This window comes from Terrisporobacter othiniensis, assembly GCF_000808015.1.
Taxonomy (GTDB): Bacteria; Bacillota; Clostridia; order Peptostreptococcales; family Peptostreptococcaceae; genus Terrisporobacter; species Terrisporobacter muris.
Genome location: NZ_JWHR01000079.1, coordinates 57,672 through 99,911, shown reverse-complemented (window position 1 = coordinate 99,911; position 42,240 = coordinate 57,672). Strand labels below are relative to the sequence as shown.

44 protein-coding genes are annotated in these 42,240 nt (G+C 29.0%); 4 read left to right on the top strand and 40 right to left on the bottom strand.

Annotation, left to right across the window (positions count from 1 at the left end):
• Positions 1-67: 67 nt before the first annotated feature.
• The 17 genes from QX51_RS09075 to QX51_RS08995 all read right to left on the bottom strand — a co-directional run bounded on the left by QX51_RS09075 (position 68) and on the right by QX51_RS08995 (position 17,956).
• Positions 68-883 (bottom strand): PRD domain-containing protein, encoded by an 816-nt coding sequence (locus QX51_RS09075; protein WP_039679587.1) that lies wholly within the window; start codon positions 881-883, stop codon positions 68-70.
• A 22-nt stretch (positions 884-905) separates the two neighbouring features.
• A complete protein-coding gene (locus QX51_RS09070) occupies positions 906-1,388 on the bottom strand; it encodes a PTS sugar transporter subunit IIA (protein WP_039679586.1) in 483 nt (160 codons plus the stop codon).
• 275 nt (positions 1,389-1,663) lie between these two features.
• Complete coding sequence (locus QX51_RS09065) at positions 1,664-2,803, bottom strand: DUF362 domain-containing protein (RefSeq protein WP_039679585.1); 1,140 nt, start codon at positions 2,801-2,803, stop codon at positions 1,664-1,666.
• 86 nt (positions 2,804-2,889) lie between these two features.
• Complete coding sequence (locus QX51_RS09060) at positions 2,890-4,407, bottom strand: bifunctional metallophosphatase/5'-nucleotidase (RefSeq protein WP_039679584.1); 1,518 nt, start codon at positions 4,405-4,407, stop codon at positions 2,890-2,892.
• Between the two features lie 3 nt (positions 4,408-4,410).
• A complete protein-coding gene (locus QX51_RS09055) occupies positions 4,411-5,670 on the bottom strand; it encodes an ABC transporter substrate-binding protein (RefSeq protein ID WP_039679583.1) in 1,260 nt (419 codons plus the stop codon).
• 16 nt (positions 5,671-5,686) lie between these two features.
• Entirely contained in the window at positions 5,687-6,976 is a 1,290-nt protein-coding gene (locus tag QX51_RS09050; RefSeq protein ID WP_039679582.1) for an MBL fold metallo-hydrolase, read from the bottom strand.
• The gene (locus tag QX51_RS09045) at positions 6,960-7,778 is read right to left on the bottom strand and encodes a carbohydrate ABC transporter permease (RefSeq protein ID WP_039679581.1); all 819 of its coding nucleotides are present in this window, start codon (positions 7,776-7,778) and stop codon (positions 6,960-6,962) included. Before QX51_RS09045 ends, QX51_RS09050 begins: the two co-directional genes overlap by 17 nt.
• A gap of 8 nt (positions 7,779-7,786) precedes the next feature.
• Positions 7,787-8,668, bottom strand: coding sequence for a carbohydrate ABC transporter permease (locus QX51_RS09040; protein ID WP_039679580.1), 882 nt, complete (start codon positions 8,666-8,668; stop codon positions 7,787-7,789).
• Entirely contained in the window at positions 8,668-9,738 is a 1,071-nt protein-coding gene (locus QX51_RS09035; RefSeq protein ID WP_039679579.1) for an ABC transporter ATP-binding protein, read from the bottom strand. The genes QX51_RS09040 and QX51_RS09035 overlap by 1 nt, the downstream gene beginning before the upstream one ends.
• Positions 9,739-9,876: 138 nt before the next feature.
• Complete coding sequence (locus QX51_RS09030; RefSeq protein ID WP_039679578.1) at positions 9,877-11,391, bottom strand: bifunctional metallophosphatase/5'-nucleotidase; 1,515 nt, start codon at positions 11,389-11,391, stop codon at positions 9,877-9,879.
• Positions 11,392-11,581: 190 nt separating this feature from the next.
• Complete coding sequence (locus QX51_RS09025) at positions 11,582-12,850, bottom strand: ABC transporter substrate-binding protein (protein ID WP_039679577.1); 1,269 nt, start codon at positions 12,848-12,850, stop codon at positions 11,582-11,584.
• Positions 12,851-12,867: 17 nt separating this feature from the next.
• Positions 12,868-14,163, bottom strand: coding sequence for an MBL fold metallo-hydrolase (locus QX51_RS09020; RefSeq protein WP_039679576.1), 1,296 nt, complete (start codon positions 14,161-14,163; stop codon positions 12,868-12,870).
• Positions 14,147-14,965 carry a carbohydrate ABC transporter permease gene (locus QX51_RS09015; protein WP_039679575.1) on the bottom strand — a complete coding sequence of 273 codons (819 nt, stop codon included), beginning with the start codon at positions 14,963-14,965 and terminating at the stop codon, positions 14,147-14,149. Before QX51_RS09015 ends, QX51_RS09020 begins: the two co-directional genes overlap by 17 nt.
• An 8-nt stretch (positions 14,966-14,973) precedes the next feature.
• Entirely contained in the window at positions 14,974-15,855 is an 882-nt protein-coding gene (locus tag QX51_RS09010; protein ID WP_039679574.1) for a carbohydrate ABC transporter permease, read from the bottom strand.
• Positions 15,855-16,925, bottom strand: coding sequence for an ABC transporter ATP-binding protein (locus QX51_RS09005; RefSeq protein ID WP_039679573.1), 1,071 nt, complete (start codon positions 16,923-16,925; stop codon positions 15,855-15,857). Before QX51_RS09005 ends, QX51_RS09010 begins: the two co-directional genes overlap by 1 nt.
• A gap of 343 nt (positions 16,926-17,268) precedes the next feature.
• Positions 17,269-17,460, bottom strand: a complete 192-nt coding sequence (locus QX51_RS09000; protein ID WP_152607226.1) for a hypothetical protein — start codon at positions 17,458-17,460, stop codon at positions 17,269-17,271.
• A gap of 76 nt (positions 17,461-17,536) precedes the next feature.
• Positions 17,537-17,956, bottom strand: a complete 420-nt coding sequence (locus QX51_RS08995; protein ID WP_039679571.1) for a DUF1284 domain-containing protein — start codon at positions 17,954-17,956, stop codon at positions 17,537-17,539.
• A 170-nt stretch (positions 17,957-18,126) separates the two neighbouring features.
• Between QX51_RS08995 and QX51_RS08990 the strand changes: the two genes are divergently transcribed.
• Positions 18,127-19,182: an NAD(P)H-dependent flavin oxidoreductase gene (locus tag QX51_RS08990; protein ID WP_039679570.1), complete on the top strand. Its 1,056-nt coding sequence runs from the start codon at positions 18,127-18,129 to the stop codon at positions 19,180-19,182.
• A 142-nt stretch (positions 19,183-19,324) separates the two neighbouring features.
• Here QX51_RS08990 and QX51_RS08985 read toward each other — a convergent pair whose 3' ends face one another.
• The 21 genes from QX51_RS08985 to QX51_RS08885 all read right to left on the bottom strand — a co-directional run bounded on the left by QX51_RS08985 (position 19,325) and on the right by QX51_RS08885 (position 37,930).
• The gene (locus QX51_RS08985; RefSeq protein WP_039679569.1) at positions 19,325-20,128 is read right to left on the bottom strand and encodes an acetyl-CoA carboxylase carboxyltransferase subunit alpha; all 804 of its coding nucleotides are present in this window, start codon (positions 20,126-20,128) and stop codon (positions 19,325-19,327) included.
• The gene (gene accD / locus QX51_RS08980; protein ID WP_039679568.1) at positions 20,118-20,990 is read right to left on the bottom strand and encodes an acetyl-CoA carboxylase, carboxyltransferase subunit beta; all 873 of its coding nucleotides are present in this window, start codon (positions 20,988-20,990) and stop codon (positions 20,118-20,120) included. The genes QX51_RS08985 and accD overlap by 11 nt, the downstream gene beginning before the upstream one ends.
• A complete protein-coding gene (locus tag QX51_RS08975) occupies positions 20,983-22,335 on the bottom strand; it encodes an acetyl-CoA carboxylase biotin carboxylase subunit (protein ID WP_039679567.1) in 1,353 nt (450 codons plus the stop codon). The genes accD and QX51_RS08975 overlap by 8 nt, the downstream gene beginning before the upstream one ends.
• Positions 22,336-22,343: 8 nt before the next feature.
• The gene (fabZ, locus tag QX51_RS08970) at positions 22,344-22,766 is read right to left on the bottom strand and encodes a 3-hydroxyacyl-ACP dehydratase FabZ (protein ID WP_039679566.1); all 423 of its coding nucleotides are present in this window, start codon (positions 22,764-22,766) and stop codon (positions 22,344-22,346) included.
• A complete protein-coding gene (gene accB, locus QX51_RS08965) occupies positions 22,767-23,267 on the bottom strand; it encodes an acetyl-CoA carboxylase biotin carboxyl carrier protein (protein ID WP_039679565.1) in 501 nt (166 codons plus the stop codon).
• 13 nt (positions 23,268-23,280) lie between these two features.
• Positions 23,281-24,516, bottom strand: coding sequence for a beta-ketoacyl-ACP synthase II (gene fabF / locus QX51_RS08960; RefSeq protein ID WP_039679564.1), 1,236 nt, complete (start codon positions 24,514-24,516; stop codon positions 23,281-23,283).
• Positions 24,517-24,525: 9 nt separating this feature from the next.
• A complete protein-coding gene (fabG, locus tag QX51_RS08955) occupies positions 24,526-25,266 on the bottom strand; it encodes a 3-oxoacyl-[acyl-carrier-protein] reductase (RefSeq protein ID WP_039679563.1) in 741 nt (246 codons plus the stop codon).
• A 25-nt stretch (positions 25,267-25,291) separates the two neighbouring features.
• Positions 25,292-26,242: an ACP S-malonyltransferase gene (gene fabD, locus QX51_RS08950; protein WP_039679562.1), complete on the bottom strand. Its 951-nt coding sequence runs from the start codon at positions 26,240-26,242 to the stop codon at positions 25,292-25,294.
• Complete coding sequence (gene fabK, locus QX51_RS08945; RefSeq protein ID WP_039679561.1) at positions 26,235-27,170, bottom strand: enoyl-[acyl-carrier-protein] reductase FabK; 936 nt, start codon at positions 27,168-27,170, stop codon at positions 26,235-26,237. The genes fabD and fabK overlap by 8 nt, the downstream gene beginning before the upstream one ends.
• A gap of 24 nt (positions 27,171-27,194) precedes the next feature.
• Positions 27,195-27,428: an acyl carrier protein gene (locus tag QX51_RS08940; RefSeq protein WP_039679560.1), complete on the bottom strand. Its 234-nt coding sequence runs from the start codon at positions 27,426-27,428 to the stop codon at positions 27,195-27,197.
• A 149-nt stretch (positions 27,429-27,577) separates the two neighbouring features.
• A complete protein-coding gene (locus QX51_RS08935) occupies positions 27,578-28,555 on the bottom strand; it encodes a beta-ketoacyl-ACP synthase III (RefSeq protein WP_039679559.1) in 978 nt (325 codons plus the stop codon).
• A gap of 181 nt (positions 28,556-28,736) precedes the next feature.
• Positions 28,737-29,120 (bottom strand): holo-ACP synthase, encoded by a 384-nt coding sequence (gene acpS, locus QX51_RS08930; RefSeq protein ID WP_039679558.1) that lies wholly within the window; start codon positions 29,118-29,120, stop codon positions 28,737-28,739.
• 174 nt (positions 29,121-29,294) lie between these two features.
• On the bottom strand, positions 29,295-30,083 hold the full coding sequence (locus QX51_RS08925; RefSeq protein WP_039679557.1) for a sugar phosphate isomerase/epimerase family protein: 789 nt from the start codon (positions 30,081-30,083) through the stop codon (positions 29,295-29,297).
• A 2-nt stretch (positions 30,084-30,085) separates the two neighbouring features.
• On the bottom strand, positions 30,086-31,174 hold the full coding sequence (locus QX51_RS08920) for an ABC transporter ATP-binding protein (protein ID WP_039679556.1): 1,089 nt from the start codon (positions 31,172-31,174) through the stop codon (positions 30,086-30,088).
• Positions 31,175-31,183: 9 nt separating this feature from the next.
• Entirely contained in the window at positions 31,184-32,011 is an 828-nt protein-coding gene (locus QX51_RS08915; protein WP_039679555.1) for a carbohydrate ABC transporter permease, read from the bottom strand.
• Positions 32,001-32,885: a carbohydrate ABC transporter permease gene (locus QX51_RS08910; protein WP_039679554.1), complete on the bottom strand. Its 885-nt coding sequence runs from the start codon at positions 32,883-32,885 to the stop codon at positions 32,001-32,003. Before QX51_RS08910 ends, QX51_RS08915 begins: the two co-directional genes overlap by 11 nt.
• Before the next feature lie 72 nt (positions 32,886-32,957).
• Entirely contained in the window at positions 32,958-34,256 is a 1,299-nt protein-coding gene (locus tag QX51_RS08905) for an ABC transporter substrate-binding protein (protein ID WP_039679553.1), read from the bottom strand.
• Positions 34,257-34,274: 18 nt separating this feature from the next.
• On the bottom strand, positions 34,275-35,072 hold the full coding sequence (locus QX51_RS08900; protein ID WP_039679552.1) for a Cof-type HAD-IIB family hydrolase: 798 nt from the start codon (positions 35,070-35,072) through the stop codon (positions 34,275-34,277).
• Positions 35,073-35,211: 139 nt separating this feature from the next.
• Positions 35,212-35,790, bottom strand: coding sequence for a glycerol-3-phosphate responsive antiterminator (locus tag QX51_RS08895; RefSeq protein WP_039679551.1), 579 nt, complete (start codon positions 35,788-35,790; stop codon positions 35,212-35,214).
• A 249-nt stretch (positions 35,791-36,039) separates the two neighbouring features.
• The gene (locus tag QX51_RS08890) at positions 36,040-36,345 is read right to left on the bottom strand and encodes a DUF1540 domain-containing protein (protein WP_039679550.1); all 306 of its coding nucleotides are present in this window, start codon (positions 36,343-36,345) and stop codon (positions 36,040-36,042) included.
• A 91-nt stretch (positions 36,346-36,436) separates the two neighbouring features.
• Positions 36,437-37,930 carry a helix-turn-helix domain-containing protein gene (locus tag QX51_RS08885; RefSeq protein WP_039679549.1) on the bottom strand — a complete coding sequence of 498 codons (1,494 nt, stop codon included), beginning with the start codon at positions 37,928-37,930 and terminating at the stop codon, positions 36,437-36,439.
• Between the two features lie 342 nt (positions 37,931-38,272).
• Here QX51_RS08885 and QX51_RS08880 point away from each other — a divergent pair, with 342 nt between their 5' ends.
• On the top strand, positions 38,273-39,592 hold the full coding sequence (locus QX51_RS08880) for a conjugated bile salt MFS transporter (RefSeq protein ID WP_039679548.1): 1,320 nt from the start codon (positions 38,273-38,275) through the stop codon (positions 39,590-39,592).
• Between the two features lie 84 nt (positions 39,593-39,676).
• Here QX51_RS08880 and QX51_RS08875 read toward each other — a convergent pair whose 3' ends face one another.
• Both QX51_RS08875 and QX51_RS20650 read right to left on the bottom strand, forming a co-directional pair.
• Positions 39,677-39,862: an ATP-binding protein gene (locus QX51_RS08875; protein WP_039679547.1), complete on the bottom strand. Its 186-nt coding sequence runs from the start codon at positions 39,860-39,862 to the stop codon at positions 39,677-39,679.
• Between the two features lie 11 nt (positions 39,863-39,873).
• Entirely contained in the window at positions 39,874-40,014 is a 141-nt protein-coding gene (locus QX51_RS20650; protein ID WP_139045039.1) for a response regulator transcription factor, read from the bottom strand.
• 264 nt (positions 40,015-40,278) lie between these two features.
• Here QX51_RS20650 and QX51_RS08870 point away from each other — a divergent pair, with 264 nt between their 5' ends.
• Entirely contained in the window at positions 40,279-41,475 is a 1,197-nt protein-coding gene (locus QX51_RS08870) for a PucR family transcriptional regulator (RefSeq protein ID WP_039679546.1), read from the top strand.
• Positions 41,476-41,485: 10 nt separating this feature from the next.
• Complete coding sequence (locus tag QX51_RS08865) at positions 41,486-42,235, top strand: creatininase (protein ID WP_242842715.1); 750 nt, start codon at positions 41,486-41,488, stop codon at positions 42,233-42,235.
• The last annotated feature ends 5 nt before the right edge of the window (positions 42,236-42,240 follow it).

The following is a 42,240-nucleotide window of genomic DNA, read 5'->3' as shown; positions in this document are numbered from 1 at the left end:
AACATATACACATATATGTCATTTTTCTGGGTCTTGCCTGCATTACCAGTCACAATCCATTTTATTCTTATAAAATTTTTGTTAAATGTAATAATAAATAGACTTTTTCACTTTTATCTAATTTATATTTAAATTCTTTTTCAATATATTTATCTAGTTTTTGTAAATACTCTTCATTTTTATAATTATTTCCTATCAAATAATCATACATTTCTATCATCTTATCATCTTGTAAAGCTTCTTTTTTGAAAATTCTTTGTGCCAGAAACTTTAAATGAGTCATAAAACGTAATGTAGTTAAATTTGATTCATCTAATTCTATTCCATAACACTCTTTTATTAGATCAATACTACCTTTTACAAATTTTAAAGTATCATATGCTAAATTATCGTTTGATTGCATATTAACAAAATGTAGAGCAATATAACCTGCTTCATCTCCAGGCAAGCGGATATGACATATTTCCTGTATAATGTCTAAAGCTTTTAATCCTAATTCAAATTCTTTTGAGTACATCATCTTTATGTCAGAAAGCATTAAGTTAGGTAAAAATATGCCATTCTTTGTTCTCTCAATTGCAAAGCTAATATGCTCAATTAAAGATAATATACCTTTATTGCTAAACTTACCTTCACTCCCTGGAATAAGACCTACAATTTTTTCTGATGCCTCCATAACATCTGAATCAACATTCTTCAACATCTCTAAAAATTTTGTCTGCATATCATCTTGAACATAGTAAATTTTTTCTATCTTTTCTTCACTAACTTTATCACCTGGACGTTTATTAAAACCTATCCCTAATCCGATTAAAATAGCATCTTTTCCATCATGAGTTACTGTTGATAATGCATTATTGTTAAAGATCTTTACTGCTATCATATTAAACTCATTCCTCCCTAAGTTATTTCAAAACTTCAATAACAGTGTCTTGTCCTGCGATTACTTCACCCTCTGCGATACAATTTATATTTGAAAATTCACTATGGTTTAATACAATCATCATAGTTGTACTATCTATTCCTTTAGAAATTATTTTTTCTCTATCAAAACTTATTATTGGGTCTCCTTGCTTCACAATACTTCCTTGAGACACTTCATTTTTAAATCCATCTCCATTTAAACTAACTGTATCTATACCTATATGGACCAATATCTCAACTCCATCATCCGATACAATCCCAAATGCATGCTTTGATTCTGGAAGTACTGTTATTTTACCATTGCAAGGAGCTACTACAATATTGCTATTAGGAATAATTGCTACTCCATCTCCCATTAGTTTTTGTGAAAATGTAGCATCATTAACTTTCTCAATATTAATACTTTTTCCACTTACAGCTGCACAAATTTTATAATTTTTATTTTTCTTAAAAAAACTTAACACAATATTTCCTCCTTATTGATACAAGGATCTCCTTATCAATACAAAAAGGCATGAATCCTTAGAATAAAATAATACTCAAGAACTCATGCCTAATTTAATAGTTACACGTTTTCAATTATAAATACATTATAAAACGTTTTCAATTTTTTTTCAATATTTTTTTCTATTTTTGTATATTTTTGACTACATGTGCCGAATTTCAATTATAGAATTAATATAATTTTTAAAATTGCTTACTTCTATATTGAATCTCTCTCTGTTTAATAATTAGTATTTTATAAAAATTTAAAAATAAGGGGCCTCTTTAAATCTACAGCTTTTTTAGGACATAATTCATGACAACAAAAACATCTTATGCAATTATCTAAATTTATATTAGGACCATTTTCCTTCATATCTATAACCTTAGGAGGACAAACCCTACTACAAACTCCACAGTTTACGCATTTTCTATAATTTATTACTGGTTTACCTGCTAGTTTTTTATTTATAAAAATTTCTAAACTTCTAGGCACTTTCCCTCTTAGGAAACTAATACTTTTATTTGAAGGTATTTTAAAATCTTTAATTACTTTATCTTCAACTTTTTCTCCTAGCACGCAAATATCAGAAAAGTCTTTTTGAATTAAACTTCTTTCAACACATCTCTGTACTGTAGGAACTTTAATTGGTTCTAAATTTATAAGTTTACAGGCAACAACATCTATAGCATAGGGGCTAGAAGATGCTAATAATATACCTATTTTTCTAGGTACTCCTGCCGTTGGTCCTTCTCCTTCCATCCCCACTACACCATCCATTATAGTAAGAGTTGGTGATACAAAATCACATATATCAACTAAGGCTTCTGTAAAGTCCTTAACTTCTGGCATTTTAAAATGATATTCAGCTTTTTTTACCCCAGGAATTACCCCAAATAAATTTTTAACCCCTCCTGTAAAAGTTGCCATTGCATGTGTTTTTAATTTGCAAATATTTATAACATGATCTACTTCCACAATGGGTTTTATCACTGTCATATATTTCAGTATCTTACCCTTTGGATTTTCCACTTTCACCTCTGATATATCATAGTTTAGTTCCATACTAAGTTCTTCACATAATTTTTCTATTCCACAAGTTTTGTACACACCTTTTAGAGATGCTTTTGTATAAGGCCCTCCAGGGCTATCTCCAACTATTACTTTACATCCTAACTCTAAAAGTTGCTCTGCTATTACTTTTAAAATCATAGGATGAGTAGTTGCCATTTCCTTGGGCAATTTTTTAGCGACAAGGTTCAACTTTATAAACACAGTGCTATTTTTCTTTATGTATTTTTCAATTCCTCCCAAATCATGTAGCAATTTTTCCACTTGTATTTTTACTTCTTCATATTCATAACTATCACAACTTCTTAGTGATACTTCTTTCATTTTTAATCTCCTTTTATAATATAATCCCATTGTTATGCATTAGTTTAATTATAGCATTGTGTAATTTACATATATCTTTATATATTCTAATTATATTTTAATTTGTAGTTACTTTTCTCTATCACATTAACTTTTTTCTTAGTTTGTATATAATCAATTATCACTTCACTTATATCTAAGTTAATTTCTTTTACAACTTCTGCACCTTCATAACTTGGATATATTGCTGTGTTTGTAGCACGATAATTATTCATTACTATAGTGTAGTATTTCTCTAAATCAATATCTACATTATCTTTTTTTATAGACACAACTCTATTTCCAAATTCTCTATTTAAATCTATCTCATAGGTCATTCCACCAAAAGTATCGTAATTATAATGTTGTACTTTAGGTTTTAAAAATGAAACATTTACTTTTACTTCTCCATTTTCAACTACAAAATAAGTAGCACTCTTTTCCATAGCCTCTTTGATTTTTTTTCCCTTTACTTTAAGAACCTTTAAAGTATTTGGATAAGGATAATTAATTAACACATCTCTAATTGATACAATTTTTTTAAATCCAATTGTACTATCAAATATAGATAGTTCCGAGAAATCAGCTCCTGATTTCTCAAGTTGAACTTGGTGCAAAAAGTTTATAAATGGATGACCTTTAAGTCTTATTTCAAATAAATCATCTACTAATATATCCTTGTCAAATTCACCTATTTCTTGATCTAGATAAACTTGCAATTTACCTTCTTCTTCCTCAAATATATTTAAAAGATTTTTATCTATTTCTATTTTTAAATCCTTAACTTCAACCAATTTATATTCTATTTTTTTACTTTCAGTATCTATTACTATCTTTGTGAAGTTTTGTCCATTATTTAAAGGCTGTGAGCAAATTACATTATTTATTTTTGTTATAAATGATCGATGTTGATGTCCACTTAAAATCATATCTATGGAATCAAACTTCTCTAGAAGTTCACTTCCTTGATTTTCTTTTGTTAGTGCCTCTGTTGGTGTCATATTATCTTCTATACTTTTTTCAAATCCACCATGATAACAAACTATTATGAAATCACAATTTGCTTTTAGCTCTTGCTCATATTTTCCATATGCTTCTACTGGATCATTAAACGTTAAATCTTTTATATTGCACTCTTGCTCCCAATTAGGTATAAAACCAGTTGTTAGCCCCATGCATCCAACTTTAAATCCATTGTAATCAAATATTTTATATGGTTTTGTTTCAAATGCTAAACCTTCTATATTTGCATTTATAACTTTATCACTTACAGGTGCATATGATTTATTTAAATAATCTAAACCATAGTTAAATTCATGGTTACCTAATACATAAATATCATATTTTATATTTTCCATTCCTTCAATAATAGGATTTTTCTTTACAGCATGTTTATATAAATAATGAGTAAGAGCAGAGCCTTGAACTAAGTCACCACAATCTATTTTTAAAGATGCATCATAGTTTACTTCATCTTCTTTTATATAGCTTCCTATTTTTAAAATTCCAAGAGGCTGTTCTTTTACGTAATTTGTAGGGTATACATACCCATGTAAATCACTAGTTTGATAAATAACAAGTCTCATATTCTATTCCCAAATTCCCATTAAAGTTGATTTAAATTCTTCTAATTTTGTTTTAATATCCACATTAGTATTTGCTAATATTGACTCTAGTACTGTATTAGATTCACGGAATGCACTATCCATACCTTTTACAACTGGGTTTGTAAATAAATTCTTAGTTGCATCTGCTAATATAGGTGCTATTAATGTTCCTGAATTTTTATATTCATCTGATTCTATAGCACTTTTTCTAACAGGTATATATCCAGTTGCTTTTGCCCACTCTATTTGATTTTCTTTTGTTGTTAAGAATTGTAGAAGTTTATATGCTGCTGTTTTTTGTTCTGCTGTAGCACTAGAAAATACAAATAAGTCTGTACCTTGTTGCATAACATATTTTGCTGGATATGGTGCAGCACCTATCTCAAATTTATCCCCAACACCTTGTTTAACAAAAGCTTCACCTGCATTTGAACCTACATATAAAGCTATAGTTTCATTTCCAAAAGGACCTGATAAATATTTATCTGTTCCTGCAATTCTAAAATATCCATCCTTTACACCATCTAGATAGTAATTTACAGCTTTTTTAGATGCTTCACTAGTCGGATCTAATTTAGAATCAAATGTTACATCTTCATTTTTTAAATAAGTTGTATAGTAGTTACTTAATGAATCAAATCCACCACCAACAATATTTGCTTTTTCTTTCACTTCTTTAGAAGCTTTAGCAAATTCCTCATATGTTGTTGGAACTGCTATGTTATGCTTATCTAATAAAGTTTTGTTATACCATAAAACTTCTGTTGATTTATTAAATGGCATTCCATAGATTTTACCATCTATTGTAGATGCTTGTCTAAACCCTTCTAATATATCATCATAATTATCAAATTTAAGTGTTTTATTTTCTATATATGGTTTTAAATCTACTACTAAATTTTCATCCATAGCATTTAAAAGCCAGTCTGGATAAGCTTGTGTAATAGTTGGCAAATCTTTTGGACTTGCAGTTGTTGCAGTTATTTTTTGTTGCAAGTCTGGATAGCTAGATTGATTTTGTAGAGTTACTGTAATATTAGAATTTTCTTTTGTAAATTTATCAACTAATTTTTTTAAAGCTGTTTCTTGTTCTCCATTCATAGCATGCCAAAAAGTTATTTCTACAGGATTTTTTAGTTCTGTAACTATTTCTTCAGTAGTTTGCTCAGTTTGTTTTTTATTTGAACATCCTACTAGTAATATTACTGATAGTGCTATTGATACTAAAGTTTTAAATTTCATTACCCTTGTGCCTCCTTTAAATAGTCTGTTTTTTCTTAGGTAATAATCTTTCTCCATGCTCATTATAAAGCTTCTCTGGTTTATATGAGTGGATTGGTACTAATAACTTAGGTTTAATTAAGTTTATTATCTTTATCAAATCCTTAGGATGAGCATGTCCACTACATGATGCTATTACAAATTCAATATTTTTTTCTTTGAATCTTTCAACAAACGGTTCATAACTAGGGTCAAAAGGTCCTAATGGTGTTGCATTAGAGTGGATATATACTCCATTCTGTTTTAACTTATCAAATTGATTAAGAGCAAGTATATCTAATTGCCACATATATTTACTCTCGTCTTCTAAAAGATCTTCAAATTTAATTTCGTATTTAGGATTTAATCCATAGTCCTTATCATCTAGTTTGTAGTAATAAGATTCATATCCACTAGCTTCTTTTAGCACATATGAATAATATGCATCCAAAACAACCTTTCTTGAATTTGTTTTTATTATATTTAAGATTCTTTCTATATTTGAAATATAATAATTAAAAGTTATCTGTTTATTAGTGTTGCTATTTACTACTTCATTTATTCTTTTTATTAATTCATTTTCATTACATATTTCATCATCTTCATCTTCAAAATCTTTAAATGAAACTGTAACTCCTTCAATTAAAAGCACATCACAGTTTTCACTTTCTTTACAAAACTGAAGTGTATCTTTTTCTCTATATCCATGTAACCTTATATCTCCTGTATAAGAAATTACTAAATCTGGTGTCTTTATTAATAGTCCACAAGCACCATATGCATCATGATCCACAGGCATTACTTTTACTTTAATTTTGCCTACTTCTATTTCTTCATTTTCTTTTACTCCTATCATATGACGAGTGTTATTGTCTTTCTTTTTATCAAAAGGAAATAAAAAATCATTATTTATATTTAAAGTATTGAGCAAAGATTTTGTTCCTTCTAATGTATATAAAGGTATCTCAGGATTTAAATAATTAATAATTTTTGAATGATCTAGATGCATATGAGATAAAAATACTGCTGTATTTTTAAACTTTTCTTCTCTTGATTCATATCCTTTTAATAAAATTTCTGGGTCAAATATATTGTCTATATATGGAACTAACTTTTCATCTAATAGTTCTTGCAAGTTTGATGGCTGAAACTCAGCACTTGGATTGTATTCACTCCCAAAATCAAAAAATATATGACTGTCTTCATATACTATTTCTATAATAGTTCCACCAATAGTTAATATTCCATTGTGAAATGTTATTTTTGTTTTTTTATCCTTTAATACCACTGCTAGCAACTCCTTTAATTATTTCTTTTCTAAATATTAAATATATGATTAGTATTGGTACGATGGCTATTGTTGATGCTGCCATTTGTAGTTGCACGTTGGTTCCACTTTCTGTTGCAAATGCACTAAGTCCATTACTAAGTAGTCTCATCTCTTTGCTATTAGTAACTAATATTGGCCATAAAAATGAATTCCATCCACCTATAAAACTTAGTATTCCCATAGTAAATAATGATGGTTTTATTAATGGAACTAGTATTCTTGTGATAAATTCCAAATCACCACATCCATCTACTTTTGCTGCCTTATAATAAGATATTGGAATACTAGATATATATCCTCTTAAGTAGAATATATAAAATACACTTGCAAGAGATGGTACTATTAAAGCTGTATAAGTGTCTAATAGTCCCATTTGTGCTATAGTCTGATAATTAGTAAATACTGTAACTTCATAAGGAATCATTAATAAAGTAACCATTACTGCTGATAATATATTTTTAAATCTAAACTCTAATTTAACTAAGGCAAAGGCCGCTAAAACAGAAGTCACTAAAGTTCCTAGTGTCGATAATCCTGACACAAAAATTGTATTGAAGAAGTATCTAACAAAAGGAGCTTGCTTCATTGCTTCTGAGAAGTTTTGCCAATTAAGAGACTTTGGAATAAGCGTTGGTGGTATACTAGTGGCCTCTTGAAAAGTCATTAAGCTCGATAAAATCATATATACAAATGGAAATAATGTTATTACAGCCATTATAAAAATAAATACTTTTGCTAACGCCGAATTAAATTGTTTCATATTCTCACCTACTTAGATAATTTTTTCATTACATAATTTTGTATTAAGGTAAATAGCAATATAAGCAAGAATAATATAACTGCTGCAGCCATTCCTTGACCATAACGATATTCCACATAGAATTTATTAAAAATATAAAATACTGCTGTAGTAGCACTATCTGCTATACCTGCTTTTCCATTGAATATGGCAAATACCTGAGAATATACCTTAAATGCATTTATAAAGTTAACCATTAATAAAAATGTAAGTATAGGTATCATCTGAGGTAGTGTTATTCTAAAAAACTGTTCTGACTTAGTAGCTCCAAACATATCAGCAACTTTATAGTAATTTTTATCAACATTTCTTAGTCCAGAAAGAAGTATTATTATGTTGAATGCCAAACCTTGCCAAATACCAAAAATAATTAGTGTTAACATGCTCATTTTAGGATCATCTAGAAAGTTAATTGGCCCTACATTTATAAAGCCTAATATATAGTTCACAAAACCATAATCTTTGTTTAATAAGAACCTAAATACTATACCTACAGCTATAATACTTGTTAAGTAAGGTATAAAGAATATGGTTTCAAAAATATCTTTGTATTTAATTTTTTCAATTATTGTAAGAGCTATTGCCATGGCGATAATTACACCAACTGGTACAACAATAAATGAGTATAGTGTAGTATTAATTATTGCCTTATGAAATTTGGGGTCTGCTAATACAACTTGATAATTTTTTATACCATTGAAGACTAAATTATTTAAAGTTCCCTTTTCAAAAGAAATAATAAAAGTCTTAATCAGTGGATACACGTGAAATATGACTATTATAATTAAAGCTGGCAATAAATATAACCATGCTTGTGGTGCATTCTCAGCACTATACTTCATCTTTTTCATTAGTAAACCCTCTTTCCATCTTCTTGAAATATATAAATACTGTCATAGTCTATATCAAATCCAACTTCATCTCCTTCTTTCACATGCTCACAAATGTCTGTAATTGATTTTGAATTTTTGTTATTAATCTTAAAATTTAAAATGCAGTCTTTTCCTATTAACTCTACAGATTCTACTTTTGTTTTAAATAGTGGATTTTTACTTAACATAAAATATTCTGCTCGTATACCTACTACATATTTTTCTTCAGTAAATTCTTGTTTTATTCTATCTTTCTTAAGTAAATTAGTATCAATAGAAAAATCCTCTCCAACTAAAACATTCCCTTCTTTATTCATCTCAAAAATATTTATAATTGGATTCCCCATAAATTTTGCCACAAATAAATTTGCTGGCTCTAAATATAGATTCTGAGGTATATCAAATTGTTGGACTACACCTTGGTTCATCAATACGATTCTATCGCTTATAGATAAAGCCTCCTCTTGATCATGAGTTACAAAAATAGTAGTAATTCCTATTTCCTTTACTAATCGTCTAATTTCTTCTCTGATTTTTAGTCTAAGTCTAGCATCTAGGTTACTTAAAGGCTCATCAAGAAGTAAAATCTTAGGACTTTGAACTAAGGCTCTTGTAATGGCAACACGCTGTTGTTGACCTCCAGACATTTCTCCTGGCTTTTTATTGGCCAATTCTTCTATACTAGTTATTTTCATGTATTCCTGAGCTATTTTCATGGCTTCTTCTTTTGACTTTTTTTTCTTTCCCACTGTTAAGGGAAACATGACATTTTCCAAAACTGTCATGTGAGGATATAAGGCATAATTTTGAAATACCAAACCTATATTACGGTCTTTAGGGTGCTTATTTATAACTGATTCATTATTAAATCTAATATCACCACTAGTAGGATCTAATAATCCTGATAATAAATTTAGTATTGTAGTTTTTCCACATCCACTAGGACCCAATAAACAAACTAATTCACCCTCATTTATTTCAAGATTTATACTTTTTAATGCTTCATATCCATTATCATAAACTTTTTTCAATTCTTTAATATGTATCATGTTTTTCACCTCTCATAAAGATATTATTTCTTGAAGTGGTGAAACTTATTATAAAAAATAAAAATTACTATTAAATCAAAAGAGCAACTACTTTAGATAGCTCTCTATAGCTAAAGTAGTTGCTCTTTTATTTTGTTTCTAATATTTAATTTTATAGTTACTTTCATCTATAACATTAACTTTTTTCTTATTTTGAATATAATTTATTATAACTTCACTTATGTCTAAATTAATTTCTCCTACAGTTTCTGCACCTTCATAGCTTGGATATATCGCCGTATTTGTAGCACGATAATTATTCATTACTACTGTATAGTATTTTTCTAAATCAATGTCCACATTATCTTTTTTCATAGAAACTATTCTATCACCAAATTCTCTATTTAAATCTACTTCATAAGTCATTCCACCAAAAGTATCATAGTTATAGTGTTGAACTTTAGGCTCTAAGAAAGAAATATTTACTCCTACTTCATCATTTTCTACAACAAAGTAAGTTGCACTTTTTTCCATTGCTTCTTTTATTTTTTCACCTTTTACTTTTAGTACTTTTAAAGTATTTGGATAAGGATAATTTACTAATACATCTCTAATAGATACAACCTTTTTGAATCCTATTGTACTATCAAACATAGATAGGGCAGAGAAATCAGCTTGTCCAGCATCAAGATGAACTTCATGTAAGAAGTTTACAAATGGATGACCTTTAAGTCTTGCTTCAAATAAATCTTCCACTAATATATCTTTTTCAAATTCGCCTATTTCTTGATCTAAATAAACTTGTAGTTTACTTTCCACATTTTCAAATATACTTTGTAAGTTTTCATCGATTTTCACATCTAAATCTTTAACTTCTACTAGTTCATATTCTACTTCTTTAGTTTCTGTATCTAGTACTATCTTTGTAAAGTTTTGACCATTATTTAATGGTTGAGAACAAAGCACTCCATTTATTTTAGTTATAAATGATCTATGCTGATGTCCACTTAAAACCATATCTATTGAATCAAACTTTTCTAAAAGTTCACTTCCTTGATTTTCCTTTGTTAAAGCTTCTGTTGGAGTAGTATTATCCTCTAAACTTTTTTCAAATCCACCATGATAACAAACTATTATAAAATCACATTGATTTTTTAACTCTTTTTCATATTTTGCGTACATTTCCACAGGATTATTAAATTTTAATCCTTTTATATTACATTCTTGCTCCCAGTTAGGAATAAATGATGTTGTAAATCCTATGCATCCAACTTTAAATCCATCTAAGTCAAATATTTTATAAGGCTTTGTTTCAAATTGTAATCCTTCTATATTTGCATTTATTACTTTATTACTTATAGGTGAATATGATTTATTAAGATAATCTAAACCATAGTTAAACTCATGATTCCCTAATACATAAGCATCATAGTTTATATTTTCTAGCCCTTCAATAATTGGATTAGTCTTCATATCATGTTTTGATAAATAGTGTGTCATTGCTGAACCTTGTACTAAATCTCCACAATCTATTTTTAAAGATTTATCATAATTTAACTCATCCTTTTTTATAAAGCTTCCTATTTTTAAAATTCCTAAAGGTTGTTCTTTTACATAGTTTGTAGGATATACATATCCATGTAAATCACTTGTTTGATAAATAACTAGTTTCATATTTTTCTCCTTTTTATAAAAAATTCGCTTTGATTATATCTCCACAACTTGTTCCGCTATACTTTAAGTAGCTGGAATTTGCAATTTATATATAAACTAAATAAATTATAAATTCCAACTATATAAAATAAAGAAGATGTCTTAAAATTTAAGACATCCCCTTGTAAAATTACATCTAACTTAAAAATACTTATTCGTATATTCCTGTTAAAGTATTTTTATATGCTTCTAATTTAGATTTAACATCTGATTTAACATCTGATAATATATCTTCCATTACAACTTTTGATTCATTGTAAGCACTATCAACACCTGCAGCAACTTCGTTTATGAATAAGTTTTTAGATGTTGCTTCTTTTAATACAGATGCTACTAAACTTCCTGAGTTTTTGTATTCATCTGATTCTATAGCACTCTTAGTAGCTGGTATATATCCAGTTTCAATTCCCCAAGTTATTTGGTTTTCTGTTGCAGATAAGAACTTTAAGTATTCAAATGCAGCTGTTTTTTGTTCAGCTGAAGCATTATTGAATACATATAAATCAGTTCCTTGTTGCATAGCTGATTCAGCTGGATAAGCAGCAACACCTACTTCAAACTTATCACCTACACCTTGCTTAACAAATGATTCACCAGCATTTGATCCTACATACATACCAAGTGTTTCATTAGCAAATGGTCCTGATAAGTACATATCTGTACCAGCTATTCTGAAGTAACCTTCTTTTATTCCCTCTAAGTAGTAGTTAGCAGCTTCAACTGATTCTTTACCAGTTACATCTGTATCTTTATTGAAATCTACACCTTTATTTTTTAAGTAAGTAGTGTAGAAGTTGTTTAATGAGTCAAATCCAGCACCAACTATACCTTTTTTCTCAGTTATAGTTTTTGATACTTCTGCAAATTCTTCAAAAGTAGTCGGAACTTTTAATCCTAATTCTTCAAATAATGTTTTATTATACCATATAACTTCTGTTGATTTATTGAAAGGCATTCCATATATTTTGCCATCTATTTCACTAGCAGTTCTGAATCCTTCTAATATATCTTCGTAATTTTTATCACCTATAGTTTCATTTTCTATGTAAGGTTTTAAGTCAACAAGTAAATCATCTTGCATTGCATTTATCATCCAGTGAGGATATGCTTGAGTTAATGTTGGTAAGTCCTTTGGACTTGCAGTTGTTGCAGTTATTTTTTGTTGTAACTCTGGGTAACTTGATTGATTTTGTAAAGTTACTGTTATGTTTTTATTTTCTTCCATGAACTTATCAGTTAGTTTTTGTAGAGTTTTTTCTAAATCTCCGTTCATTGCATGCCAGAATGTTATTTCAACTGGCTCTTTAATTTCTGTTACAATCTCTTCAGATGAAGCATCTTTACTGTTGCCACATCCAGTCATTAGTCCAGTCGTCAGGACTGCTGCTAATGCTAATGATGCAAATTTCTTGAATTTCATTATTAAATCCTCCAAAATTATATAGTTTGTTTCTTTTCTGGTAATAGTACATCGCCAGACTTATTGTAAAGTCTTTCTGGATGATACGAGTGAATTGGAACTAATAGTTTAGGCTTAATTAAGTCTATTATTTCAATCAAATCAAATGGATGAGCATGTCCAGTACATGACGCTAATTTAAATTCGATATTGTTATCTTCGAATCTTTTTATAAATGGTGCATATGCTGGGTCAAAATCTCCAAGTGGTGTTGCATTTGAATGAACATAAATTCCACCCTCTTTTAATCTATCAAATTGTTCAATGGCAAGTGTATCTAATTGCCAGAAATAGCTACTTTCATCTTGTAGAAGTGTTTCAAACTCTACTTCGAAGTCTTTGTCTAGTCCATAATCTTTATCATCTAATTGATAATAGTGTGATTGATATCCTGTTGCATGTTTTAATACATAAGAATAATATGCATCTAATACTACAGTTCTTGGATTAGTTTTTATTATATTCAATATTCTTTCTATATTAGATATATAGTAGTTAAATGTTATTTGTTTATTAGGATTTTCTTTTACAATGTTATTTATCTTTTCTATTAATGCCATCTCATTATCATCTGCTGGCACATGTGCATCTTCATTTAACTCTTGGAAAGAAACTGTAACACCTTCTATTAATAAGACATCACAATTTTCACTTTCTTTACAGAAGTTTAAAGTTGCATCTTTTCTATATCCATGAAGTCTTATATCCCCTGTATAAGATATAACTAAATCTGGAGTTTCTATTAATAATCCACTTGCACCATATGCATCATGGTCAACTGGCATTACTTTTACTTTTATATCTCCAACTTTAATTATTTCATTTTCTTTGACACCATTTATGTCTCTAACATTAGACTCTCCTGCTTTATGAAGTGGGAATAAGAAATCATTATTTATGTTTAAAGTATTTAATAAAGATTTTGTTCCTTCTAACATATATAGAGGTACTGCAGGATTTAAATAGTTAACTATTTTTGAATGATCTAAATGAACATGTGATAAGAATACTGCTGTATTTTTAAATTTATCTTCTTTAGATTCATATCCTTTTAAAGGTATACTTGGATCAAACATATTGTCTAAGTATGGTACAAGATTCATATCTAATAAATCTTGTAAATCTTTTGGTTGTTTTGGATCTGATGGATTATACTCACTACCAAAATCGAAGAATATATGACTATCTTCATATGCTATTTCTATAATTGTTCCCCCAATAGTTAATATCCCATTGTGGAATGTTATTTTTGTCTTTTTATCCTTTAACGCCACTCTTTACAACTCCTCTTATAATTTGTTTTCTAAATATTAAGTATAAAATTAATATAGGCACTATAGCTATTGTTGAAGCCGCCATTTGTAAGTGTACATTTGTACCACTTTCTGTAGCAAAAGCACTAAGTCCATTACTTAATAATCTCATTTCTTTACTATTTGTCACAAGTATAGGCCATAAGAATGAGTTCCATCCGTTTATGAAACTTAATATACCCATTGTAAATAATGAAGGTTTAGCAAGAGGTATTAATATTCTTCTTATAAATTCTAAATCTCCACATCCATCAACTTTTGCCGCTTTGTAGTATGAAAGAGGTATAGATGTAAGATAATTTTTTAAGTAGAATATATAGAATATACTTGCTAATGATGGAAGTATTAAGGCTGTATAAGTATCTAATAATCCCATATTTGCTATTGTTTGATAGTTAGTAAATACAGTAACTTCATATGGTACCATTAGAAGTGCTGCCATTCCCATTACTAATAAGTCTTTATATTTAAACTCTAATTTAACTAACGCAAAGCTGGCTAATACTGAAGTTATTAATGTTCCTACTGTTGATAATCCAGCAACTATTATAGTATTGAAGAAATATCTAACAAAAGGTGCCTGCTCCATTGCCAATTTAAAGTTTTCCCACTTAAACTCTTTTGGTATAAGTGTTGGTGGTATACTTGTTACCTCTTGGAATGACATTAAACTTGATAATATCATATATATAAAAGGAAACAGTGTTATTAAGGCCATTATGCCTATAAATGTTTTTGATATAAATAAATTAACCTTTTTCATTTTTTCACCTACTTAGATATTCTTTTTAAAACATAGTTTTGAATTAAGGTAAATAATAATATTAATGCAAATAATATTACTGCTGCAGCCATACCTTGACCATAGCGGTATTCAACATAGAATTTGTTGAAGATATAAAATACTCCTGTAGTTGCACTGTTTGCTATTCCTGCTTTCCCATTAAATATAGAGAATACTTGTGCATATACTTTGAAGGCATTAATAAAGTTTACCATTAATAAAAATGTTATTGTTGGTATCATTTGTGGTAGAGTTATTTTTATAAATTGTTCAAACTTTGAAGCTCCAAACATGTCTGCTACTTTATAATAATTTTCATCCACAGTTCTAAGTCCTGAAAGTAATATAATTATATTAAAAGCAAGACCTGACCAAATACCAAATATAATTAGAGTCGTCATACTCATACTCGGATCATCTAAGAAGTTTATTGGCCCTACATTTATAAGACCTAATAAGTAGTTTATAAAACCATATTCTCCATTGAATAAAAATCTAAATACTATACCTATCGCTATTACACTTGTTAAGTATGGTATAAAGAATATTGTCTCAAATAAGCTTTTATGTTTAATTTTTTCAAATATAGTTATTGCTATAAACATCGATATTATAAGGCCTATAGGCACTACTACAAATGAGAATAAGGCCGTATTTCCTATTGCATCGTGGAATTTAGGATCTTGTAATACTACTGAGAAGTTTCTAAATCCATTAAACTCTAAATTATTTAATGTACCTTTTTGCATAGACATTATAAATGTTTTAATTAAAGGTAAAACATTAAATATTCCTATTATTATTAAAGCTGGTAAAAGAAATAACCATGCTTGTGGTGAATTCTCCGCTCTATATTTTAACTTTTTCATTAATACACTCTAACTCCATTCTCTTGGAATAAATAAATTCCGTTGTAATCTATATCAAATCCTACTTCATCATTTTCTCTGATATTTTGATTTACATCAGTGATAGATTTTGCATGTACTCCGTTTACATTGAAGTTTACTATACAATCTTTTCCTATTAATTCAACTGTTTCTATTTCCGCTTTGAATAAAGGGTTTTCACTTGTTACGAAGTATTCTGGTCTTATACCCACTATGTATTTACCTTCTGTTAATTCAGCTTTAAATCTGTCTTTATTTAATAGATTTAAATCTATAGAGAAGTTTTCTCCTTTTAACATATTTCCTTCTTTTTCAAATTCAAATATGTTTATGATTGGATTACCCATGAATTTTGCAACAAATAAGTTTGCTGGTTCTAAATATAAATTTTGTGGTATATCAAATTGTTGAACTATACCTTCATTCATAAGAACTATTCTATCACTTATTGATAAAGCTTCTTCTTGGTCATGAGTTACGAATATAGTTGTTATTCCTATCTCTTTAACTAACCTTCTTATTTCTTCTCTTATTTTTAATCTAAGTCTTGCATCTAAGTTACTTAGAGGTTCGTCTAGTAATAATATTTTAGGGTTTTGAACTAAAGCTCTAGTTATTGCAACCCTTTGTTGCTGTCCACCAGACATATTTCCTGGTTTTTTATCTGCTAATTCTTCTATACTAGTAATTTTCATATATTTTTTAGCAATTTCCATAGCTTCAGCTTTAGGCATTTTCTTCTTTCCTACTGTTAGTGGGAACATAACGTTTTCTAATACTGTCATGTGAGGATATAAAGCATAATTTTGGAATACTAGTCCTATGTTTCTATCTTTAGGATGTTTATCTATTACAGACTCATTATCAAATTTTATATCTCCACTTGTAGGATCTAATAACCCTGCTAAAAGATTTAGTATTGTTGTTTTACCACATCCACTTGGACCTAGTAAACATACTAACTCTCCCTCGTTCATTTCTAGATTAATACTTTTTAAAGCCTCGTGACCATTGTCATAAACTTTTCTTAGTTTTTCAATTTGTATCATTTTGCACCTCTAATGAAATTTTTTCTTTTTTGATGTTTAAAGTCGAAATATAGATATATTTTATAACTTTAACATTATAGTATATCATATTTATTGTCTTTTTCGCATTTATTTCTTTTTAAGTATATAATAATTAGTCATAATATACAACATATTTTATATAATTATTAAAATTTAACAATTTACGACAATTATATGTCTAAATATGTTGATATAACTAATATACAATTTTTTTTTTATGTGATACACTAATATATTTAACCCACTTTTAACATTTCTTCATTATATAAAATACCTTTTGTAAAAAACAAAACAAAAAAAGATGTATCTATATAATTCCTAATTATTTAGATACATCTTTATATTTATAATTTAGCAATTTTTCAATATGCTCAATTTTCAAAGTAGAACAAATCTTCATTAAACATTTCCATAATGCATATATGTAAATCTCAAAAGTATCATGTTCATGCTTAGATAACTGTTCTTGTATAGAAACCTTAACAGATTTTGCTATAAAGAAAACCCACTTCAAAAAATCACAAAAACAAGCCACAATTTTTATCCATTAACTGCCTTTTATGTGAATTCAAATTCCCCTCATTGCTCGCTTATAATTTTATATAATCCTTACAATTAGTTATCCCATACCATTCACATTCTTTACATATATCATCAAATATGCATTCGTTTATACTCCCATATACTAAATCTTCTAAGTCCTTATAATTATATATACCCTCTTTTAAATTAAAGTGATTTATAACTTTAAAATCAAGTAAATTAACTTTTTCTTGAGATGAGCAAAGATTTTCACCTAATTTGTTAGGACATTTTTCACAAATGCTATCTGTATAAAAAACTAGCTCTACTTCTTTAATTTCCTCTTTTAAATTATCTACTTGAAGGAATTCATTATAAGCCTGAATCTCCTTTATGATACCCTCCATTTTCATTTTAAATTCTTCACTATATCCATTACCACTGTACGCTCTCATGCAAAGTATATGATGCGGTCTTATTTTTAACATAAAGTTACTTTTACGCCTCCTTTCAAAATTAAATTTTCTATTCTTAAATCATTGAAATTTCTATGTATTCATAAGATTATTATAGTATGAAAATACTATGTTTTATAGTATAATATTAATTAATCTTAGTTAGTTTTAATTTTGAATTTCCTCATTATAGGAGGAAATTTATGAAAGAATTAGTAATAGGAAATTTAATCGCAAAAATGCCTGTAATCCAAGGTGGTATGGGCATAGGAATATCTAGATCATCTCTAGCTTCTGCCGTTAGTAATGCCGGCGGTATAGGTATTATATCTGGTGTTAGCATTGGATATGACGAAGATGATTTTGAAAATAATACTTTGGAAGCAAACTTAAGGGCTTTAAAAAAGCATCTTATAATAGCCAAGGAAAAATCAAATAATGGTATAATTGGTGTTAATTTAATGGTAGCCATGAATTATTATGAAGATCATGTAAAAGCAGCAGTAGAGTCTGGCTGTGACTTAATAATTTCTGGAGCAGGACTACCTTTACAATTACCTAAATTAGTAAAGAACAGCAATACTAAAATAGCTCCCATTGTTTCATCATCTAAAGCAGCTCATGTTATTCTAAAAATGTGGGATAAAAAAGACAATACAACAGCTGATTTAATAATTGTAGAAGGTCCAAAAGCTGGTGGCCACTTAGGTTTTAGTAATGATGAATTAGATGATATAAAATCTATCAATTATGATGATGAATTTATTAAGATTTTGGACATAACAAAGAAGTACGAAGAAAAATACAATAAAAAAATACCTGTAATTGCAGCTGGTGGAATATCTTCTGGAATTGATGTAAAAAAATATTTAGATTTAGGTGCTGGCGGTGTTCAAGTAGGTACTAGATTTGTCGCTACTCATGAGTGCGATGCCCATGATAATTTTAAACAAACTTATATTAATGCCAAAGAAGAAGATATTAAGATAGTTAAAAGTCCTGTTGGGCTTCCAGGAAGAGCAATAAAAAATAAATTTATTGATACAATATTATGTTCAAGACCTAAAATTACTAAGTGCTATAATTGTTTAGTTCCTTGTAACCCAAAGAACACACCTTATTGTATTTCAACTGCTTTAATAAATGCAGTAAAAGGAAATGTTGATGATGCTTTATTATTCTGTGGTGCAGATGCATACAAAATAAATGAATTAAAATCAGTAAAAGAAGTTATGAATGAATTAACTTGTGAGATATAAACTATAAATTAAGGAAACTGGCTAACTCCATTGGAATTAGCCAGTTTTTTATAGTATTCAATATTTTATTTTTCATAATCTAGTTCCATTAGAGTTAATCATTTTTGTTCTTAAAATTCTATTTTCCTACAGTTCAGTCATATTAAAAATTACCCATTTTTCTAAATTTATCATATCTATTATTTAATAGTTCGTCATAATCTATATGAATTAAATTATCTAAGTCATTCAATATATATTCTTTTATATTTTCGGCTGCTTGAAGTGGATTTGTATGAGCTCCGTTCTCTGGTTCTATTATAATATCGTCTATTATCCCAAAGTTCTTCAAATCATGTGAAGTTATCTTCATTGCCAAAGCTGCTTTTTTAGCTTTACTTACATCTTTCCAAAGTATTGATGCAAATCCTTCTGGCGATAAAATAGAATAAATAGAGTTTTCCATCATATATACTTTATCTCCTAAAGCAAGAGCTAAAGCACCGCCGCTGCCACCTTCCCCTATAATTATAGATATTACAGGAGTTTTTAAACTACTCATTTCTAGCAAGTTTTGAGCAATAGCATAACCTTGCCCTCTCTCTTCAGCTCCTATACCACAAAATGCACCAGGAGTATCTATAAAACAAATAACAGGTCTTTTAAATTTTTCGGCTTGCTTCATTAATCTTAATGCTTTTTTATACCCCTCAGGATGAACCATCCCAAAGTTCGTGTCTATATTCTCTTTTGTAGTTTTTCCTTTGTTTATGCCAATAACTGTTACATTCACATTATTTATACTACCAATTCCGCCAATTATAGCTCTATCATCCCTAAAAGATCTATCACCATGAAGTTCAATAAAATCATCAAATATATTTTCTATATAAAATTTCGCATTCGGTCTATCTTTGTGTCTAGCAAGATTAACCTTATCCCATATTATATTTTCATTATTTTGCATTCTCACTCACCCCATGTAATCTTAAAACTTTATATAAGTAGTTTTTTAAATCTCTTCTTTTAACAATAGAATCTACAAATCCCTTTTCCAATGCAAATTCTGCACTTTGGAAATCCGCTGGTAGCTTCTCATTTATTGTATTTTCTATTACTCTTCTTCCTGCAAATCCAATAACTGCATTTGGCTCACTTATGATTATATCTCCTTCCATAGCGAAGCTTGCTGTAACTCCTCCTGTTGTGGGGTGCGTAATTACACTAATATATAATAAACCTGCCTTATCATGTCTTGATATTGCTAGTGAAGTTTTAGCCATTTGCATAAGAGATAATATACCTTCTTGCATTCTGGCTCCTCCAGACGCTGAGAAAATAATAAGAGGTAGTCTATTTTCTGTTGCATATTCAATAATACGTGTTATTTTTTCACCAACAGCAGAACCCATACTACCCATCATAAAGTTACTATCCATAATCGCAGTTGCTATCTTAATGGAACTAATTTCTCCTGTTCCAGTTATGACAGCTTCCTTCAATCCAGATTTTGCTTTATTTAATTCTAATTTATCTTCATAGCCTTCAAAATTCAAAGGATTCTTTGTTTCCACATCTTTAAATAACTCTATAAAACTATCTTCATCAAATATCTGCTCTATCCTCATCTTTGCTGAAATGCTAAAATGATGTCCACATCCTATACACACCTTATAATTTCTATCTAAATCTTCCTTATAAAGTATGTTTTTACATTTTGGACAATTAATCCATTTTCCATCAGGTATATTAGGAAGATTAGAGCTCTCATTTAGGTTTCTAGAGCTTACTGTTACATATTCTCTTTTTCTAAATAAATTTTTAAGCATTATTATTCACCAACTTATTCTCTATAAAAGAAGTATTATAATTTCCATTTATAAAATCCTCATGTTCAAGTATTTCATATTGAAAATCTATATTTGTTGTAACTCCACCTATGGCAAATTCATCTAAAGCTCTTTTCATTTTAATTATGGCATTTTCTCTGTCATCTCCAAATGTAATTAGCTTACCTATCATTGAGTCATAATATGGTGGAATTTCATAACCACAATAAATAGCACTATCTACTCTAACTCCCAATCCTGATGGAGTATATAATTCTGTTATTACTCCTGGACATGGTCTAAAGTTATTTTTAGGGTCTTCTGCATTTATTCTGCACTCTATGGCATGACCAGATATTTTAACATCATCTTGATTAGTTTCAAGTTCCATGCCTGAAGCTATTTTTAGCTGTTCTTTTACTATATCTATATTAGTTACCATTTCTGTAATAGGATGTTCAACTTGAATTCTTGTATTCATTTCCATAAAATAGAATTCTCCGCTATCATCCACTAAGAATTCTATGGTTCCTGCGTTTTTATAACTAACAGCCTCTGCTGCTTTAACTGCAACTTTTCCCATCTTTTCTCTTAAATTATCATTCAAAAAAACAGATGGAGCTTCTTCTAAAACTTTTTGGTTATTTCTTTGCAGCGAACATTCTCTCTCACCTAAATGAATTATCTTGCCATATTCATCAGCCAGTATTTGAAATTCTATATGTCTTGGATTTTCTATAAATTTTTCAATATAAACCTTATCCTCACCAAAACATGCTTTTGATTCTAATTTGGCAGCCTCAAAGTTATGTTTGAATTCTTTGATATCTCTTACTATCCTTATTCCCTTGCCTCCACCTCCGGCAGCGGCTTTTATCATCAGTGGAAATCCTATATTTTTAGCTATATCCAGGGCATGATCATAAGAAAGTATTTCTCCCTCATATCCTGGTACAACAGGAACTTTTGCTTTTTTCATGATTTCTCTAGCTCTTGCTTTGTCTCCCATTAGCTCAATAGTTTCATAATCTGGACCAATAAATTTTATATTGCACTCTCTGCACATTTTTGCGAACTTTGGATTTTCCGATAAAAATCCAAAACCGGGATGTATACCTTCACACCCCGTCAAAACACATGCACTCAAAATATTTGCCATATTTAAATAACTATCTTTGCTAAGTGCACCTCCAACACAAACAGACTCATCTGCCATTTGAGTATGAAGAGCATCTTTATCTTGCTCAGAGTAAATAGCCACAGTTCTTATATTAAGCTCTCTACAAGCTCTAATTATTCTTACCGCAATTTCACCTCTGTTAGCTATAAGAATTTTCTTTAACATAATATCACCTACCCAATAGCAAACATTATCTCGCCTTCACAAACTAAATTTCCATCTACAGTAGCTCTACCTTTTCCAACACCTATGCTACCTCTTAATCTAACTATCTCTATTTCAAGATTTAGTTTATCTCCAGGTGTTACTTGCTTTTTCCATCTTACTTTATCTGCTCCAACTAAAAATCCTATTTTTCCTTTAAATTCTTCTTGCGACAGTATACATATCGCTCCCATTTGAGCTAATGCTTCTAATATTAGTACTCCTGGCATTACAGGGTAATCCGGAAAATGTCCATTGAAAAAATTTTCATTTATAGTTACATTTTTATAACCTTTTGCACTTTCTCCTTCTACTACTTCTTCTACTCTATCTATCATTAAAAATGGATATCTATGAGGTAAAATATCTTTTATTTCTTTAACAGTTAACATTTATACTCTCCTTACCTTGAATAACGGTTCTCCATATTGAACCATTTTTCCATTTTCACTCAATACACTAACTATTTCACAATCAAACTCTGTACTTATTTCATTCATAAGCTTCATTGCTTCTACAATGCAAACTACTTCACCTTTGCTTATTTTTTGACCTACACTTACAATAGGTTCATCCTCTGGTGATATAGCTTCATAAAAAGTTCCAACTATTGGTGAAGCTATTACCTCTATATCAGCATCATCATTATTTTGTGAAATTTCATTTTCTACAATACTTTCTTTAACTTCTGATTTTATATCCACATCATTACTTAAATCAGTAATAGCTAATTTATTTAAATTATTGTCACATAACTCATTACTGTTAGACACATAATTTCTTGTAATTGATTTATCCATTTTTATAAACTCTTTGTCATCTTTCATTTCAAAATAAGATAAGTCGGAGTTATTAATAAGTTCAATAAGTTCTTTTACTTCATCAAATCTCATATTTTCCTCCTATTTAGTCCCACTTTTTAAACAACAGCGAAGCATTGTGACCACCAAATCCTAATGAATTACTTAAAGCATATTTAAGTTTTTTTTCTCTTCCCACATTAGGCACATAGTCTAAATCAAGTTCTTCTTCACTTTCACTATAACCTATAGTTGGGTGTATAAATCCTTCTTGTAAAGATTTTATACAGGCTATAGATTCTATTGCTCCAGCTGCACCTAATAAATGACCTGTCATAGATTTAGTTGAAGAAATAGGAATATTTTTCGCATCTTCTTCAAATACCTTTTTTATTGCTCTTGTTTCAAATAAATCATTGTATGGCGTTGATGTACCATGTGCATTTATATAAGAAACTTCACTTGTATTTATCCCTGCTTCGTCAATTGCATCTTTCATTGCTTTTGATGCGCTTACACCTTCTGGATCTGGAGAAGTTATATGGTATGCATCACAAGTTGATCCATAGCCTACTATTTCACATAGTATATTTGCGCCTCTTTTCAGTGCATGCTCCAAACTTTCCATAACTAATATACCTGCACCTTCTCCCATAACAAATCCACTTCTATCTTTGTCAAATGGTGTTGACGCTTTTTCAGGTGTGTTTTTAGAGTTTAAAGCTTTCATATTACTAAATCCAGCTATGGCTATTGGAGTAATAGACGCTTCACATCCTCCACTTATCATCACATCTGCATATCCATGTTTTATATGTCTAAATGCATCTCCTATATTATTAGTTCCTGTGGCACAAGCTGTTACTGCTGATGTACAAGTTCCTCTTGCACCGTACTTTATAGCAATATTAGCAGCTCCTGCATTAATAATAGTCATAGGTATATACATTGGAGATATTCTTTTAGGTCCTTTTTTGTGTAGATTTCCAAATTCATTTTCGTGAGTATGGAAACCTCCTATACCCGAACCTACCATTACACCAACTCTATTTTTATCTATTTCATCCATATTAAGACCTGATTGTTTTATAGCTTCTTCGCTTGCTATAAGTGCATATTGTGTAAACTTATCAAGTCTTCTACATTCTTTTTTATCTAAATAATCTTCTATTTTTAAGTCTTTAACTTCTCCAGCTATTTTCACATCTAGATTTTCAACCTCAATTGACTTAATAAAGTCGATTCCTAATTTTCCATTTTTAGCATTAGTCCAAAATTCTTCAGCACTATTTCCTATAGGGGTAATAGCACCTACACCTGTTATAACTACTCTTCTACTCATAAAAACCTCCTACATTGCCATTCCGCCATCAACATGGATGACTTGACCTGTTATATAATTAGATTGTTCACTAGCTAAAAACAATGCTAAATTAGCAATATCATCTGCCTGACCTAACCTTTTAAGAGGCACTTGAGACATTATATTTTTCTTTTGATCTTCATTAAGAACTTTTGTCATATCAGTATCTATAAATCCTGGAGCAATGGCATTTACATTAATGTTTTTACCTCCGATTTCACGTGCTAAAGACTTTGTCATACCGATAAGGCCTGCTTTTGATGCGCAGTAATTTACCTGACCTGCATTACCTATAACACCTACTACAGAAGACATATTTATTATTTTACCTTCTTTTTGCCTTATCATTATTGGAGTTACTGCCTTTAAGCAGTTAAATGCTCCTTTTAAATTAACCTCTATAACACTATCAAAATCTTCTTCTTTCATTCTCATTATTAAATTATCTTTTGTTATACCAGCATTGTTAACTAATATATCTACTCTTCCAAAAACTTCTTTAGCTTCTTTTATTAATCTTTCAGCTTCTTCAAAATTACTCACATTCGCTTTGATAATCAAAGTATCAGATCCTAACTTATCTAATTCTTCTTTTAACTGAAGAGCTTCTGTTTCACTATTTCTATAATTAAGCACTATATTAGCACCTTCCTTGGCATATTTTAAAGCAATTTCTCTACCTATACCTCTAGAAGCACCTGTAATTACTGCACATTTTCCTTGTAACATTAATTTTCCTCCCGTTATTCAAAGCTTAAGCATTAATTTTTTCAAGCTTTAAACTTTCAACTGTTTCTCCTAAAGACTTTAAATCTTCCACATTATAGATTTTTACATCTTTATCTATTTTCTTTACAAATCCAGTTAAAGTTTTACCTGGACCTACTTCTACAAAAGTATTAACACCTTTGTCAATCAAATCTCTTATACTCTTTTCAAAAAGTACTGATGACATTATTTGTTGTCTTAATAACTCCTTCACATCATCACTTTCTTCATAAGAACTTCCTTTTACATTAGAGTAAACGGTCTTTTCAAATTTATTTATATTTACTTCTTTTAATTCTTCATAAAATTTATAACTAGCTTTTTCATAAATTGAACTATGGAAAGGTCCACTTACTTTTAAAGGAACTACTATTCCTTTTAGTTCTTTTGCTATTTTCATACTTGCTTTTATCGCCTTATGATCTCCTGATATTACAACTTGCCCAGGACAGTTATAGTTTGCACCTTCCACAAGACCAAACTCACTAGCTCTTTTTATAAGCTCTTCAACTTTTTCATTATCAAGCTTTAATACAGCTGCCATAGTACCTTCCTCTGGGCTTACCTCAGAATCCATAATTTGTGCCCTCGTCTTTATAAGTTTCATCCCATCTTCAAAAGAAAGCATTCCTCCATATACTAAGGCTCCATATTCTCCTAAAGATAATCCTAACGCATAACCAGCTTCAATTCCTTCTTCTTCTAAAGCTTTTACACAAGCTAAAGATGTTAGCATTATTGCTGGCTGACTATTTTTAGTCCTTGTTAATTCTTCAATAGAACCATTGAAAATTAAATTCTTTATAGGCATATTTAGAATTTCTTCACCTCTATCAAATATGTCTTTGCAACTCTCTATATTGTCATATAAGTCTTTTCCCATGTTTATATATTGTGATCCTTGACCTGGAAAAAGAAATGCTATCTTATTACTCATTGCAAACCCTCCCAAGTACTAAATCTAATTCACTCATTAATTCATTTATAATTTCTTCACAGCTTTGTTTCTTGCTAACAAGACCAGCTATCTGACCTGCCATAACACTGCCGTTATTAATATCTCCATCTACTACAGCTCTTCTTAAGGCTCCTTTTCCTAAAGCTTCTATCTCCGTAGGATCAGCATTAGTTTTTTCTAGCTTAATATATTCTCTAGTAAGTTTATTTCTCAAAACTCTAACTGGATGAGATGTGCTTGTTCCAGTAACTTCAGTGTCTATATCTTTTGCATTTAAAACTCTATCTTTATAATTTTCATGTACCTTACATTCATCAGATACTAAAAATCTAGTTCCCATTTGAACTCCACAAGCTCCAAGCATAAGCGATGCTGCCATACCTCTTCCATCACCTATTCCTCCTGCTGCTATTACAGGGATATCCACTGCGTCCACAACTTGCGGTACTAAACTCATAGTTGTCAATTGACCAATATGACCTCCTGCTTCCATCCCTTCTACTATAACTGCATCTGCACCGAATTTTTCCATCCTCTTTGCAATTGCTACAGAAGGGACAACAGGTATTACTTTCACATTATGTTTTTTCCAATCTTCAATATATTTACCTGGGCTTCCTGCACCAGTAGTTACTACAGCAATTTGCTCATCACATACTAGTTTGGCAATTTCATCAATGTTATCTCTCATAAGCATTATGTTAATTCCAAAAGGCTTTTTAGTAAGTGACTTAGTTTTTTTGATTTCAGCTCTAACATCGTCTGTGCTCCCTACTCCACTTATAATTCCTAAGCCTCCTGCCTCACTAACTGCCGCTGCTAAATTAGCATCAGAAATCCAAGCCATACCTCCTTGAATTATTGGGTATTCTATATTAAGTAATTCTGTTATCCTTGAAGTTTTCATATTTCCTCCTGCAACCACATCTTATTATTGTACTTTTTCTTTTGTCTTTTCTTCTATGTAGTCAACTACGTCTTTTATAGTTTTCATATTTTCTGGTGATTCAACTTCTATTCCAAACTCTTCTTCTATCTCTATTATTAATTGGAATGTATCTAATGAATCTATTCCTAACGATTGAAAAGTACTATCTAATTTTATTTCATCTCTTTCTATTGATAAGTTTTCTTCCATTATTCCTTGTAATTTTTCAAATATCATTTTTAAATCCTCCATAAATTTTCTTAGTTTTAATTTTTATTATTTTTGTAATCTTAATTTTCTTTACTACTTCAGCTATCTTAATTAATTCTGTAATCTTAGTTAATCTTGTTAATTTTAAATTTCCTTAATTCTTATTTATTTTCAAATTAAATAGCCCAATTTATTAAAGTTGCTCCATATGTAAGGCCTGCACCAAATCCGACTAATATAATTTTACTATCTTTTTTTAGTAACCCTTTTTCATCCATATCGCTCAATGCAATTGGTATTGATGCCCCAGAAGTATTTCCATACTCCTCCATATTCATATAAAATTTATCCATATCCACTTTTAGTTTTTTAGCAGCATACTGAATAATTCTTACATTCGCTTGATGTGGGATTATATAATCAATATCATTTATATCTAAATTATTTTCTTTAAGTATTTTGTTAATTGAACTTACTATGACAGATGTAGCAAACTTAAATACTTCACCGCCATCCATCTTTAATTTAGAATGTCTAATTGTTTTATTCTCCACAAATGGGCTGTCTACGTCATTTCCTTCAATGGTTATACATTTATATTTGCTTCCTTCTGATTTACAAAAAGAGCTCATAAGTCCCAGGTCATCACTTTTTGACAGGATAGCAGCTCCTGCACCATCACCAAACAACACACATGTACCTCTATCTTCCCAATCAAGTGATTTTGAAAGATTTTCAGCACCTATAACTAGTGCATGTTTGTAATTATTTGATTTCATGAGGGCTTTTGCTACATCTAATCCATATATAAATCCAGAACATGCAGCACTTATATCAAAGGCAAGGGCATTATCTGCACCTATGATGCTTTGAACTATGCATGCCGTAGATGGAGTAAACATATCTGGAGTACAAGTCGCTACTACTATCAAATCCACATCTAATGGGCTTACATTTGCATTTTCCAAAGCTTTTTCACCAGCTTTTGCTGCCATATAAGATGTATCTTCACCTCTAGAAATATATCTACTTTTTATGCCAGTTCGTGAATAAATCCATTCGTCACTAGTATCAATGATTTCACTCAACTGATCATTAGTAACTAAGTGGGAAGGTGTATATTTTCCTAAACCTTCTATAATTACCTCTTTCATAGATTTCTCCTTCTTTTTATATTTGATTTAAAAATATTTTGATTATCAAAATATAATATTCAAAACAACCTAAAATTATTAATAAATTTATAATCTAGTTTTGTTTTGATATTCAAACTATATTACATTCAAATCAATAAGTCAACCTCTTTTATGTAAATTTTTTTCTTGTAAATAATTTTTAATTATCTTTTATTATAGTCATAGCATTGGCAATAGCATAATCTTTTCCATGAGATATTGATACTTTTATTTCTAAAACATTATAACTTTCACATATTTTTTCTAAATTATTATGTGTTTTTACTATGGGTTTTCCCAATTTATCTCTTAGTATTTCTATATCTTTAAAGTCATAACCTCTTATCCCTAATCCCAAAGATTTACTGATGGCTTCTTTGGCTACAAAGTTTCCAGCGATTGTTTGTGGTGCATATCCTTTTGATCTAAATAATTCTATTTCTTTATCAGTAAATAATTTTTTTAGAAAATTGCCATTACTATCTAAAGCATTTTTTATTCTTCCAATTTCTACAATATCTATTCCTATATCTAAAATATTCATAATTTCCTCCATTAATTAAGTATTTTTATTATCATCTTATTATTTATACATTTTAACACTATTCTTATATAAATTTTATGATAATTTTCCAACAGTAAATATAGTGCTTTAAGCTAGTATTCTGTCTCAGTAAGTAAAAAAAGACATTGATTATTAACAATGTCTTCTTACTTATTATTTAATTCTTGATTTTATGTAGTCTATATCTTCAATTAGTATATTCACCTTTTTTCTGTAATCTTTATTATACTCTAATACTAAATCTGCTTTATTCGTGTATTTATTGTAAATTTCAAGAAACTCGTCTATATTAAAACTTCCATAAAATATAGAATCATGACTGTCCTTTTTGCCGTCATTATTATGTAAATGATAAGATATTATTTTGTTTTTCAACTCTTTTATAACATATTCTAAATTCCATCCATTTGCAAATGCATGCCCAATATCTATTAATACATCCTGATTACTCTCTTTACAAATTTGAATAAACTCTTCCTGATCAAATAATATATTCTGCCTAGATATTACACCTGCATTTTCTATCACTATTTTAGCATTATAGTCTTTTGCTAATTTATTTAATTCTTCTAAGTTTATTTTAGAGTTCTTAATCATTACTTTTTTATCGTGTATTTTACAATTATTGTGATGATATACTATGTAAGAACTATCTAACTTTTGGGATAATTTTAGTGTGTCTATAAAATATTTTTTTGATATATTATATGAATCAGAACCTATTTCTGAAGAATGCTCTGTTTTGTAATATGGACCATGCATTGAAATTTTATATTTATTCAATCTTTCCATATTCTTATTAACAACCTCCATAAATTCTGGATTATGAAACTCTACAAATAGTTCTATTCCTACATTTTCATGTGGAATATGTTCAAGTATATTAAATACTTCTTCTAGCTGATTCACTTTAAACATATTTGTACTTATATAAATATTCATACTTATTTCTCCTCCGGATATCCAATAGACATAGTAGTTTCTCTATTAAATAAGTGAATTTTTCTAAAATTAGGCTTAAAGTATATTTCATCACCTTTTTTAAATGTATCTTCATCAACTAATGCAATTACTTCATTGCCTTCAATTTCAAAATATACCCCTATTTTATTTCCATAATCTTCAATATATTTAACAATACCTTTGAATGAATTCGCTATTTTTACGATAGATAATTCCACGTGCTCTGGTCTGACTCCAAAAGACAATTTACTTGCTCCATTAGACTCTATAAGTTTAATCCATTCATTTGATAAATTTATTACTTGGTTATTTATATTAATCGCTCCACTTTTATAATCAACATCAAATATATTCATTGACGGAGAACCTATAAACTTTGCAGTGAATATATTTCTTGGTTTATTATATACATTTTGTGGTGTATCAAGCATTTGTAAGTCACCTTTGTTCATTAATGCTACTCTATCTCCTATAGTCATTGCTTCCACTTGATCATGAGTTACGTATATAAAAGTTTGATTGTAGGTTTCATGAATTTTTACTAATTCTTTTCTAGCATGACCTCTTAATTGAGCATCAAGATTTGACAAGGGCTCATCTAGTAAGAAGAAATCTCCTCTTTTTACCACAGCTCTTGCAAGAGCAACTCTTTGACGCTGACCACCAGATAAGTCCTTAGGCTTACGATCTTCTAACCCTTCTAGCCTTAACATTTTAACTGCTGCGTTTAATCTTTCATCAATATCATCTTCAGGTATTTTATGAGCTTTAAGTCCATAAATTATATTTTCTTTGACTGTCATATGCGGAAATAACGCATAATTCTGGAATACCATAGCTATATTTCTATCACCACTTTTTACTTCATTTACACATTTTCCGTCCATATATATGTTTCCTGATGTTGGTTTTTCTAAACCAGCTATCATTCTTAAAGTAGTAGATTTTCCACAACCAGATGGACCTAGTATGATTAATCTTTCTCCTTCTTTTATAGTTAAATTTAAATTTTTAACAACATGTGTTTTCCCATAACTTTTGCATATATTTTCAAATACAATTTCTTTCATAATTTTCTCCTATCCTTTTATCCCCGATGATGTAAAAGTATCTATAATATGTTTTTGGAATATTATATATAATATTAAAGGTATTATCATTGTTATGACTGATACTGCCATTGCGATAGTAAAGTCTGTCCCACCTTCTGCACTTATGAATAATTGCAATGCTAAAGGCAATGTAAAGTTTTCCTTTGTCTTTAATATTAATACTGGCCAAACATACTCATTCCAAGAGTTTATAAAGAACATTATTCCTGTTGAAATTATTGAAGGTTTAACCATTGGAACAATTATATCTCTCATCCTCTTAAAATGATTTATATTTTCTAATTCCGTAACTTCGATAAGTGATTTTGGTATAGTTCTCATGGATTGCCTAAGCAAAAATATTCCTGTTGCATCACTTAACTGAGGTAAAATAACTCCCCACAAACTGTCCCTCAACCCTAATTGAGATATAGTTAAATAATTTGGTATCATAGTTACCGTAAAAGGTATAAATATCGTACTTATCATTATAAAGTACAGTATATTTTTATATTTAAAATCAAAGTATACAAATGCATATGCTGCTAAAACAGATGTTGTAACTTTAAATAATGTAACCATTGTTGCTATAAAAAAGGTATTACCTGTTATATTTACAAAAGGAAGTCTTTTAAACACTTCTATATAGTTATTTAATGTTGGTTCGTTAGGTATAATTCCTAACACATTATTGTAGGCTTCACCTAAACTTTTAAATGAGCTTGATATGGCAAATATAATTGGAAAAAGAGAGATTATCACAAATATACCTAAAAGTATGTGCCATTTAAATTCTGAATTTAACTTAGTTTTCATAATATACTCCTTTTTCTACATATTTAAATTCTAATATTAATAACACTACGAATAATGCCATTGTTATTATGGCAAATGCTGATGCTGTTCCTGTTTTATATAATACAAAAGCTTCTTGATAAACATTGTAAATAGCGTTGGAACTTGCATAGTTTGGACCACCTTGAGTAATAACTTTTATAGGTGTAAACACGTATTGCAACCCCTGAACTATTGTCATAATTAATACGTATATTCCTGTCGCACTACTCATGGGTATTATTATATCTATAAATATCTTATGCATAGGAATATTATCTAGCTTTGCAGCCTCTATAACCTCACTAGATACTCCCGATACTCCAGCAAGTACAACGATAAAATTGTAACCGAAGATTTTCCAGCTTGTTATTAAACTTAATATTACAACTACTAGTCCATCAGTTTTAGTCCATATGGGTAATGTTATTCCAAACCACTTTGCAATTGCCGCCGCTGGCCCTGAGATTGGATTAAGAATCCACAAATATAAAATAGAGCCAACAACCAAAGAAATTACACTTGGTAAGAATATAACGCTTTTATAAAACCCTTTTGCCTTTGTTATTACAACAGAAAGTATAAAAGATAATATGTATGGTGCTACAAAGTTAACCAAAAGTAATATTATTATATATAAAAATGTATTTCCCATAATTTTATAAGTTAATGGGTCATTAAATATTTCGATATAATTGCTTAATCCTACAAAAGTTTTTGTCGGTTTAACCATATTCCACGAAAAGAAACTTAAGTATACAGTTCTAATTAATGGCCAAAACATGAATAATGCAAAAGCTAGAATTGATGGTAGGATAAGTAAGTGTGGAGTTAATTTTTCTTTAATTTTACTCATTTAATGTCTCCTTATTTAAATCTTTATAATAAAAGGTAGAAACTATTTTTCTACCTTTTATAGAAATAATCTTTATTGTTTTTCTAATAATTTGTTTATTTTATTTTGTGCTTCTGTTAAACCATCTTTAGTTGAAACTCTTCCACCTAAAATTTGATCTCTTGTATCTAATAATATTTGTTCTGCTTCAAGGCCTGCATCTCCCGGGAAAGAAGTCCAGGATACTACGTCTTCCATTTGGCTTGTAGCAGCTTCCATCATTTCATTTTCTTCTAAGAAAGATTTTAGTCCGTTTTCAGCTTCTGCAACATCTTTTCTTGGAGGTACATATCCCGTTCCTATAGTCCACTCTGCCATAGATTCTACACTATATAAGTACTTTTGGAATTCCCATGCAGCTTTTTGCTCTTCTTCATCTTGAGCTGTAATCGCTAAAAAGCATCCACCTGCTGGTAATCTTACATCTTCACCTTCCCAAGCTGGCGAATTAACTGCTGAAACATCAAACTCAGCACCTTCTTGTATACTCGCTCTTCTTGCAATTGTAGTATATAACATACCTACTTCACCATTTATAAATGATTGAACACCCTCATCCCATGATATATGTAATGCTTCTTCATTTTTTACCATGTTAGCATAGGCCTCATAAGCCTCTATTCCTTTATTTGACGCAAAAGTTGCTTTGCCATCAGTTATCATTCTAGCTCCATTACTTTCTAATAAAGCTTGAGTTGCCCAGTTATCAGCTGGTTCTTGTATATAAACACCATATTTATCAGTTTTCTCTTTTATTGTTTTAGCAAATTCTTGTACTTGTTCCCAAGTTTTTGGACCATTCTCATCTAATCCACACTCTTTCAACATATCTTTATTTATGTATAATACAGGCGTACTCAAAGAATAAGGTATACCAACTTGACTCCCTTCACTATTTTTAGCAAGATCTAATATATTTGGTAAGAAGTTATCCTCTAAGAATGTTTTATCTTCTGGAAAGTGTTTATCTATTATATCTTGAGGCTCTACATAATCAAAGTTATTTGAAAAGTAATCTAAGAATGACCATCCAACTTGTACTAAGGCTGGAGTAGACCCTGTAGCTGCTTCAGCTTGGAAATTTTGTAATAATCCTTTGTACATGTCAGGGTTATATTTAGCAACTACTTCCACGGTATCACTTTGACTATTGAACTCTTCAACTAATTTATCTACACTTTTTCCACCTTGAGTTTCAGCATTAACATGCCAGTACTCTATTTTTACCTTTTTATCAGATGATTGAGCACTACTTAGCCCATTACTACATCCAACAGCAAGTAAAGATACTGCACTAATTAAAGAAAATATTTTAACTAATTTTTTATGCATTTTTCTCTCTCCTAATCATTACATAAATTTTTTTATAATTTCTATAACGCCATTCTCATACTCTTCCTTTGTTGTATAGTCGGCTATGTCTTTTAATCCATCTACTGCATTGTTTACAGCAAATCCGACATCAGCTACTTCAAGTAATTCTTTATCATTCATATGATTTCCAACAGCTATTATTTCTAGATTTTCTATATTTAGATGATTTTTTAATACCTTTAATGCACTTCCTTTTGAGATATTACTTTGAACTATTTCAAAATAATCATCTTCTGAGATAACATATCTAAATTTATCTTTTATAGAAATATCTAAGTCATTCCACATTTCTTCGTATTTTTCTACATCTCCAATTACTAATACTTTGTTTACTCTTATATCCGTATCAAACAAAGCTTCATCTATTTCTTCACATTTCGTAATCTCTTTCTTCTCATATACTGATATTCTCTGTGTATATTTGAAACAAAGAATCTTACCATTAACATAAAGTATTATAGACGCTCCAAATTTCTCAACTTCTCTTAAAAAAAACAATATTTCTTTTATCAAAAATCGTTCAGAATAAATTTTTTCGCCATTTATATCTACTATCTTAGCTCCATTGTAAGTTATATAAGGTGCATTAATACCTACTTCTTTAGCTACTTCTATACTCGTTTCTATAGGTCTTCCTGTAGCTATAGTAAACATATTTCCTTTTTCCTTAAATTTTTTTATGTAAGATATCAATTCTTTTGAAACACCATATCCCTCACAATCACTATTGAATAAAGTCCCGTCTAAATCAGACACTATCATTTTTGTACTCATGCAAAGCTCCTTTAATTTTAAAATTTAGAAAATTAACCTCCTATACCATTTATTTCACAATTATTGGTTTTCTCCAGTCTCCACCAAGAATCATGGTTATTGACATTGCGTAAGTATTTATCTATTTAAAATCTAGTATCTAACTAATATTTATTTCATCATCTATCTTTATGTTCCATAATTCTTCTTTGCTAAAAGATATAGCATCAGCTCCTTGCTTTAAGCCTTCTATTATCTGCTCTTCTTTATCTATTAATCCACCAAGAATAATTGGTCTATTTATTTCCTTTTTTAATCTGTCAACTATTTCACCACATAATGCTGGCATTACTTCTACCATATCTGGATCATTTTCTATAATACTTGCTATAGAATTTTTTAAGGATTTATTATCAATTAAAAATACCCTTTGTATTGTCATTAGTCCTCTTTTTTTAGCAGCATTTAAAACAGTACTTTTAGTAGATACAATCCCACTTGGGTTTATGTATTCTTTAATAAATTTCATAGATTCAACATCATTTGACAAACCTTTTAACAAGTCTAAATGTATAAATATAGGCTTTTTATCTTTGTTCTTTTTAAATTCATCTTGTAATAAATAATTTAATTTGACTTCCATTAATATTACTGCTGAAACATTTGATTCTACAGCTTTGCTTAAATTATTAGATCTTGCAGCAGCTATCAAGGGATTTTTAATTATATTATTTTTCATTTTATTTCCTTCTTCCGTCGAAATATTTTTTATTTACAACTTAATATTAACGATGAAATGTTAGATATATATTAAATCAATGTAAGATTTTATATTTTTAGATAAACAACAAAAAAGAAGCCAAGATTATAAACTCTTAGCTTCTTTTTATTAAATCCTCTATTTTGTTGTATATTTTCTGAAACAAATAAGTTCATACAATATAAAAAAGTATTATCAATGCTCCTATTGATAATACTTTTGCATTTATTATTCACATTTAAATGTGTTACAACATGCATTTTGAACATCTATCTGAACATTTTCTGCATGACAACCTTTATTTTCATTATGTATACAATTGTAAGCTTCACATTTAATATTACTTACCTCTGTATCTAGAGCATCTATACTATTTACAAAACTACTCTTTGCTTTGTCTATAAAAGTTGTGCAAGTAGTTCCTGATGTTTCTACAGCGCTACGTCCACCTACATTTATAGCTCCTGCTTTACATTCAAAGTTGAAATTATGTAAACAGTTTGTTGCATTACAATTTAAACTTCCATCTTGCATATTCATACCTCCTTATGAAATGTTTCTTTTATTATTTCCAAAAGGAGAAATAAAATTCTAGTGTACTTTTTAATATAATTTAATCAAAAATTTAATTTTCTTCATCATTTATTATTCTAGTGTAAATTAGTGCCTTTGATATTCTATCTAAAATTTCATCTTTTTCATCTACAAATTTGCCTGAATTTCCATTCCAAGACTTATCAAATAATTCATCACATATTTTATTAAATTCAAAATCTTTAACAATTGCATAGTTATTAAATTTATCTGGATTCATCTTTATTATCTTTAAATTTTTAGATAAGTATATTGAGGGCTTTAAATCAGAATTAAAGTCATCCAAAATGTTATTTTCAATAAGTTTTATTTCTATACTTTCATTATTTTTTATTATTTTTTCCATATTTTTTATATGTTTTTCTACTTGAGCCAAAGTCAATTTAATAGGTCTATTAAAAAATATCGCTTCTCCATTTGATATATATTTCATTAATTCAGTTTCATATATTAAAACCTTTATATTAGATTTGTATATGATACTTTGTAAAAATATATTTATTTGTCGTAACTCCTGTATTACTTCTTTATCTTGTCCAAACACACTTTCTGCCAATTCCATAAATAAATCTGATGGCATAAAAAACTCATTCATTGACCCTAATATCCACTTCAAGTCTTGCCCCATAATGTATTGCATATAAACTTTATCCTTTAGAACATCTATTGATGGCTTCTTTTCTACAAGTAATTTTCCTTGATCTTTTATTATTTCTTCAAAGCTATAATAAACTTCATCTATTATAGTTCTCTCTTTTGACATATTTGTAAATAAGCAACGCTCATTATTTGCAAATATAGCGCTATGAAATATTCTATCCTTTATAACTGATAAAATATCACTATTGTCAATATTGCAATTATATACTTCAAAATTTAAATCAGTATAAGTTATTATCATATATATTAAAATGAAAGTATTCAATATGGTGTTATTTTCACTTCCTTCAAATCCAGTTAAAAATCTAACTCTTATCTCTTTATCCTTTTGTATTTCAGCTAATGAAGATTTCATCCCTGCTATATATACTTTATCATTACTTTTCAATTTATATAAATTTGTAGATAAAATTATATCCAACTTGTTGGATTCATTTATATATAAATCTGTGTCATTTGACAAGTATTGCTTTCTTAGTCTCGGATTTATATGAAGTATACTATTATAATTTTCTTCCGAATGAGTACCTTTATATATATTAGAATCACTTTTTTGTGCTGTAATTAAATAAGATTTTTTTAAACTTCGTTCAATATACTTCGCTAACTCAGTGTCATCTTCTACTTCTATTTCAAAATATCTCTTAAGTCCTTGATTTGATATAGGATTAAGAGAGCTAACTATAAATTGTGATGTAGCTTTACATATGCTTGATATACTCTTCTGTGTAGGCAAGTTTCTTCCGTTTATCCATTTACTTATATAAGATATATCATAACCTAATTCTTTTGCTAGTGTAATTTTCTTTTGATTGGATAGATAAAGTAACTTCTCTAACAATTGACCAAACTCAATATTTTCCAAATTATCCACCTTCCTTTTGTACATCCATTCATTTTTATTTTGTGCTAATATTATTTAATTATTTTCATGATTCAATCCTTATATTAAAATTAGCTGGTTTATATTATATACCACAACAATACATAAAAGGTTAATTATGCAATATTGATCCTTGAATTTTATTTGATTTTTTTTTCAAATTTGCTCACAATGCTTCCGTTGTTCTTTATATATCATTTATGATATCCTAGTTTTCAGGATAAACGTCATATTATCTTATATTTTGACAATTATCTACATTTTTTAGAAGTATATATTTACAAATGTAAATAATAAACTATTTAAAAGGAGAAATCATTCGTTATGAGTACTTTAAATCAAAGTAAAAGCAAGAAATTAGCAACTGGTTGGCTAATAGTTATTGCATGTATGCTTATACAAGCTATACCATTTGGTGTTGCATCTAACATTCAACCATTATTCATGGCTTACATCTTAGATCCTCAATCAGGATACGGATTCTCACAAGCCGGATTTTCATTAATATTCACATTAGGTACAGTAGTATCTGCAATAGCATCTCCATTTGTAGGATCTATGTACAACAAAGTTAGTGTGAAAACGATGTATTTAGCAGGTTCTATACTTTCTGGTGGAGGATTCTTAGCATTCTCTATGTGTAAAGAATTATGGCAATTCTACCTAGTTGCTGGTATAGTTCAAGTTGGTACAGCTGCAATATCATCAATTGGGGTTCCATTATTAATAAATGGATGGTTTGATGAATTATCTAAAGGTAAAGCAATGGGTCTTGCTTTCGCTGGGGGATCTATAGGTAATATATTCCTTCAAAGTATGACTGCTTTCTCATTAGCAAACTTCGGTATATCTAAATCATACCTTATGTTTGGTGCTTTATCATTAGCAGTAGGTATACCTATAAGTATCCTATTCTTAAGAATGCCAAAGAACGATGGCGAAATAGTTAAAGGTAAGAAAAAAGGAAATGATAAAGAAGAAAACAACAGTGACGTTTCAGTTGACTGGGGATATTCTTTAAAAGAAGTTAAAAGCTTAAAATACTTCTGGATATTAGCATTAGGATTATTCTTCTTAGGTATGTATGTTTCTGTTTTAGCAGTACAATACCCTGCTTACTTAAAGAACTTCCTAAAAGTTGACCCTATGATAGTTGGTATGGTAGGTTCTACATTTGCTTTATTCTCTCTTGGAGGAAACTTATTCGGTGGTGTAATATTTGATAAATTAGGTATCACTAAAGGTCTTATGGTTGCATTTGGACTTGCTGGTACTTCATGTTTAGCATTAATGAATGCAGGTTCAATACCTATGTTAGCTCCTGTATTTGCTGCTTTAAAAGGTTTATCAGTATTCGCTTACATGATGGGACCATCTTTACTTACAGGTTCATTCTTCGGTAAAAAAGAATTTGGTGCTATACTTGGTGTAGTTCAAATATTCTTCGCAGTAGGATTTGCTGCCGGTTCATCAATATTCGGATTATTAGTTGATAATATGGGATACAGTGTTGCTTGGATATTTGTATTCGCATTTATAGTTGTATGTTATGTTTCTTTAATAACAGCTTCTATAGGTATGACTAAATTAAACAAAGAAAGAATCTCTAAATTACAAGCTAGTACATCTTCTGATGTTGCTTAATATATATATAATTGCTTATTTAAAAAAGGAGTGTATTTTATACACTCCTTTTTTCATATTATTATTTAATTGTATTAGTAATACCTATTTTTTATTTATAGTATTTATAGTAATGATAAACTTACTTTCTTTTCCTAATTCACTTTGTACGTTTATACTACCACCATGTAATTCAGCTATCCTCTTAGTAATCTCCAAACCTAAACCACTTCCACCGATACTACTTCTAGACTTATCTCCAATAACAAATTCTATATAACCTCTTTTCACTTTTATCTAGTTTATCTATCATATACTAATAATTCAGAGATATAAAAATCACTTTCATCATCATATGCTTTTATAACTGTATAACTTTTTCTTAAATATAAATCTATAGTTTCTACTATTTCGATTTCATCATCTACTACTAATATTTTCATTGTCTCACTCTATTCTTATGTCTATATTATAAAATACCAATCTTAAGATAATCTTTCCTAAAAATTATAATTAGGTTAATTTATTACAAAATTTTATACTTATCGTCCCTTGTAACAAAATCACATAAAATATTAAATAAATTGTACCTAAAGTACAATGACTAAAAACTCACTAGTATGATAGCATGAGTATACATAACCTCTATTTTATAAGTAGTTTTTGTTATAATAATATATTATAACTAGAAAGGAATCATAAACCTTATGATTAGCTGTCAGGATTTATTAAACTTAGAAATATTTAAAAATATAAAACTACTAGCTGGTGAAAATGGCTTATATAAAACTATAACTTGGCCATATATCTGTCAATCTATAGATTTTTATAAATGGATAAACGGTGGAGAGTTGCTCTTCCTAACTGGAATGGGTATGGATTTAGACCATAATAAATTAGTCAATTTAATCTATAAATGTAGAGAAAAATCAATCTCTGGACTAGTAATTTTAACAAATAGTGAATTTATAAAAGATATTCCACCTCATATAATCGATTTATGTGACGAAATAGACTTACCCTTATTTAAAATGCCTTGGAATCTAAAAATTATAGATGTTAGCAAGTCAATTTCAAATTATATAATGGAAGAGAATTTTAAATCTAATACAGAAAAAGAACTTTTAAAAGAGCTTATCTTTACTAAAGATTTAAATATGAATAAAATTCACCAACTTATAAGAATCTATAATATCAAAAGTAGTAATATTTATTTTTCTTGTGTTTTCAAAAGTACTCATATGAATCTTGCTAACAATGATTATCTTATAGCTAAAATTAAAAATAAGATTGAATCAAGTTGCAATACCTTAATGCTTGATGTTTTAAATAATGAAATTATACTTATAGTTGGTGTGGATTCAGAGAATTTATACTCAGAAATTAAGTTTAATTTAAAGCATATTCATGAAAAATTAAATAAAGATAATAAACTATTTTTAATATTTGGTGATAGATATAAAAATTTACTTTCTATTAAAAATAGCTATAATGATGCTATTAAAGCCTATGAGCTTTATAAATATAATAACTGGAATGATAATTGTATTGACTATTCAACTCTAGGATTCTACAAGATTTTATTTGAGGTAAATTCTATAAATAAGCTGAGAGATTATAGTGAGGAAATTTTAAAACCTTTAATAGATATTAGTGAAGTCAGTAATTTAAACTTATTGAAAACCCTAAAATACTATTTAGCTAATGACTGTAATTTGTTAAAAACTTCCGATGAATTATTTATTCATAGAAATACATTGGTATATAGATTAAATAAAATAAAAGAAGTATTAAAAAATAATCTTGAAGATGCAAGATTCAAAAACGAATTGCTTAATGCACTTATGATAAGAGATTATTTACATTATGTAGATTATAAAAATAATAAACTTAAATATATTTAGGAGGATGCACATGACTTTAATGGCAAATATGACTTGGTATGAATTTAATGAAAGAAAAGATAAGGATGTTGTAATACTTCCAGTAGGTTCTGTTGAACAACACGGCCCTCACCTACCATTATTTACAGACACTATAATATCAGAAGGCTTTGCAAATCTTTTAGGTGATAAAGTTAATGGTATTGTTATGCCATCTATAAACTATGGATACAAATCACAACCTGCTTCTGGTGGCGGACCTTTATTTCCTGGAACAATAGATTTAAATGGAACAACTTTAATAAATTTAGTGAAAGATATTATTGAAGAACTTATCAGAGATGGCGTTCGTAAAATAGCACTAGTTAATTCTCATTTTGAAAATCAAGCTTTCTTATTGGAAGCAATAGATCTAGTAAGCAAAAACATGCCTGCCAATACCAAAATCATAATGATGAGCTGGTGGGATCTGATCACTCAAAATACTATTGATAAGATATTCGATGAAATCGAATTCCCTGGATGGGCATTGGAACATGCTGCTATTACTGAAACTTCTTTAATATTAAAATTTAAACCTGAGCTTGTTCATATGGATAAATTAATTGACGAAAAAATTGAAGAAGTTCCTACTTATCAAGTTTATCCTATTCCAAAAGATTTAGTTCCTAAGTCTGGACTTTTATCTATTGGTAGAACAAGTAGTGCTGCAAAGGGTGAACTGATTGTTGATGAAGCTTTAAGTAAAATGGTGGAGATTGTTAATAAAGAATTTATGTAATATGA

Bases quoted from the DNA above. Each gene is read 5' to 3' on its own strand.
- QX51_RS09075 (WP_039679587.1), bottom strand. From the start codon at position 883: ATGATAGCAGTAAAGATCTTTAACAATAATGCATTATCAACAGTAACT.
- QX51_RS09065 (WP_039679585.1), bottom strand. From the start codon at position 2,803: ATGAAAGAAGTATCACTAAGAAGTTGTGATAGTTATGAATATGAAGAA.
- QX51_RS09060 (WP_039679584.1), bottom strand. From the start codon at position 4,407: ATGAGACTTGTTATTTATCAAACTAGTGATTTACATGGGTATGTATAC.
- QX51_RS09055 (WP_039679583.1), bottom strand. From the start codon at position 5,670: ATGAAATTTAAAACTTTAGTATCAATAGCACTATCAGTAATATTACTA.
- QX51_RS09045 (WP_039679581.1), bottom strand. From the start codon at position 7,778: ATGAAACAATTTAATTCGGCGTTAGCAAAAGTATTTATTTTTATAATG.
- QX51_RS09040 (WP_039679580.1), bottom strand. From the start codon at position 8,668: ATGAAAAAGATGAAGTATAGTGCTGAGAATGCACCACAAGCATGGTTA.
- QX51_RS09035 (WP_039679579.1), bottom strand. From the start codon at position 9,738: ATGATACATATTAAAGAATTGAAAAAAGTTTATGATAATGGATATGAA.
- QX51_RS09030 (WP_039679578.1), bottom strand. From the start codon at position 11,391: ATGAAACTAGTTATTTATCAAACAAGTGATTTACATGGATATGTATAT.
- QX51_RS09025 (WP_039679577.1), bottom strand. From the start codon at position 12,850: ATGAAATTCAAGAAATTTGCATCATTAGCATTAGCAGCAGTCCTGACG.
- QX51_RS09015 (WP_039679575.1), bottom strand. From the start codon at position 14,965: ATGAAAAAGGTTAATTTATTTATATCAAAAACATTTATAGGCATAATG.
- QX51_RS09010 (WP_039679574.1), bottom strand. From the start codon at position 15,855: ATGAAAAAGTTAAAATATAGAGCGGAGAATTCACCACAAGCATGGTTA.
- QX51_RS09005 (WP_039679573.1), bottom strand. From the start codon at position 16,925: ATGATACAAATTGAAAAACTAAGAAAAGTTTATGACAATGGTCACGAG.
- QX51_RS08995 (WP_039679571.1), bottom strand. From the start codon at position 17,956: ATGTTAAAAATAAGACCGCATCATATACTTTGCATGAGAGCGTACAGT.
- QX51_RS08990 (WP_039679570.1), top strand. From the start codon at position 18,127: ATGAAAGAATTAGTAATAGGAAATTTAATCGCAAAAATGCCTGTAATC.
- QX51_RS08985 (WP_039679569.1), bottom strand. From the start codon at position 20,128: ATGCAAAATAATGAAAATATAATATGGGATAAGGTTAATCTTGCTAGA.
- accD (WP_039679568.1), bottom strand. From the start codon at position 20,990: ATGCTTAAAAATTTATTTAGAAAAAGAGAATATGTAACAGTAAGCTCT.
- QX51_RS08975 (WP_039679567.1), bottom strand. From the start codon at position 22,335: ATGTTAAAGAAAATTCTTATAGCTAACAGAGGTGAAATTGCGGTAAGA.
- fabZ (WP_039679566.1), bottom strand. From the start codon at position 22,766: ATGTTAACTGTTAAAGAAATAAAAGATATTTTACCTCATAGATATCCA.
- accB (WP_039679565.1), bottom strand. From the start codon at position 23,267: ATGAGATTTGATGAAGTAAAAGAACTTATTGAACTTATTAATAACTCC.
- fabF (WP_039679564.1), bottom strand. From the start codon at position 24,516: ATGAGTAGAAGAGTAGTTATAACAGGTGTAGGTGCTATTACCCCTATA.
- fabG (WP_039679563.1), bottom strand. From the start codon at position 25,266: ATGTTACAAGGAAAATGTGCAGTAATTACAGGTGCTTCTAGAGGTATA.
- fabD (WP_039679562.1), bottom strand. From the start codon at position 26,242: ATGAGTAATAAGATAGCATTTCTTTTTCCAGGTCAAGGATCACAATAT.
- fabK (WP_039679561.1), bottom strand. From the start codon at position 27,170: ATGAAAACTTCAAGGATAACAGAATTACTTAATATAGAATACCCAATA.
- QX51_RS08940 (WP_039679560.1), bottom strand. From the start codon at position 27,428: ATGATATTTGAAAAATTACAAGGAATAATGGAAGAAAACTTATCAATA.
- QX51_RS08935 (WP_039679559.1), bottom strand. From the start codon at position 28,555: ATGAAAGAGGTAATTATAGAAGGTTTAGGAAAATATACACCTTCCCAC.
- acpS (WP_039679558.1), bottom strand. From the start codon at position 29,120: ATGAATATTTTAGATATAGGAATAGATATTGTAGAAATTGGAAGAATA.
- QX51_RS08925 (WP_039679557.1), bottom strand. From the start codon at position 30,083: ATGAATATTTATATAAGTACAAATATGTTTAAAGTGAATCAGCTAGAA.
- QX51_RS08920 (WP_039679556.1), bottom strand. From the start codon at position 31,174: ATGAAAGAAATTGTATTTGAAAATATATGCAAAAGTTATGGGAAAACA.
- QX51_RS08915 (WP_039679555.1), bottom strand. From the start codon at position 32,011: ATGAAAACTAAGTTAAATTCAGAATTTAAATGGCACATACTTTTAGGT.
- QX51_RS08910 (WP_039679554.1), bottom strand. From the start codon at position 32,885: ATGAGTAAAATTAAAGAAAAATTAACTCCACACTTACTTATCCTACCA.
- QX51_RS08905 (WP_039679553.1), bottom strand. From the start codon at position 34,256: ATGCATAAAAAATTAGTTAAAATATTTTCTTTAATTAGTGCAGTATCT.
- QX51_RS08900 (WP_039679552.1), bottom strand. From the start codon at position 35,072: ATGAGTACAAAAATGATAGTGTCTGATTTAGACGGGACTTTATTCAAT.
- QX51_RS08895 (WP_039679551.1), bottom strand. From the start codon at position 35,790: ATGAAAAATAATATAATTAAAAATCCCTTGATAGCTGCTGCAAGATCT.
- QX51_RS08890 (WP_039679550.1), bottom strand. From the start codon at position 36,345: ATGCAAGATGGAAGTTTAAATTGTAATGCAACAAACTGTTTACATAAT.
- QX51_RS08880 (WP_039679548.1), top strand. From the start codon at position 38,273: ATGAGTACTTTAAATCAAAGTAAAAGCAAGAAATTAGCAACTGGTTGG.
- QX51_RS20650 (WP_139045039.1), bottom strand. From the start codon at position 40,014: ATGAAAATATTAGTAGTAGATGATGAAATCGAAATAGTAGAAACTATA.
- QX51_RS08870 (WP_039679546.1), top strand. From the start codon at position 40,279: ATGATTAGCTGTCAGGATTTATTAAACTTAGAAATATTTAAAAATATA.
- QX51_RS08865 (WP_242842715.1), top strand. From the start codon at position 41,486: ATGACTTTAATGGCAAATATGACTTGGTATGAATTTAATGAAAGAAAA.